Genomic DNA, 44,548 nt, shown 5'->3' with positions numbered 1-44,548 from the left:
CCGCCCGTAGGTCAGCGCGCGATGTCGCGGCCCAACTCGCGCAGCAGTGCCTCCATGGGCCGGCGCTGGGCCAGCGACGGCGGTGGCGTGACCAGCACCGGGCAGCGGGCGTGCCGCACGCAGTAGCGGGTGACCGGCCCGCTGCCCAGCAGGTGCGACCGGCGGTCACCGCCGACGACCAGCAGGGCGGCCTCCTCGCCCGCGTGGTCGACCAGGCACTGCCCGGCCAGGCCCTCCAGCACCACCTGCTCGACCTCGACGTCGGCCGGGACGCCGCCCATCGCGGCCTCGAACGCGTACGGCACCAGCAGCCTGGCCTCCGCCGCGTGCACCCGGCGTGCGAAGGTCGCGGCGCTGTCGCGCCACATCGGCCGGAACAGCCACGTCCGCACCGCGTGCACGGCCGCGCCCCGCTCGCGGGCGACGTCGACCGCGTACCGCAGCGCCTGCAGGCCGGCCAGCGACGGGCTGATCCCGACCACGACGGTGGATCGCATCCGCCCAGCATGGAACGCCCCCGGTCGGGCGGTCGACGGTCTTGACGCGACCCTGACGTCGGCCGGCGAACTCTTGACGGTCAGTCCTCCGCCGAGAACTCGTACTCCAGGTCGTCGGGGTCGATGCCGTGTTCGGTCATGAACGCCTCGGCGTCCGCCGCGCGTCCCTGGACGAGCAGCGCCCGGGCCACGACCATGGCGGCGTACCAGCCCTGGTCCGCGCCCTGCGCGTCGAGCACCGTGCGGCCCCGCGCCTCGGCGGGGCCGGGTCGGGCGGCGTCGAGCAGGAGCCGCGCGCTGGTGAGCAGCGTCTGGAGCCGGTCGTCGTCGAGACCCGCGGCCGCGAACCGGTCGACCGCCCGGTCCAGGTGGGCGACGGCCGCGTCCACCTCGCCTTCCTGCCGCGCGATGTCGCCGCGGAGGCGGTCGAACCGGGCCAGCTCCGCCGGCCCGGGGTCGGTGCGCGAGCGCGTCGAGCCGGTCGAGCGCGGGCCGCAGCCGCTCGTCGTCGACCCGCATCGTGCCGGCCGCCTTGCGCAGGGTGCGGAACTCGTCCGCCGGGCGGTCGGCCGCCCGGTGCCGCCGCGCCGCCAGCAGCAGCCGGTCGGCGCCGTAGAGCAGGTCCAGCGACTGCTCGAGCAGCACCTCGTAGCCGGGCAGGTCGTCCGGCACCTGCGGGGCCTGCCCGATGGCGTCGAGCACGGCCAGCGCCTCGCGCTGGCGCTGCTGGCCGCGCCGGTAGAGCTCCCAGAGCAGGTAGCGGCAGCGGGTCGCCTCGTCGGCCTGGCCCGTCCGGTCGAGGCCGCGGACGGCTTCCTCGGCGGCCTCGACGGCGTCGTCCCAGCGGTCGGCGTTGCGCAGCGCGTGGGCGACGGCGAGCTGGGCCCGGGCGGCGCCGGCGTGGTCACCGGCGGCGGTGCGCTCCGCGACCCGCTCGACCAGCCCGCGCAGCTTCGGGTCGCCCTTCGGGCCGCCGACCCGGCCGGCCAGCACCGTCAGCGGGACCTGCGCGTGCAGCGGCTCCGCGGTCATCCGGGCGGCGACGCGCGCGCTCTGGTGGGTGTTGCCGTTGCGGGCGTCGAACCGGGCCGCGAGCGCGGTGGCCCGGGCGGCCAGCTCGTCGTGCACCTCGGCGAGCGTGGCGTCGAAGCGGCGGGTGCCGTCGTCGCTGCGCCGCCGGATCACCCGGTCGCCCTCCCCGGCGTCGCGCAGCCGCCCGAGCACCTGGGCCGACGCGGCCGCGAACTCCATCTCCGCGAACGGCGACGAGGGCCGCTCGAGCCAGCTCAGGTGGTGCTCGACGATCGCCAGCCCGGCCGCCTCGTTGCCGCTGCGGCCGCAGAAGGCGACGTGCAGCGCCGCGTTGTCGAGGTGGTGCCGGTCCTCGCGGATGCGCCGGTAGCCGCGCTTGTGCGCGTCGACCATCTCCTCGACGCGCCCGGTGGCGAGGTAGGGCAGCAGCAGCTCGGCGAGCATCCAATGTGGTTGCTCGGTGCACCCGCCGTGCCGGTAGGGCGCGCCGATCCGGATCGCCTCCTCGTGGCGGCCCACGGAGGCCAGGTGCCGCACCTGCCCCGAGGGCACGCAGGCGGCGCAGTCGGAGAGGCCGTCGCGGCGGGCGGTGACGAGCTGGTCGTACCAGTGCTGGGCCGCCTGCGCGTCGCCGATGTGGTGGGCGACGAGCCAGCGGTGCTGGAAGACCGCGTGGAGGCTGTTGCCGTGCAGCCGGTAGCGCCGCTCCATGTCGTCGAGCACGGCCATCGTGCGGTCGAGCGGGATGTCCGGGAACTGCGGCAGCGCCCAGACGATCCACTTGAAGTGCCAGAGCAGGGTGTGCGCGTCGTGGGCACCGACCAGGTCGGCGGCGCGGTCGGCCGTCGCCAGGCACCAGGAGAACGACAGGAACGCCCGGGTCGGGTCGCCGCCGTGGTGGAACTCGCTGGTGGCCCGCATGCGCGCGTCGAACGCGAACTTCGTGGCGCCGGCGGCGTCGGCGTGCCGGAAGACGGCGTCGTACGCGGCGAACCGGGCCGGCCCGGACGGCAACCGGTGTGCCTCGTGCAGCATCTCCTCGAGCTCGTGCTCCGACCGGGTCATCGGGAACCTCCCATCGCACGGCCCAGCAGGCCCAGGAACGACTGGTTGAGCGCGGCGGTGTCGGCCGGCCGCAACGGTTGGTGGCCGAGCAGCAGCGCCTGCACGTAGAGCCCTTCGACGGCCAGCGCGAGCAGCTCCTCGTCGCCGAGCCCGCAGACCTGCCGCACGAGCGGGTTGCGGTGGTTGAACACGAGCTGCGGCAGGTCCTGCCGGCCGGCGGTGAACGAGCCCAGGATCGCCGCCCACGTCTCGTCGACGGCCTCCTGGCCGCGGCGCAGGTCGACGTGCAGGGCGGTGTCGCTGTCGAGCAGGTAGAGCGCGGGCAGGCTGGCGGGCTCGAACGCGCGCAGCAGGACCTCGACGCCGAGCGGTTCCAGGGCACGCCGGGCCACGGCGAGGAACGGCTGGACGGCCCGCTCGACGTCGGCGTCGAGGGGTTCGAGCTGGGTGGCCAGCGCGCTCGCGGTGAGCACCTCGGTCTCGATCGCATCGTCCAGATCGGACAGTCGGCGCAGCAGGGCCGCGTCGTAGACGTAGCCCGCGTTGACCAGCGGGATCGCCTGCGCCGCGGCGACCGGGGCGAGCTGGCGGAACTCGTCGACCGAGGTGAGGTAGCGGACGACGCCGTAGCGCTCGCGGAACTCGGCCAGGGTCATCGACCCGACGTTGGTCTCGAACCGCCACCAGTCGTAGATCAGGCGGAGCATGTCGTCGTCCTCCACCGCGAGCGCCTTCACGCCGAGGTGGTGGACCTGCAGGAAGGTGGCCAGCCGGCGCGGGTCGGTGCGGCCCAGCGCCGTCAGCCAGCCGCGCAGCGCGTCACCCAGCGCCGTGCGTACCTCTTCGAGGATCGCGTCCTCGTAGAGCGCCTCGCGGCTCGCGGTCGGCCGCAGCTCCGTCGTGTCGACGACGCACCGGACGAAGAACGCCCAGTCGGGCAGCAGCCCTTCGATGGTCTCCGAGAGCAGCATCTGCTTGAGGTAGACGCGGTGCGCCGACCGGGTGGCCGGGTTGGCCGCGACCGGGAGCACGAACGCGACACCGCGCAGGCCGGCCGCCGGGATGTCCAGCTCGATCGCGTCGAACGGCCGGAAACCGAAGACCTCCTGCGCGTACCGGTCGAGCCGGGTGCGCCGGGCCGCCGCCGACTCGGCGCGGTCGCGGTGCCACGGCGCGGGTCCGGTGGTCACCGCCTCACCGTCGACCCGCACGTCGATCGGCAGCATCGAGCCGAACAGCCGGGCCAGGCCGCGCACCGCGTCGCCGCGCAGCCAGTGCTCGGCGTCGCGGCGCGGCGCGAGCGTCACGGTGGTGCCGGGCGCGCTGCGGGCCCGGTCGGCCGGTGCGACCACCACCTGGTAGCGGCCGTCGGCGAAACCGGTCCACTCGACGGTCGGCTGGTCACCGTGCCGGGTGGACACCCGGATCTCGTCGGCGACGAGGAAGCACGAGAGCAGGCCGATGCCGAACTGGCCGAGGAACTCGTGCCGGGCGAAGCCGAGGTCGTCGCGCTTGGAGCTGCGGCCGATGGTCGCCAGCAACTCGTGCACCTGCTGCTCGGTCAGGCCGATGCCGGTGTCGTGCACCCGCAGCGTGCCGTCGCCGGTCCGGCTCGACGACTCGATCCACACCTCGCCGGGCGCGGCCGGGTCGGTGGCGCGCCGCGCGGTGATCGCGTCGACCGCGTTCTGCATGAGCTCGCGCACGTAGACCCGCGGGCTGGCGTAGAGATGATGGCTCAGCAGGTCGACGATGCCGCGCAGGTCGACGTGGAACGTGTATGCCACCGGAACAGACCTCCCCGTGCGTCCGTGAAGCGACAGCACGATACCGCGCGGGAAAGCCGCTGCGTGATCCACTTTTCAGGCGGGTGCCTCGGCGGCGTCCATGGCCTTGTAGATGCGTTGTTCGGACACCGGATAGGCCGTGCCCAGCGCCTGTGCGAACACGTTGACCCGCAGCTCCTCGATCATCCAGCGGATCTCGGCGACCGCCTCCGTGCCCCGCCGGCTCGGCGGCAGCGCGGCCAGCATCGCGTCATATTCTTTGCGCACCTGGGCGATCCGGGCCTGGCCGGCGCGGTCGCGGGCCGGGTCCTGGCCGAGCCGGTCGAGCCGGCGCTCGATCGCCTCCAGATAGCGCGGCAGGTCGCCCAGGTGCGTCCAGCCGGTGGCGGTCACGAAGCCCGGGAAGATCAGCCCAGTGAGCTGGGCCCGCACGTCGGCCAGGGCGGCCAGCGCGTCCATCGAGGTCGCGCGGGAGATCCGCTGGTCGACCTTGTGCTGCGCGGCGAGCGCGCGCTCGACGCGGTCGACCACCGCGATCACGGTGTCGACCAGGTCCGCGCGGACCGTGTCGCGCAGGGCGGCGAAACCCTCGGGATCCCAGGCGGGGCCGCCGGCCTGGGCGACCAGCCGGTCGACGGCCGCGCCGGCGCAGTCCCGCAGCAACTCCGCGACGCTGCGATGCGGGTTGCGGCTCAGCGCGAGCTTCTGCTGGTTGGTCAGCCGGCCCTGCAGGAACGTGGCCGGGTTGGGCAGCGTGAGCAGCAGCAGGCGGCGGGTGCCGGCGACCATCGCGGCCGCCTGCTCCGCGGCCGTGTCGAAGACCTCCACACCGACCGTGGCGCCCTCGTCGACCAGCGCCGGGTAGGCCGTGACTCGGAAACCGGCCCGGTCCTGCTCCAGCGCGCGGGGGAGCGGCCCGAAGTCCCAGGTGGACAGTCCGGTGCGGGCGATGCCGGGCGCGGCCGCGGTCACGGTCGCCCGGACCTCGGCCTTGAGCTGGGCCTGCAGCGCCGCCAGGTCCTTGCCGCGGGCCACCTCGCGGTCGCCGTCGACGACGCGATAGGTCAGGCGCAGGTGGTCGGGCACCCGGCCGTAGTCCCACGCGTCGTGCGGCACGGTCACGCCGGTCATCCGGCGCAGCTCGCCGGTGACCGCCTCGACCAGCGACACGCCGGCCACCGGCCGGATCCGGGCCAGCACCGCGCGGGCGAAGTCGGGCGCCGGCACGAAGTTGGTGCGGATCGCCTTGGGCAGCGAGCGGAGCAGCGCGATCACCAGGTCCTCGCGGAGCCCGGGGACCTGCCAGTCGAAGTCCTCGGGGCGCACCTGGCCGAGCATCGGCAGCGGCACGTCGACCGTCACACCGTCCGATGTGGTCCCCGGCGCGAACTCGTACGACAGCGGCAGCGGCGCCGACTCGGAGCGCCACACGTCCGGATAGGCGTCGGGGTCGACCGTGCCGCGCCCGGCGTTGACGAGGAACGAGCGGGTGAACGTCAACAACCCCGGATCCGTGCGGCGGGTGGTCTTCCACCACGTGTCGAAGTGCCGCCCCGACACCACGTCGGCCGGGATCCGCTCGTCGTAGAACGAGTAGATCGTCTCGTCGTCGACCAGGATGTCGCGCCGGCGCACCCGGTCCTCCAGCGCCGCCACGTCCGCGAGCAGCTTGGCGTTGTCGCGGAAGAAGTGGTGGTGGGTCTGCCAGTCGCCCTCGACCAGCGCGTGCCGGATGAACAGCTCGCGGGAGAGCGCCGGGTCGATCCGGCCGTACTGCACGCGGCGACCGACCACGATGGGCACACCGAACAGCGTGACCCGCTCGACGGCGACGACCGAGGCCTGCTTCTTCTCCCAGTGCGGCTCGCTGTAGCTGCGCTTGACCAGGTGGCCGGCCAGCGGCTCGACCCACTCGGGCTCGATCCGGGCGTTGACCCGGGCCCACAGCCGCGAGGTCTCCACGAGCTCGGCCGACATCACGTACCGCGGCGGCTTCTTCGTGAGCGCCGAGCCGGGGAAGATGGCGAACCGCGCGCCCCGGGCTCCCAGGTATTCGCGTTTCTCGCCCTCGCGCAACCCGATCTGGGAGAGCAGGCCGGACAGCAGCGACTGGTGCATCCGGGCCGGGTCCTCCGACGACGAGGTCACCAACCCGAGCGACTTGGTCACCTGGCGCAGCTGCGACGCGATGTCCTGCCACTCGCGGACCCGCAGATAGTTGAGGTATTCGGCTCGGCACAACCGGCGGAACGCCGAGGAGGACAGCTCCCGCTGCTTCTCCCGCAGGTATCTCCAGAGGTTGAGGTAGGCGACGAAGTCCGAGTCGGGGTCGGCGAACCGGGCATGCAGCTGGTCGGCGTGCGTGCGGTGCTCGACGGGCCGTTCGCGCGGGTCCTGGATGGACAGTGCGGCGGCGACCACGGACACCTCTTCGAGGCAGCCGTTGCGGTCGGCCTCCAGCACCATCCGGCCGAGCCGCGGGTCGACCGGGAGCGCGGCCAGCCGGCGACCGGTGTCGGTGAGGCGCTTCGCCGCGTCGAGCGCGCCCAGTTCCTGCAGCAGCGCGATGCCGTCGGTGATGTTGCGCCGGTCGGGCGGGTCGATGAACGGGAAGCTCGCGATGTCGCCGAGGCCGATCGCGGTCATCTGCAGGATGACCGAGGCGAGGTTGGTACGCAGGATCTCCGGCTCGGTGTATTCGGGCCGCGACAGGAAGTCCTGCTCGTCGTAGAGCCGGACGCAGATGCCCGGCGAGGTGCGCCCGCTGCGGCCCTTGCGCTGGTTGGCCGACGCCTGGGAGACCCGCTCGATCGGCAGCCGCTGCACCTTGAGCCGGTGGCTGTAGCGGGAGATCCGCGCGGTGCCGGGGTCGACGACGTATGTGATGCCCGGCACGGTCAGCGACGTCTCGGCGACGTTGGTGGCCAGCACCACCCGGCGCCCGGTGTGCGCCTGGAACACCCGGTGCTGCTCCGCGAACGACAGGCGGGAGTAGAGCGGCAGGATCTCCAGGTGCGGCAGGTCGAGCCGGCCGAGCGCGTCGGCGGTGTCGCGGATCTCCCGCTCGCCGCTGAGGAAGACCAGGATGTCGCCCGGCCCCTCGGCGGCCAACTCGGTGACCGCGTCGCCGATCGCCGTGATCGGGTCGCGCACGACCGCGCCGGCCACCTCGTCCTCGTCGTCGTCCTCGTCGACCGCCTCTTCCAGGACCAACGGCCGATAACGCAGTTCGACCGGGTACGTGCGACCGGAGACCTCGACCACCGGGGCCGGCTCGCCGGAGGCTTGGCGGAAGTGCTGGGCGAACCGCTCGGTCTCGATGGTCGCCGAGGTGATGATCACCTTGAGGTCGGGCCGCCGGGGCAGGAGTGACGCCAGGTAGCCGAGGATGAAGTCGATGTTGAGGCTGCGCTCGTGCGCCTCGTCGATCACCAGCGTGTCGTACCGCAGCAGGTCGCGGTCGTGCTGCAACTCGGCCAGCAGGATGCCGTCGGTCATCAGCTTGACCAGGGTGTCGTCGCCGCCCTTGTCGGTGAACCGGACCTTGAAGCCGACGGTGCTGCCCAGCGGCGTGCCCAGCTCCTCGGCGATCCGGTCGGCGACCGTGCGGGCGGCCAGCCGGCGCGGCTGCGTGTGCCCGATCTGGCCGCGGACGCCCCGGCCCAGCTCCAGGCAGATCTTGGGGATCTGGGTCGTCTTGCCCGAGCCGGTCTCGCCCGCGACGATCACCACCTGGTGGTCGCGGATGGCGGCGGCGATGTCGTCACGCCGCTCGCTGACCGGCAGCTCGGCGGGGTAGCGGATCACCGGGACGGCGGCCTGCCGCGCCGCGACCCGGGCCTCGGCGGACGCCACCTCGGCCTCGATCGCGGCCACCGCGGCGGCCTTCTTCGCGGCGTCGCGGATTTTGCGGGTGCCCTCCAGCCGCCGGCCCAGCCGGTGCGCGTCACGCAGGGTCAGGGTCGACAGGCGGGCGGGCAGCGACGGGTCAGGCGCGTTCATCTCGCGCCCAAGGATAGGCGGGACGGGTGGGATCAGCTCGTGGTTATCCGTACGACGTGATCTTTGGCGGTCGGCTCGGTGAAGGTGACCAGGGCCGTACCCTCGGCCTCGATCGCCGCGGCGGCCGCTCTGGTCGGCTTCTCGAACGCGGTCACCGTGAGCGTCGCCACGCCGCGCTTGGTGTCAGTCGACCAGACCCCCGCGACCAGGCCGTCCACCAGCAGCGTCGGCAGCCAGCGCAGGTTCCGCTTGAGATAGACCCGCTCCTTGTACGCGTCGGGCAGGATCCGCGCCCGGCGGTTGGCGGCGTACGCGAGCACAGCGTTGTCGAACGCGGGCAGGAACCGCGGCGGCGCCTCCGTGTCGTCGGCCGGCCGGGGCGCGCCGGGCAGGTCGTAGAGCACCCGCCGCGCGCCGGGCTCGCCGAGCGTGACGAGGTCGAGCCGGTCGAGGGCGGCCTTGACCGGCCCGGCCGTCGCACCGAGCCACCAGGCGATGTCGTCGGCGCCGGCCGGCCCGAACGCGCCCAGATGCCGGGTGACCGCCGTGTCCCACGCCTTTTCGCTGGTCAGACCCTTCGGGGTGGGCGGACCGGCGTGGTAGGCGGCCGGCGTCTTCGCACTCCAGGAGCCGTTCGCGGGCACCTTCACGAAGGCCGGCTGGGCCCGGAACGGCCGCCACTTGTATTCCTGCTGGGCGGCCACGGCCTTGGCCGGCAGCGCGTCGGGGTGGTCGGCCACCCAGGCCTCCGCGAAGGCGGTCAACTCGTCACCCGTGCGCGCCTGCCCGGCGTACCCGATGGTGGCCTGGAGCATCTCGTCGGCCCGCTCGGGCGTCTCCACGCTGCGCAGCAGCCAGCCACCGACCCCGGTCTCCGCGGCGACCCGCGCCCAGACGGGATGCTCGGCCGCGCTGACCAGGTGCAACGTGCGGCGCATGAGGATGCCGGTGACCACGTCGCCGCTGCCGAGCACCGCCCAGAGATCGTCGGCGGTGAACCCGTCGAGCCGGCTCCACAGTCCCACGGGTGGCGAGGACCACTGTTGCGCCTGCAGTGCGCCGACCTGTTCGATAGCCGACACCAGCGCTTGTGACCTGGCATTCCTCAGCCGACTAGATGCTGCCGCATCCAGTCGCCTTCCGGTCCCACCGCTGTGCTTACCGCCACCTGGTCCGATATGCCTGGCCAGCAGGCCCTGTCGAGCCAACAGCGCGCGGTTCAGACCCGCCGCCGTCGCGGTATCTTGGGGAGTTCGCATGGTTCCCGGTTCGCTTCCGGAGGAAAAGTCGTTGTCTGAGCGCGTTGATCCTAGTCGCGTCCTCGATCCCACAGACTCACCTGCCGAGATGGAAGCAGAACAAAAGCACGTCACCGGCCTGTACGACCGGCTCGACGGCATGCGTGCGCTGGCCGAGCAGCGGCTGTCCGGCTCGCTGGAAGCGACGGGCGGCACACCGCAGGCCCGTTCGCAGCGCGAGTCGGCGGTGGCGATGTACACCGAGCAGCTCGCCCAGCTCTCCGCCGTCGAGAGCGGGCTCTGCTTCGGGCGGCTCGACCCCGAGGAGGGGGCGCCGCTCTACATCGGCCGGATCGGCATCTTCGACGAGGAGGGCGACTACGAGCCGCTGCTGCTCGACTGGCGTGCCCCGGCGTCGCGGCCGTTCTACCTGGCCACCGCGGCCGACCCGCTGGGCATCCGGCGGCGCCGGCACATCCGCTCCAAGGGCCGCACCGTGGTCGCGCTGGACGACGAGGTGCTCGACCTCTCGGCGGCGGCCGGCTCGGGCACCCGGGAAGGGCTCGCCGGCGAGGCCGCGCTGCTCTCCGCGGTGGACGCCAGCCGCACCGGTCGGATGCGCGACATCGTCGAGACCATCCAGGCCGAGCAGGACCGGATCATCCGGGCCGACCTCGGTGGCGTGCTGGTCGTCCAGGGTGGCCCGGGCACCGGCAAGACGGCGGTCGCGCTGCACCGCGCGGCCTACCTCCTCTACACCCACCGCCGGGAGCTGTCGTCGCGGGCCGTGCTGGTGGTCGGTCCGAACCCGACGTTCCTGCGCTACATCTCGCACGTGCTGCCCTCGCTGGCCGAGACCGGCGTGCTGCTGTGGACACTCGGTGACCTGTTCCCGGGCGTGACCGCGCGGGGCCAGGAGCCCGAGCGGGTCGCCGAGATCAAGGGTCGGGCGGTGCTGGTCGACGTGCTCGCGGCGGCGATCGCCGACCGTCAGGAGCTGCCCACCGAGCCGATCACCGTCGAGGTCGACCAGGAGACGCTGACGATCGACAGCGCGTTGGTGAGCGCGGCGCGGGACCGGGCCCGGCGCTCCGGTCGCCCGCACAACCAGGCCCGCGAGGTGTTCGAGACCGCCGTCGTCGAGGGCCTGGTCGCCCAGATGGCCGAGCTGATCGGCACCGACCCGTACGCGGACGACCCCCTCGGCGAGGGCGACGCCCCCGGCGACCCCATGCTGATGGGCGCCGCCGATCTGGCCGACATCCGGGCGGAGTTCGAGAACGACCAGGGTGTACGGGCGGCCCTCGACGCGCTCTGGCCCCCGCTGACCCCGCAGCGCCTGCTGCGCGAGCTGTTCTCCACCCCCGGCCGGCTGGCCGCGGCCCGCGTCGCCGCCGACGGCACCGAGCTGCTCACCCTGGCCGAGACCGCGGCGCTGAGCCGGCCGGCCAACGCGCCGTGGACGCCCGCCGACGCCCCGCTGCTCGACGAGGCCGCCGAGCAGCTCGGCGACCTGCCGGACGCCCAGGACGCGGCCCAGCGGTACGCCGACCGGGTGCGCCGCTCCGAGCTGGCCTACGCCGAGGGCGCGCTGGAGATCGCCCGCGGCTCCGCCTCGATCGACGTCGAGGACGAGGACGACCCCGAGCTGCTGCTGATCACCGACCTGCTGGACGCGTCGCGGCTGGCGGAGCGCCAGGAGGAGGCGCTGCGGCTGAGCGCCGCCGAGCGGGCTGCCCGCGACCGGAGGTGGGCGTTCGGCCACGTCATCGTCGACGAGGCCCAGGAGCTGTCGCCGATGGCGTGGCGGGTGCTGATGCGCCGCTCGCCGAACCGGTCGATGACCGTGGTCGGCGACATCGCCCAGACGGGCGACCCGGCGGGCGCGGCGTCCTGGTCCGAGGTGTTCGAGCCGTACGTGGCGCAGCGGTGGAAGCTGGCCGAGCTGTCGGTCAACTATCGGACGCCGAGCGAGGTGATGTCGCTCGCCGGTGAGGTGCTGGCCCGGATCGACCCCGACGCCAAGCCGCCGCAGTCGGTGCGCTCCACCGGCCGTCCGCCGGTGCGCGGCCGGCTGGCCGAGCTGGGTGGCGTGCTGGCCGCCGAGGCCGCGGCGCTGGGCGACGGCCGGCTCGCGGTCATCGCGCCGGCGGCCCGGCTCGACGCGCTGGCCGACGAGGTGCGGGCGGCGCTGCCGGAGCTGGCGGTCGCGGTCGGCGACGAGCCCGACCTGGAGAGCCCCGTCGCGGTGCTGACCGCCCGGCAGTCGAAGGGCCTCGAGTTCGACGCGGTCGTGGTCGCCGATCCTGACGCGATCGAGACCGAGTCGCCGCGCGGCCTCAACGACCTCTACGTCGCGCTGACCCGGGCCACGCAGCGGCTGACCGTGCTGCGATGAAAAGGAACGGTCCGTTGTTAACGCATAGCGTTAACAACGGACCGTTCCTTTCGTCAGCGGAACCGGCGACCCTCGTCCCGGCGGTAGGCCCAGACCGCGATCGCGCCCGCGACCGCCGTCCAGACCGCGAGCATCACCAGCGAGAGGGGTTGGATCGCGTAGTCGCCGACCGCCGCCCACAGCAGCTCCACCGCGCCGCGGGTGGGCAGGTAGGGGGCGATCGCCGCGATGAAACCGGGCGCCTGGTCGGGCGAGGACATCAGGCCGCCGCCGAAGGCCAGCGGGAAGAAGATCACCTGGCAGACCACGAGCGCGGCCTTGAGCGGCAGCGCGTAGCCGATGGCCAGTCCCATCAGGGTGAACGGCAGGGCGCCGACGAACACCGCGCCGAGGCCCAACAGGAAGCCGCCGGCGCTCACGGTGGCCTGCGTGAACAGCGCGCCGATTGCGATGACCGGGATCAGCGAGACGAGGGACATCGCCATGCCGGCGAGGATCCGGCCCGCGAACCTCGGCCCGGCCCCGGCGGCCAGCGTGCGCACGTAGCCGTCCCAGGGCTGGGCGCGGTCGTCGGCGACACCGACGCCGTAGGTGAACAGGCCACTGACCATGATGGAGAACGTGACCATCGCGGCGGTGGCGAACGTCGCCGCCACGGGGTCGTCGCCCGCGAACGGGACGACGAAGAAGAGCATCGACGCGGCCGGGAAGAACGCCGAGCCGATCAGCGCGATCGGGATGCGGATGGTCTCGAGGAGCTGGAATCTGGCGTGTACGAGGGCGAGCGTCACAGGGGTGGCTCCGTCTCTCAGGCCGCGGTCGCGAGGGTCTCGGATTGCGTGATGGCGAGGAACGCCTCCTCGAGCGAGGTCGGCGCCACCTCCAGGTCGCGGAAGTCCACACCGGACGCGACCAGCGCGCGGACGAGCTGGTCCGAGTCCGGGGTGAGCAGGTGGGTGCGGCCCTCGCGCAGCTCGGTCGCGACGACGCCCGGCAGGGCCGGCGGCTCGCCGTCGTGCGCGAAGCTGACCCGGCGGACGCCGACCATGCCCCGCACCGCGGTCACCGTGTCGTCGGCGAGCACCCGGCCGTGGCCGAGCACCACGACCCGGTCGGCCAGCGCCTCGATCTCCTCGAGGTAGTGGCTGGAGAGCAGCACCGTGCCGCCGCCCGCGTGGTAGGCCTTGATGGCGTCCCACAGCCCGCGCCGCGCCTGCACGTCGAGGCCGGTGGTCGGCTCGTCGAGCACCACGACCCGCGGCCTGCCGACGAACGCCAGCGCGATCGCGAGGCGCCGCTTCTGGCCCCCGGACAGCCCGCCGGTCTGCCGGCGCACCAGGTCGGTCAGGCCGAACTGGTCGAGGAGCTCGGCCCGCGGCACCGGGTCGGGGTAGTGCGCGCCGACGAAGTCGACGACCTCGCCGACCCGCAGCGTGGCCGGCAGCCCGGTCTCCTGCGGAGTGACGCCGAGCGTCCGGCGGGTCCGCGGGTCGCGCGGATCACCGCCGCAGAGCGTGACGGTGCCGGAGTCGGGTCGGCGGACCCCGGTCAGCAGGCTGGCCAGCGTGGTCTTGCCGGCGCCGTTGGGACCCAGCAGGCCGACCAGCTCGCCCTCGGTGACGCGCAGCGAGACGCGGTCGAGCGCCGTGACGTCGCCGTACCTGCGGGTGACCTCGATGGCCTCCGCCAGGATCATGTCTTCTCCTTGATGTCCGGGGGCTGGAGCAGGGCGCGTACGGACGCGGTGTATTCCTCGAAGGCCATCCGGCCGCGGTGCGTGAGCGCGACCAGGGTGACCGGGGTGCGGCCGCGGTGGGTCTTGGTGATCTCGACGTAGCCGGCGTCCTCAAGCTTGCGCAGGTGCACCGAGAGGTTGCCGGGCGTCATGGACAGGACGTCCTGCAGTCTCGGGAACGCGATCTGATCACCTGCGCCCAATGTGGACAACGCGGCGACCACCCGCAATCTGGCCTGGGCGTGGATGACGGGGTCGAGCGGGGCGTCAGTCATGCCTACGCCAACGACCGGCGAAGGCGCCGAACACGATCATGCCGCCGCCGGCCGCGACCGCCATGATCAGTGCCTGCCAGCCGGGCCCGGCGACGACGCCCGCGACGTTGACCACGGAGATCCAGACGCCGAGTTGGAAGAGGGTGCGGTTGAGCCAGATCGCGCCGCCGGCCATGTGCAGGGCGCCGGTGAGCGCGGTCATGGTGGCCGACCAGACCAGCGTCCGCAGGTCGAGCGGAAGGGCGTCGTTGACCCGCACGAGGATCACGGTCGCGCCGGTGAAGGCGATCGACCAGGCCCAGCCGTAGTAGGCGCCGCGCCGTGACGAGTCGCCGACCACCGACCCGTAGGCCCGCGCGCCGGTGATGCCGGAGAGGACGCCGGCCGCGACCAGCAGGACGACCAGGGTGAGCACCGGCAGCCACTGCGGCAGGTCGACGAAGACCCGACCGTCGGGGCCGTTGCGCAGGAAGATCAGTCCGAAGCCGATCAGCCAGGCGAAGCCCCAGGGCCAGTACCACCAGCGGTCGTCGACGTGGATGCGGCGCAGGGCCGCCGCGCGCTGCTCCTCGATCAGGCGAAGCGCCTCGGCCGGGTCGCCGGGTGGCTGGTCGTTGTCGATAAAGCTCTCGGTCACGTAAAGAACTTTAAACCACAAAGTCGATGGCCGGAAGACCCCGGTCGATACGCTGCGGCCCATGTTCCCGAACCTGCCGAACTTCCGGGACCTCGAAGGGTTGCCGGCCCGCGGCGGCGTGATCGGCCCGCGCCGGCTCTACCGCAGCGACACCCTGGCCCATCTCACGGCGTCAGAGGCGGCCACGCTGACCGACGCGTACGGGCTGGCGACCGTGGTCGACCTGCGGGCCGAGGACGAGGTGGCCCGCTACGGCCGGGGCCCGCTGGGCGCGGCGACGGCGGTCCGGTACGTGCCGGTCCCGCTGGGCGACATCACCGACATCACCGACCGCTCGTCGTTCTACCTCGGCGTGCTGGCGCAGCGGGGGCCGGAGGTGGCGGCGGCCGTGCGTACCCTCGCCGCTCCTGACGCGTTGCCCGCCCTCGTGCACTGCGCCGCCGGCTGCGACCGCACCGGCGTCTTCGTCGCGATCGTGCTCGACCTGGTCGGCGTGGCCGACGAGGTGATCTGCGCCGACTACGCCCTGACCGCCGCCGCGGTCGACGCGATCAACGAGCGGCTGCGGCGCAACGCGCTGGCCGAGGGCGAGGCGTGGCCGCCGGACTGGCCCGACGGCCTCGACTGGCACCCGGCCGCGCCGATGATGGCCCGGGCGCTGACCCGGATCCGGGACCGGTGGGGCGACGGGCGCGGTTGGGCCCGCGCGAACGGCCTCACCGACGCGGACATCGCCGCCCTGCGTGCCGCTCTGGTCATCGAGGGCTGATACCTCCCAAAAGATCTTTCCGCCCCGGGCCCGCGTCGACCGCCGGTAGCGTCGAAATCATGTCCCACCACCTGCCTACGCCCGAGGCTCCGCAGCGGGGCCAGCTCTTCATCGACGACATGTACGTGTTCGACGGTGACGGCTGCACGGTCCTGATGATGGACGTCAACTCGAACGTCACCGGTGCGGAGGTGATGCCCGGGTTCCATCCCGAGGCGCGTTACGAGTTCCGGATCCACCTCGACGGTGCGCCGCGCGAGGAGCTCACGTATCGCGTGACGTTCGCGCCGATGTCCGACGGGCAGCAGGCGTACGAGGTGCACGAGCTTCAGGGTCGCGACGCCGAGGGTGACAACGCCGGCGGCCGGGTGGTGGCGTCCGGTCGCACCGGCGCACCGAGCGAGGGCGGCGCGGTGCGGGTCTGGGCCGGGCGGATCGACGACCCGTTCTACATCGACCTCGACGAGCTGTTCGTCATCAACGCCGCGGTCCGCGACGGCTCGACCGCCGATCTGACCGAATGGCGCGCCGGCAGGCCCAAGAACAGCTTCGCGGGTACGCAGGTCTACACGATCGTCCTCGAGGTGCCGCACGACCACCCGCGGCTGCGGCCCGGTGCGCGGATCGGCGTCTGGTGCGCCACCAAGCTCGCCGACGCCGAGGGCTGGCACCAGGTCAACCGGTTCGGCCTGCCGATGATGTGGCCGATCTTCTGGCCCGACGACCTCGACTTCAGCAACCCCGCCGACCGGCGGCACCCGGCGAAGGACTTCGACGAGGACGGCGCGTACATCGCGGAGAAGATCGCCGCGTTCGTGGCCGCCAACGGCGGGAACTCGACCGACCCGGCCGGCTACGGGCAGCTCGTCGCGCGCCGGATCTTCCCCGAGGTGATGCCGTACACGGTCGGGACGCCCGCGAGCTTCGGCTTCACCGGCATCAACGGGCGGGCGCTGGCCGACAACGCGCCCGAGGTGATGTTCTCGCTGGTGATGGACTCGGCGACGAGCTCAGGGCTGGACCCGTCAGTGGCCGCCGACATGCGCCGCGACGAGTTCCCGTGGGTGGTGCCGGCGCGCTGACTGCGCGAAGGTGGTGGCATGAGTACCCGGATGCGCGACGCGATGGGTCAGCAGTTCAAGGCCCTGCGACACGAACCTACGGAGAAGCGGGTCCGCGCGGTCCTCGGCGGCGTGACCGTCGTGGACACCACCGACGCGGTGCTGGTCTGGGAGCCGCGGCGGATCGTGCCCACCTACGCCGTACCGCTCGCCGACGTGCGGGCCGACCTGACGCCGGCCGGTGACGTCACGGCGGGCGGCCCGGGGTTCCTGCACCCCGGCATCCCGTTCACCGTGCACTCCACCGACGGCGAGGCGCTGACCGTGTCGGCGAGCGGCGACGTCCGGGCCGAGGCCGCGTTCCGGCCCGCCGACGCCGACCTGCACGACCACGTCCTGCTCGACTTCGACGCGATGGACCACTGGTTCGAGGAGGACGAGGAGATCCACGGGCACCCGCGCGATCCCTACCACCGGGTCGACGCGCGGGCGAGCTCGCGGCACGTGCGGATCGAGGACGGCGGGGTGCTGCTGGCCGAGACGTCGCGGCCCGTGCTGGTCTACGAGACCAACCTCCCGGTGCGCTTCTACCTGCCGCGCGAGGACGTGGTCGCCGATCTGACCGACAGCGACCAGGTGACCTACTGCCCCTACAAGGGCCAGGCGTCCTACTGGTCGACGTCGGAACGGTCCAATGTGGTCTGGTCGTACCAACGGCCACTGCCGGACGCGTTGCCGATCAAGGGCCTGGTCGCCTTCTACGACGACATTCTCGACGTGACGGTCGACGGCAAGCTCCGCGACCGCCCGGGCGGCGCGGTCGTCCGCTCGATGCGCGAGGAGTTCAACGTCGACTCGTGAGGCCCCTCACGGCACGAGTTCGATCCAGCCGCGGATGTCCTCGGCGGTCTCGGTTTCGGCCAGGTCGGGATGGTCGGCGGCGACGTGTGCGAGGACGAGCGCGATCACGGCCTCGTCGGTGTCGCCCCGGGCGACGAAGCCGCACTCGCAGCGGACCTGGCGCGTCATCCCGTCCATTCTTCCGCGCGGGAGGTGGTGCGTGCAGCCGGAAACCCGGGTGCAGCTCTGCGGGCCGTACCTGGTGGAGATCGCCGGGCGGCGGGTCACGCTGCCGGGCCGGCAGGGCCGGTTGCTCTTCGCCTACCTGGTGCTGCACCGGCCAGGCCCGGTGCCGCGCGACCGGCTGGCGGACGCGCTCTGGGGTGCGGCGCCGCCGCCGGCCGCCGGGTCCGCGCTCAACGCCCTGGTCTCCCGGGTACGCGCGGCGACCGGCCCCGCCGTGCTGCGCGGGCGTTCCGAGCTGGCCGTGGAGCTGCCACCCGCGGCCGTCGTCGACGTCGCGGCGGCGCTGTCGGCCGTGCACCGGGCCGAGTCGGCGGTCGCCGTGGGGGAGTGGCGGCGCGCGTGGTCGGCGGCGCTGGCCGCGCGGTTCGTCGCCGCGCGGCCGTTCCTGCCCGAGGCGACCGCGCCGTGGGCCGACGGCTGGCGCGCGCGGCTCGGTGAGGTCCACGCCCGGGCGCTCGAGTGCTACGCCACCGCCTGCCTGTCGATCGGCGGCGCGGAGCTGCCCGCGGCCGAGCGGGCGGCCCGCGACCTGGTGGCCACGGCGCCGCTGCGGGAGACGGGGCACCTGTTGCTGATGCGCTCACTCGCGGCGCGGGGCAACGTGGCCGAGGCGCTGGCCGCGTACGAGCGCCTGCGGGTGCGGTTGCGCGACGAGCTGGGCGTCGACCCGGGCGCGGCGGTGCGGGCCGTGCACACCGACCTGCTGCGCGCGCGTTAGGCGGTGTGCTCCACCCAGAGGTTCTCCTCGACGTAGACGCCGCGGTCGCGTTCGCGGTCGATCCGGACGAGGTTCAGCGCGTCCGGCACGACGTAGTCGCCCGTGACCGGGAAGGTCATGTCGGCCCAGCTCTCCCACTCGGCGACCGTGCCCTCGATGACCATCGACCGGGCCGCCGGGCCGAGGATGCGGGCGCCCATCCGTTGGTGGGTGCGGATCCACGGGTCGACGGCGAGCCCGTCGGCCGGCCGGGTCCACTGTGCGTAGTCGGCCATCGCCACCAGCGGGTAGCGGTGCTTCCACGTCGGCCGCAGCGGTGCGATGACCCGGGTGAGCCCGTCGGCGCGGGCCCGGTCGCCCAGCGCGCGCAGCACCGTGGTGGCGAGCCCGCGCCTGTCGTGCTTCGTGCTCACCGCGGCCGCCATGAAGCTCAGCGTCGTGGCCGGGGTGCCCGCCTCGTGGCCCTCGACGGCCCGCACCATCGCCTCGTCGTAGCCGGACGGCAGGTCGTCGACCTCGCCCGTCCAGGCCACCGGGACGCCCCACCCGCCGGCCACGACCGCGCCGTCGTCGTCGAGCACCATGATGTCGTAGCGGGAGAAGAACTCCTCGACCCGCGCCAGGTATTTCTTGGGCACGTCGTCGTGGAAGATGAACTCCGGCCACCGCTCCCGGAACACCTCCGCAGCCTGCCCGTCGAGGTCGGGCCGATCGGCCCGGGTCACGATCTCCACGGTGCGCAGGCTATCCCGGATCAGCCGCCCTCGGTCTCCCGGATCTGGCCCGCGATGTCGTCGGGGGACAGGTTGGCGTTGGCGAACGCGGCCGTGCGGGGCAGGCTCAGGTGCAGCTCACTGGCCGTGGCCGCGCGGATCTCGCCCTCGACGAGCGTGAAGTCCAGGCCGTGGCCGCCGCGCCGCCGGTCGGCCGCGAGGAAGTGCAGGTGGTAGCCGGGCACCGAGATGCCCTGCCCGTACGACGGGGAGCGGAACCCGGCCAGGTCGCCCTCGACGTCGTCGAACGTGGTCACCGCCTGGCCTTCCGTCGCCTTCGTCAGCGGCGGGTACGGCTGCTTCTGCGCCATCACCGTGCGCGTGTCGACCCGCCGGAACCGGCCGGTGATCCGGATCGCCGAGGTCAGGTTGGTGGTGGGCAGCGTCCGGTCGATCCGGGCCAGCAGGTCCGCGCGGTTGATCGGCTCGGTGATCCGCATGGTCGCCTCGGGCCGGAACCAGGTGACCGCGGCGAACGGCGTGCGGTCGTCCGGCTCCGCCTCCCGCGCGCTGCCGTCGGCGCGCAGGTGGTGGCAGATCCCGTCGAGCACGACCATCTCACCGTCGAGGCGGTTGAACGTGCCGAGGCCGAAGTTGCCGTGGTGGAGCAATTCGGCGATCGTCACGTCGCCGTCGTAGAGGCCGTCCAGCAGCGCCCCCATGGTCGAGGTCTGGTAGATCTCGTCGGCGTGCCCGTCGTGCAGGATCGCCCGGGTCCAGGCCCGGAACCGCTCGTACGTGTCGGTCGTCATCTCAGATCAGCACCTCCTCGCGTCCCTGCGCCGCTGTTGGCGTGTTTGTCCGAGTCGGCCGGCGGCGAACCAAAGCCGCCGCTTACCCCGCGTGCGGCGGGCGACACCTCGGCCCGAGGCCGCCGTGCGGTTGCGGCGAACCGTTACCGTCGGCGCCGTGACCGGCGGGCTTCTCGTCAACGTCCTGTGTCTCGTGGCGGCCGTCGCGGGTGTGGTGGGGCTGATCCGGCTGCGGCTCGCGGTCGGTCGGCTGCACGGGCTGCCGTCCGTGCCCGACCGCCGCGGGGGCGACGGTGAGCACGACGCGCATCCCCGCGAGCTGGACGTCGCCGACGACGGGGATGACGGGGACGGCGGCGGGGACGCTTGAACAGTCCTATGTGGGCAGTCGCAGCGTGAGCACCCGGGTGACCACGACGAAGCCGGCCCGGTCGTAGAGGCGGCGGGCCGGGTTCCCGTCGACCACCGACAGGGCCAACGCCGGCAGCCCCGCCGCCCGCGTCCCGCGCAGCGCGTGGTCCAGGAGCGCCCGGCCGAGACCCTGGCCCTGGGCGGACGGGCCGACCGCGATGTTGAGCATCCACGCGCACGGGTAGTCGGTCCACGGCACCGGCCCGGCGCAGAGCACGTGGCCGGCGCTGCGCCCGTCGGGCCCGACCAGCCGGGCCGACGCGGACGCGAGCGGTGGCACGGGGTCGGCCGTCTCGAACATCCCGCGTACGGCGGTCGTGTCGTCCTGCGTCCAGCCGCCGTCGGGATGGTCCGGCCCGTAGGCCGCCGCGGCCGCCTCGGCCAGGTCGTCGTCCCAGCCGGCCGCGGCCAGCGACCAGCCCGACGGCAACGCGGCCGGCGACGGCAGGTCGGCCAGGTCGTGGCGCAACTCGGTCGCGGCCCGGTCCAGCGGCACCCCGCCCGCGACCAGTGCCGCCGCGAGCGCGTCGTCGGGCGTCTCGAGCCGGAGCCCGGCCAGGTCGCGCCGGGCCTGCGCGGCCACCCGCTCGGCGGCCACCCCGGGCTCCGGCCGCACACCGGCGGCGACCGGGCCGTCGTCGTCGCGTACCCGCAATCGGGCCAATGGGGTGCCGTCGTCGGCGCGCAGCAGCGTCAGGTCGTCGTCAAGGGGATGCAGGGGCATCCGACGAACCTAGCTTGAGCATCTCGACCGCCAGTTGGGCGCGGTTGGCGATGCCGAGCTTGCGGTAGGCCCGGGCCAGGTTGGCCTCCACCGTCTTCGGGCTGATGAACAGCGCGTCGGCGATCGCGCGGTTGGTCTGGCCGGTCGCCGCTAGCCGCGCGACGCGCAGCTCCGTCGGTGTCAGGTCCAACGTGGACCCCGGCGGGCGGCCCGTGGTCCGGGCCAGCTCCGCCGCGGCCCGCTCCGCGAAGCCCGCCGCGCCCAGCGCCGTGAACTCCGCCGCGGCCGCCTCCAGCGCCACCCGGGCCTCGCGCTTGCGGCGGCCGCGGCGGTGGGCCATGCCGGCGACCAGCAGGCACCGGGCGCGGTCGACGGGCAGCACCTCGGGCGGCACCGCCGCGCGCGCGTCGGCCAGCGCGGCCAGGGCCGGCAGCGGGTCGGTGCCGGTCGCGGTGTCCAGCAGGACTCGGCTGCGGGCGAGGCCCAGGCTGGTCCACGGCCGGGCGAGCCGGGTGTGCCGCTCGGCCAGCCTGTCCAATGTGCGCCGGGCCGTGTCGAGGTCGCCGGCGCCGACGCAGGCCTCGATCCAGTCGGGCTCGAAGCGTTGGGTGATCGGCTCGACCACGCCCAGCTCGCCGAGCAGCGCGGCCAGCTCGCTGTAGGCGGTCGCCGCCTCGGCCGGGCGGCCCCGGGAGAGCGCCACGAAGCCGGCGAGCTGCAGGTGGATGCGCAGGCCCCAGGGATCGCGGGTGGCCCGGCCGCGGGCGAGCCCCGCCGTGGCGACCGCGTCGGCGGCGTCGAGGCTACCCTCGTACGCGTCCAGCGTGCCGGCCAGCCAGGTCTCGCCGATCAGGCCGGTGCCGAGCATCTCGCCCAGCTCGCGGGCCGCCCGGATGTGCTGCCCGGCCGCGGTGAACCGGCCCGCCAGCAGCTCCGTCTCGCCGAGATGGGTGAGCACCTCGTGCTGCCACGGCTCGTCGCCGCGCCCGGTCGCGTACGCCAGCAGGTCGTGCAGCCGGGCGCGGGCCCGGTCGTGGTCGTCGATGCCCTTCCACCAGATGGCCGGCACGGTGCCGGACAGCCAGGAGGGCGTGCCGTCCTCCAGCCGCAGCGCGCGGTCGAGCAGGTCGGTGCGCGCGTCGCCCGCGCGTACGGCGTGGAAGAAGAGGTTGAACAGCGCGGCGCAGAGCAGCGGCCGGTCCGCGCCGTGCTCGGTGAGCAGCGCGATGGCCGCGTTGGCGTGCGCCCGGCCGCGATCCGGGGTGTCCTGGAACATGCTCAGGTGCGCGTGGATGCGGCCGGCGAGCGGGCTGCCGGCGGGGGTCGCGGCGAGGCTGGCCTCGGCGGCGTCGACGGCACCCTGCAGGTCGTCGGCGGCCCAGGCGACGCTGGCGCGCAACAGCAGCGCCTCGGCGCGGGCGTCGCCGGTGAGCTGCTCGGCCGCCGCTGCCGCCGCGGCCCCGGCGGCGGTGTAGTCGCCACAGTCGAACCGGCACCGGACGGCGGCCAGCCGCCACTCGTCGGCATCACCGCGGGCCGCGGCGGGCTCGGGACCGGTCGCGGCCGTCTCGGCGCGGGGTGCGGGCGGTTGGTTGTGGGGTGCGGTCGAGTCGGCGTGGGGCGCGGTCGGCTCGGCCCGGTGTGCGGGCGGTTGGTGGCCGGCTGCGGGTGGTTGGTTGTGGTGTGCGGTCGGCTCGGCGTGGAGCGTGGCCGGCTCGGCGCGGGGTGCGGGCGGTTGGTTGTGGTGTGCGGTCGGCTCGGCGTGGGGCGCGGGCGGTTGGCGGGGCGCGGCGCGCTCGGCGGCGGGTGCGGCCAGCTCGGCGGCGGGTGCGGCCAGCTCGGCGGCGGGTGCGGCCAGCTCGGCGGCGCGCGCGTACAGGTCGGCGGCCGTGGCCGGGGCCCCGCGCGCGTGCTGGCGCCGGGCCGCGGCGGCCAGTTCGGCCGCCACGGCGGGGTCGGGCGCGTCGGTGCACCGGGCGAGCTGGCGGGCCCGCTCGTCGGGGTCGGCGACGGCCTCGGCCAGCGTCCGGCGCATCCGTCGCCGGGCGGCGGCGGGGATGCCGGCCCGCACGGTGCTGGCGTAGACGGGATGCGCGAACGTGATGGCCGTCCCGTCGACCGCCAGCAGGCCCGCCTCCTCCGCCGGGTCGAGGTCGGTCGCCGCCACGCCGGCGGCGGTCAGGTCGTCCACTGTGGGCACGGTCAGCAGGGCGGCCAGCCGGATCGCGGTGCGGCTGGCCGGCGGCAACGCGCGCGTGGCGTCCGCGACGAGTTGGCCCATCGACGCCACGACCGGCAGGTCGTCGCCAGGGGCGGGTGGTTGCCGCAGGACCGCCCGGGCCAGTTCGATCGCGAGCAGCGGGTTGCCGCCGGCGTCGCGGGCGATCCGGGCGAGCAGCGAGCGGCTCAGCGTGCCGCCGAGGCGGTCCCGGATGATCTGGTGCAGTGCGCCGGCGCCGAGCGGGGCGAGCGCGAGGCGGTGCGCGTCGGCCAGGTCCAGGGCCGCGCTGGCCGGCGCGGTGCCGCCGGTGCGGCAGGCGACCAGGGCGCGCGGGCGCGGGGCCAGCCGGCGCAGGGCGAACCGGATCGCCCGCTCGCTGGGCCGGTCGAGCCACGGCACGTCGTCCATCGCCACGAGCAGCGGCCGCGCGGCGTCGGCGGCGGCCCGTTCCAGCAACGACCGGGTGGCCGCGCCGACCGCGCGCTCGTCGACGACCTCGTCGGGAAAGTCGGCGAGCAGCACGGCGTCGGCCGCGGCCCGCTGCGGCGGCGGCAGCTTCGGCACGAGGTCGTGCAGCGGCCGGATGAGGTCGGCGAGCGCGGCGAACGGCAGCGCGGCCTCGGCCTCGGTAGGGGCGCAGGTCAGCACCAGCCAGTCGCGCGCGCGGGCGTCGTCGACGAGGGCACGCCAGACCGCCGTCTTGCCGATGCCGGCGTCGCCCTCGAGCAGCACGGAGGTGCCGGCTGTCAGCGTCCGCCGGGCCTCGGCGAGGATCGCGTCCCGACCCACCACCGCCCGATCCACACCGGCGATGATGGCACGGCGTCACGAGGGGGCGTGGCCGCAGACCGAGACCTTTGGGATGACTTCCTCGTTCGTGTAGACCGTGCTCGTCGAACGGATACCCCCGCTGCTCCTGATCGGCGGGATGGTGACCACTCTGAACGGTTTCAGCAGGCTGAGGAACGAGTTGATCACTTTGACCACCGGCTCCAGGATCGTGTAGCCGACACCGAACGCGGCGTGCACCCCGATCGCGACTCCACGACACTGGGCGTACGCGGCGCCGAGCGCGGAACCGAGCGTCGTGCCGTACTTCGTGATCAGTTCGAAGTAGACACCGGCCTTGAACAGGAACGCGCCGATTCCGACGGTGAACCGCACGCCGTGCTCGATGACCAGACCCATCACACCCACGGGTACGCCGGTCAGGGAGTTGAGCAGGCTCGATTTGCGCTGGAAGTCGTGTTTGACGTGGGGCCCGAACGTGCCGTCCGCGTACCCGAAGCCGAGCGAGCCGGCCAGCGCGAACTCGCCGGAGCCCTTGATGGTGCCCAGCTTCGCGCCGAACGCGGTGGTCACCGAGAGTGTCTGGCTCACGGTGAAGGACAGCGGGATGCCGGCCAGCGCACCGATCGGGAACGAGAGGTCGGCGGCGATCGGGAAGCTCTTCCTGTGGTTCTGGCCGTCCTTGATGCCGGCCTCGAACTCGGCCTTGATGCCGAAGCCGCCGCTGATCTCCAACTCGGCCCGGGTGACGGTGCCGCCGCCGATCGCGAGGTGGAAGGTGGCGTTGGGCCTGGCGCTGGTCAGGGTCACGGTGCCGACGAGGCGTACGCCGCCGTCGTCGTAGCTGAAGTGCACGCCGGCGCCGTTGCTGCAACAGGTCGGGTAGACGGTGTAGCCGAGGGCGCGGGTCGTGATGTCGCCGCCGCGCCGCGGCTCGGGCTGGGTCGGCTGGTCGGTTCTCCTGATCGGCACCGAACGCCCGTACGTGCTGGGCTGTTTCGGGTTCTCGTCGGCCCAGAACGGCTCCCCGGCCGGGTAGATGACAGGGTCGGCCATCGCGATGTCGTCGCGTTCGAAGGTGCCGTCCCGGATCACCTCGGTGATGTCCACCGGGCCGACGGTGACCAGCAGGTCGTCGCCGGCGGGGGCGATGTCGAGGACCCGGCCGACGCCGCGCTCGGTGACGAACATGACCTTGCCGGGTTCCAGGTCGTCGGCGTGCGGCGCGTCGGCGGCGATGCGCCAGGAAAGGCCGTCGGCGGTGACCGAGCGGACGCTCCGGCCGCCACCGCCGACGATGACGACGTCGGGCTGCAGGGTCACGCCCTCGGGGGCCGGAGCGGCGCCGTAGCGCAGGTCGTCGCCGCTCGGCCCGCTGTCGGTTACGTCGTCGGTCAGGCCGCAGCCGGCGAGGACGAGCAGCACGCAGGTGAGCGCCGCCGCCAGTGACCGGGCTGTCTTCACATCCGGCCCACGGCGGTGCGGGCCGCCGCTTCGAGCGGGGCGTGGGTCTCCTTCGGGTCGACGAGGCGGACGAGCCGGACCGACACCCAGACGCCGCCCTTGGCGAAGAAGATGGCGCCGTCCTCGAGGTGTGCCTCGTCGCCGATGCCCGCGACTTCGGTGAACTCGTGCGCGAGCTCCCGGTCGATGTCGAGGAACTTCTTGGCGCCGTCGCCGACGAAGACCTCGACCTGCGCGGTGGGTCCGGTCACGGGGCCGGTCCAGGTGCAGGTGTCGCGGGCCTTGACCGGCGGGTCGAGCGCGGTGGTCGCGAGCTTCTCGGCGTCGGCCTGGGTGAGGAGGGCGCAGGCGTCCGGCAGCGCGGCCGCGTCGGTGGCGTCCGTGGCGTCTGCGGCGTCAGCGGTCTCGGCGGCGTCTGGCTCGGCGGCGGCCCCGGTCTCGACCACGGGCGGTGCCGCGAGTTCGTTCGTGGCGCCGCAGCCGGCGAGCACGGACACGACGGCGGCGAGGACGATCAGCTGGCGCTTCATCGCTCCGCCTCAGCCGATGATCGTGTCGATGAGCGCGTTCATGGCCTCGTCGTAGCGCGCCTCGTCGAAGCTGAAACTGCTCATGATCAGGGTGTACGCGCCCCGGTCGGTGATCAGCGCGGACTCGGCCTGGACGTCCTTGATGGCGAGGTCGGACTTCTTCCCCTTGCCGATGTCAGTGACGTTGGGAAACGACTTCCCGGCGGTCTCACGCTGGTAGTCGTAGGTCGTCTCCCCGGCCAGCGCCGAGGCGACGGTCACGGTCAGACTGGCGACGCCCTTGCCGTCGCCGAACAGGCAGTTGCCCTCGTCGTTCATCGGCTGCCCGACGATCTCGGACACCTTGGCGGCGGTGAACGGACACTCGGGCTTGACGGCCGACGCACCGTCGGTGCCACCCCCGTCGGCAGCCACCTCGTCGCCGACGCCGGCGATGTCAGCGGCGCTGCCCTCGCCACCACTCCCACACCCCGCCGGCGCCAGCAAGACCCCCACCAGCAGCAAGGACGCGAAAATCCGCCGCATTGTCTCTTGTTCCTCCGTCACTGTCCGCCCGACGGCCACCCACCCCAGACAGCCGCCGCGAACACACCCGACGCTATGGCGGCACCCCCGACAAGGAATCGGGTGTTTCCCTACGCGGCACGCGCCCTAGAGTCCAGTTCGTGACACTGGCCTCCACCGTTCCCCCATGGGTGATCGTGGCGCGCCCCGACGACGCGGAGGTCCGCGCGGCCCTGGCAGCGATGACGACCGACGGGGTTGTCCGCCATCTCCGGGGCGCACACATGTCCAACCCGGCGGCGGTCTTCGCGGAGTTCGCCGACAAGCTCGAGTTCCCGCCGTACTTCGGCCACAACTGGTACGCCTTGGTCGACTGCCTCGATGACCTGCACGGCAGCTGGCACGGCCGGCGCCCGGTCGTGGTCGTGGTGGAATCCGCCGACGACCTGGCCACGAGGGACTTCTTCCCGTTGCTGGTGGCCCTGCTCTGCGAGGCCGCCGAGCGCGCGAACCTGTCCCTGGACGCCGACGGCCAGCCCCGGACCCGCCCGCCGTTCCCCCTCCACTTCGTGTTCTTCGTCGAGAGCCCGCCCGAGGTGGCCCGCTCCCTCAGCTCGCGCGACGACCTCACCTGCGCCGTGACCGACAACCGCCTCGACATATCCGCGACGCAGGAATCGCGATAAGCGAGCGGCGCAGAGACGGAGACCGACCGCGGAGACACGCCCGGTGGCTGGGCGGCGCCGGTCAGGCACGCGAGCACGGAGATGAGCGCGGTGTCGATCTCCGCGGTCTTCTGCTAACCGCCCTGCGTCGGACGGTCTGGAGGGTGCGCCAAGCCGAGGGAAGCCCACGCCGCGTCAGCGTTCCCCTTCTGTGTCACAGCCGGGCCCCGGCGGGTGGTGCGGCCAGTTACCGCGGCGGCACAGACGACGCGACCCGGATCGCCGGCCCGCCCCCGAACACAGCGCGGTCGACAGCCTTCGCAGCCCGGACACAGCACGCCCCTCCGGCCGCCGCACTCGACTGGTCAGTCAGGCTCGGCGGGACCCGCGCCGGCGGGGTTCGGCTTGACCCGGCTGGCTGGCCTACGCCGCGCGTCGCCCCGCTGGTGCGCAGTGCGCTGGGCGCCGCGGGTCGCCCCGCTGGTGCGCAGTGCGTTGGGCGCCGCGGGTCGCCCGGCTGGTGCGCAGTGCGTTGGGCGCCGCGGGTCGCCCCGCTGGTGCGCAGTGCGTTGGGCGCCGCGCGTAGCCCCGCTGGTGCTCAGCGCGCTGGGTCGGCTGTGCGGCGTTGAGCGCGTGGGCGGGTTACGCGGCGACCGACCACGTCGCGCGGAAGGCGGCTGCCTCGCCGGCTAGCCAGGTTTCTACCTGGTCGGTCTTTACCGACGGGTCTGGGCGGTGGACCGTGCCGCGGCGTAGGTCGACCACCGCGGGCGTGGCGTGGGGGAGGACCTGGTCGATGTGGCGGGACATCAGGTGGAGGGTGGCGATGATCGTCTCGGTGCTGGGGGGCTGCTCGTCCATGTGGAGGCGCACCGCTTCGGCTCGGCCGTCGGGGTGGCGTAGGCCGAAGTGTGGGTTGATCTTGACCGGGAGGTCGCCGAGCATGGCGATCGCGTCGCGGGTCTGGGCCAGGTCCGTTGCCTTGTCGAGGGTGGACAGGTAGGTCAGGGCGCCCGGTAGGAGGGCCTCGTAGAGCGGCTTCCAGCGCGGCTTGACCTCGTTCACCACCGCGTGGAGGTAGCGGCCCCCGCCGTGGAAGGCGATGTCGGATTTGAGTGCCTTGATGAGCTGGCCGTGTGGGTTGAAGCCGGAGCGGGACTCGCGTTGCCTGCGCAGGCCGCCCACGAACGAGGCCTTGGCCGGGCCGGTGCGGTCGACATAGCGGGCGAACGCGAGAAGGGTGGCGTAAGGGACGGCGGGTGCGGTCACGTGGCCCTCCAGCTTCCAAGATCTCCGCTGGTCAGCGGCGATTTTCGTACACCCATTCTAATCGAAAGACGCCGCTGTGCCCACCCGCGTCACGGTCACGGAAGCGACGCCGGCGCTGTCCGAGGCCGCCAGGTCGACCGTGGCCTCGATGGCCCAGTCGTGGTCGCCGTCCGGGTCGTCGAAGATCTGGCGGACCTCCCAGCGGTCCGGTTTCTCGTCGATCAGCAACAGGGACGGACCGCGCGCATCCGGCCCGACGCCAATATCGGCATATTCGTCGAAATATGGAGCCAGAGCCGCAGCCCACTCGTCAGCCGTGAACCCGTCCGCACCGTCCAACTCACCCAACGAAACCCAGTCCCGCAACGCCGCCAGCTCCACCCGCCGGAACAGCGCATTACGGACCAGCACCCGGAACGCCCGCTTGTTGCGGGTCACCGCCGGCGGCGGCCGCTCCACGTCCGAGACCGCCTCCTCCACCGACTGCGGATCCCGCAACCGCTCCCACTCGTCGAGCAGGCTCGAGTCGACCTGGCGCACCAGCTCGCCCAGCCACTCGATCAGATCCGCGAGATCCTCGGTACGCGAGTCCTCCGGCACCGTCCGCCGCAGCGCGTTGTACGCGTCCGCGAGGTACCGCAGCACCAACCCCTCCGACCGCGACAGCCCGTAGAACGACACGTACTCGACGAACGTCATCGCCCGCTCGTACATGTCGCGCACCACCGACTTGGGCCGCAGCTCGTAGTCGCCCACCCACGGATGCCCGCGGGAGTACATGGCGTACGCGTCCTCCAGCAGGTCGGCCAGCGGCTTGGGATGCGTCACCTCCTCCAGGAGGTCCATTCGCTGCTCGTACTCGATGCCCTCGGCCTTCATCGCCGCCACGGCCTCGCCGCGGGCCTTGAACTGCTGCGCCGACAGCACCTGGCGCGGGTCGTCCAGTGTGGACTCGATCACCGACAGCGCGTCGAGGAAGTACTCCGGCGACTCCCGGTCGAGCAGCTCGATGGCCGCCAGCGCGAACGGCGACAACGGCTGATTCAGCGCGAAGTCGGCCTGCAGGTCGACGGTCAGCCGCACGACCCACCCGGAAGCCGACGGAACGCGCTCCACCACCCCGCCCGCCAGCAGCGCCCGGTAGATCGCGATCGCCCGGCGGATGTGCCGCCGCTGCGCCGCCGGCTCCTCGTGGTTGTCCGTCAACAGGTGCCGCATCGCCGCGAACGGGTCGCCCGGCCGCCCGATCACGTTGAGCAGCATCGCGTGCGACACCTGGAACGACGACTGCAACGGCTCGGGCTCGGCCTCGATCAGCCGGTCGAAGGTCGGCCGGCCCCAGCCCACCGTACCGTCCGGCGGCTTCTTCTTGACGACCTTCCGTCGCTTCTTGGGGTCGTCACCGGCCTTGGCCAACGCCCGCTCGTTCTCGACGACGTGCTCCGGCGCCTGCACCACGACGGTGCCCACGGTGTCGAAGCCGGCCCGCCCCGCCCGCCCGGCGATCTGATGGAACTCGCGGGCCTTCAACAGCCGCACCCGCACACCGTCGTATTTGGACAGTCCCGTGAACAGCACCGTCCGGATCGGCACGTTGATGCCGACCCCGAGCGTGTCGGTCCCGCAGATCACCTTCAGCAACCCGGCCTGCGCCAGCGTCTCGACCAGACGCCGATAGCGCGGCAGCATTCCCGCGTGGTGCACGCCGATCCCGTGCCGCACCAGCCGCGACAGCACCTTGCCGAAGCCGGACGAGAAGCGGAAGTTCCCGATCGCCGCCGCGATCGCGTCCTTCTCGGCCCGCGTCGCCACGTTCACGGACATCAGCGCCTGCGCCCGTTCCAGCGCCGCCGCCTGCGTGAAGTGCACGACGTAGACGGGCGCCTGCCGCGTCTCCAGCAGCTCCGAGAGCGTCTCGTGCAACGGGGTGACGGCGTAGGAGTAGAGCAGTGGAACCGGCCGCTCGACCGACTTGACCACGGCGGTCGGCCGCCCCGTGCGCCGCGTCAGGTCGCTCTCGAACCGCGACACGTCGCCCAACGTCGCCGACATCAGCAGGAACTGCGTGTGCGGCAACTCGATCAGCGGCACCTGCCAGGCCCACCCGCGGTCGGGCTCCGCGTAGAAATGGAACTCGTCCATCACGACCTGACCCACATCGGCGTACGCCCCGTCGCGCAGCGCGATGTTGGCCAGGATCTCCGCCGTGCAGCAGATGATCGGCGCCGACTCGTTGACCGCCGCGTCGCCGGTGAGCATGCCGACGTTGGCGGCCCCGAAGATCCGGCACAGGTCGAAGAACTTCTCGGACACCAGGGCCTTGATCGGCGCGGTGTAGAAGGTCCGCCGGCCGGCCGCCAGGGCCGCGAAGTGCGCACCGGTCGCGACCAGGCTCTTACCGGACCCGGTCGGCGTGTTCAGGATGACGTTAGCGTCCGAGACGAGCTCGATCAACGCCTCTTCCTGGTGCGGATAGAGGGTCAGCCCCCGCTCACCGGCCCAGGCGGAGAACGCCTCGAACAGGGCATCGGGCGTGACGGGATCGGGTACGAGGTCGGCGAGCGTGGTCACGCGGCCCGCCGCCGGAAGACGAGGTCGAACACGTCGCGCCCCTGCCGGGCCGCCCGCCGCTCGAAATGGGTGACCGCGCGGTGCGGGGGCCGCGGCGCGAACCCGTCGGCGGTGTTGACCAGCGACGGCTCCGCGGACAACACCGACAACATCGATTCCGCGTACGGCGCCCAGTCGGTCGCGCAGTGCAGCACCCCGGAGCCGGGCAGCAACCGGGACGCGAGCAGCGCCACGTGCGCCGGCTGGATGATCCGCCGCTTGTGGTGCTTGAGCTTCGGCCAGGGATCGGGGAAGAACACGTGCACCGCCGCGAGCCGGTCGGGCGGCACCATCTCCCGCATCAGGTCGATCGCGTCGCCGCGGGCGATCCGGACGTTGCGCAACCCGCGCGTCTCGATGTGGCTGAGCAGCGAGGCGATGCCCGGGACGTGCACCTCGACCGCGAGGTAGTCACGCGCGGGGTCGGCCGCCGCCATCGCCGCGGTCGCGTCGCCCATCCCGGACCCGATCTCCACGACCAGCGGCGCGGCGCGACCGAACAGCGCCGGAAAGTCCAGGGGTGTAGATGAGACGTCCAGCCCGTAAGAAGGCCAGAGCCGGGAGAGCGCGTCGTGATGCCGGTCACCCATCCGCCCGCCACGGTTGTGGAAGGTACGGATATGCGACACAGCGATAGCACTCACCGAGTGATTTTGGCAGGTGTCGCGTCGGCGCTCCAAATGCGACAATCGACGCACGGGCGGCAGGGAGGTCACGATGTCCGGTCGTCGGTCACTAGCAGCGATCACGCTCGCCGCGTGGATCGTCGTTCTCACCGGTGCGCCGGCGCTCGCCGCGCCCGCACCGACACCCACCCCGACGGTCGACGCCGTCCCGGAGGGGGTGTTCGTCGAGGTCAACCCCAGCACGGCCGAAGCCGGCCAGATCGTCGGCATCCGGGCGTCCTGCACCGAGGCCGACGACGACCCACCCGGCGACACCGAGGCGGCGATCGTCGAGTCCACGGCGTTCGGCGAGGTCACCGTCCAGCCCCAGTTCGGCCACCTGACCGGCGCGGTGACGATCCCGGCCGAGACCCGGGCCCGCTCCTACCGGGTCGTGCTCGACTGCCCCGGCCTGTTCACCGGCAGCGCCGACACCACGATCAACGTGCTCAACGACGTGCGGCCCAGCCGGGGGCCCGCGACCGGGTTCGGCGGCACGGCCGGCGACGACAACAGCACGCTGGTGCTGACCGGCGGCGCGGTCGCGCTGACCGCCGGGTTGGTGCTGGGCGTGCTCAACCTCCGCAGGCGGCGCACCGCCTGATGGGCAAGGGCAGGTTCGGAGGCCCGCTGGCGGTGGCGCTGATCGCCGTCGGCGCCGTCGCCACGTTCGCCGGTGTGGTGCAGAAGGGCGCCTTCGGGCCCGACGACGTGGCGCCGCCCGGCCGTTTCCCGGTCATGGAGCCGAGCGACCCCGTCGAGATCCGGATCCCGTCGCTGAAGATCGACGCGCCGGTGCACGACGTGGGCCTGGCCGACGACGGCTCGATCGAGGTGCCCGCGCTCGAACGGCACAACCAGGCCGGCTGGTACGAGAACAGCCCGACGCCGGGGCAATATGGCCCGGCCGTGCTGGTCGGCCACGCCGACACCCGGGACGGTCCGTCGATCTTCCACGGCCTGGCCACGGTACGCCCGGGCGCGCGCATCGAGGTCGAACGGCGCGACGACTCGGTGGCGGTCTTCGAGGTCAACTCCGTCGAGAAGTTCAAGAAGGCCGACCAGCCGATCGACCGGATCTACGCGGACTTCAGCCGCCCCGCCCTGCGCCTGATCACCTGCGGCGGCGAGTTCAAGGGCGGCAGCATCGGCTACGTCGACAACATCATCGTCTTCGCCTCCCTGGTCGAGGCGAGGAAAGAGCCCTAGAAGTCGACGATGATCGGCGCGTGGTCGGACGGGCCCTTGCCCTTGCGGGCCTCCCGGTCCACCACGGCGGCGGTCACCCGGGACGCGACCGACGGCGTCGCGTACACCAGGTCGATCCGCATGCCCTTGTTCTGGTGGAACATGCCGGCCCGGTAGTCCCAGTAGGTGAAGGGGAACGGGCCCTTCATCGGCGTGGGCACCACGTCGTGCAGCCCGGTGTCGAGCAGCGCGGCCAGCGCCGCCCGCTCCGGGGCCGTGACGTGGGTGGACCCCACGAAGACCGCCGGATCCCAGACGTCCGCGTCGGTCGGCGCCACGTTGTAGTCGCCGCAGACCGCCAGGTCGGGGTGGCCGGCCAGGTCGGCGGCGACCGCGTCGCGCAGCGCCGCCAACCAGGTCAGCTTGTATTGATAATGCGGGTCCTCCGGCGTGCGCCCGTTCGGCACGTAGATGGACCACACCCGGACGCCGCCGCAGGTCGCCGAGACCGCCCGGGTCTCGGGATCCGGGAAGCCGGGCTGCCCGTCGAAGCCCCGGACGACGTCGTCGAGCCCGACCCGGGACAGGATCGCCACCCCGTTCCACCGGCCGTCGACATGCGTCGCCGCCGTGTAACCCAGCTCACCCACCTGCTCGGTCGGGAACTGCTCGGTCGTCGACTTCACCTCCTGGAGGCAGACGACGTCGGGCTGCTTCTCCTCGAGCCAGGCCAGCAGCCGGGGCTCGCGAGCCTTGACCGAGTTGACGTTCCAGGTGGCGAGTCGCATCAGGTGTCCGGGTTGTCGGGGCGCGACTGGGACGCGAGGAAGCGCTCCAGCTCGGCGCCGAGCTCGTCCGCGGTCGGCAGCGGGCCGGTCTGCGTGCCGAGCAGGTTGTTGCCGGCCCGGCCCCGGGTGAACGCGTCGTACTGCTCCTCCAGCGCCTGGACCACCCCGGCCGCGTCGTTGGTCTCCTCGACCTGCCGGTCGATGTCGACCCGGACCGCCTCGGCCGCCGTGCGCAGCCCCTCGGTGGGGAGCAGGAGGCCCGTGGTGCGGGAGACGGAGGAGAGCAGCACCTCGGCCGCCGCGGGGTATTCGGCCTGGGAGACGTAGTGCGGCACGTGCGCGGCGAAGCCGATCGCGTCGCGGCCGGCCTGGCCGAGCCGGAACTCGAGCAGGTGGCCGGCGCTGCCCGGCACCTGCACCCGCTGCAGCCACGGCTCGTACCCGCTGATCAGGTCGCGCCGGGTGGCGTGGGCGGTGACGCCCGCGGGCCGCGTGTGCGGCACGGCCATCGGGATCGAGTTGAGGCCGATGGTCGTGGCGACCCCGAAACGGTCGATCAGCCCCATGACGGCCTTGGTGAACCGTTCCCAGTGCAGGTCGGGCTCGGGACCGCCGAGCATCAGATAAGGAGTGCCGGCGTCGTCGCGGAGCATGCGCAGCTCGAGCACCGGATCGGCGTACTCCTCCCAGTGGTCCTCCATGAAGACCATCGGGGGGCGCCGGGAGCGGTAGTCGAGCAACTGGTCGATGTCGAAGGTCGCGACGACGCGGCTTTCGGCCGTGGCCAGGAGATGTTCGCGGGCGAGCCGGGTGGCGTTGCCGGCGTCGACGAAGCCGGACAGCGTCTGGATCAGCACCGGCTGGCCCATGTCGGGCAGGTCGCCGGTCAGCTCGTAGAGCGTGTGCGGATCGAGCACCGCGGTCCTACCTCCCTGAGTTGTGGTGGGTTCCCGGTATGGGAAACCACGCGTCCATCTTCCTGCATTCCGCCCGGGGCTGACGAAAGGCCGGGCTGGCCTACGCTTCGTCTGTCATTTCTATACGCAGAGTAGCCATCTGGAGACGGCGCGGCGGCCGGAGCGGGCCCCCGGGGCGGCCTGATGGGCCATCCAGCTAACCCAACCGAGAGTCACCGTAGAGGCCGTCAAAATCGGACGTAAGTGCCGAGCAAGTCGCGTATTTGGCTAATTTCCGACTTGCCCTCTACGCGTGGCTATGTGCGGGCAGTGAGCACCAGATATCGACTGACCGATTATTTTTCGGGCAATGTGGCAACCCCCACTAAATAACACTGGGTAATCGGCGGTCGGCCTGCCTAGCCTCGTCCAATGCGTGACGACCACTCCCTCGAGAAGAACGAGAACGGCGCCGCCACCACCCCCGCGGACCGTTCACCCGAAACCCCCACCACCGAACGGCCGACCGGCGCCCGCCGCCTCCAGGAGCGGCTCGCCCGCACGGCGGACTCGATCAAGAGCAGCACCTACACCGAGCGCGCCGCGGGCATGTGGACCGCCGGCCGCGACCGCGTGACCTCGGTGCCCGCGTACGGCAAGGTGCGCGGTGTCCTGAACGAGCGTGGCCCGGCGCGGGTCGCGATCGCGGGCGGCGTCCTGGCCGCGGTCGGCGTCGCCGCCGCCGCCGGCACCGCTGCCGCCACCCAGGGTGGCCACGAGGACAACGCCCGGGCCACCAACGCCGCCATCGCGGCGGTCGACTCGGCCAAGAAGGCCGAGATCGGTCAGTTCCCGGCATCCCCGCCCGTCTCGGGCGGCGGGCATTCGGCTGCCGAGCAGCACGTCGGCGGTACGAAGGGCGCCGACAAGCCGACTCCGTCCGTGGAGCGGCCGAAGGCCGAGCACAGCGCCAAGGCGCAGAAGCCGGAGCACAAGGCGGAGAAGAAGGCCGACAAGCCCAAGGTCGTGAAGCCGGTGCAGCCGAAGCCGGTCATGGGCCTGAGCCAGACCCAGATGAACAACGCCCTGCAGATCGTCAAGGCCGCCGAGAAGCGCGGCATGGGCGAGCGCGGCGCGGTCATCGCGATCGCGACCTCGATGCAGGAGAGCCAGCTGCTCAACCTGGCCAGCACCGCGGTGCCGGAGTCGTACGACTACCACCACGAGGGCCAGGGCTCGGACCACGACTCGGTCGGTCTGTTCCAGCAGCGGTCCACCTCCGGCTGGGGTGCCGTCAAGGACCTGATGACCCCGTCGTACTCGGCCGGTGCCTTCCTGGACGCCCTGAAGGACGTGCCGAACTGGCAGAACATGCCGCTGACGGCCGCCGCCCAGGCGGTGCAGGTGTCGGCGTTCCCCGACGCCTACGCCCAGCACGAGTACCGCGCCACGCAGGTCGCGGACGCGCTGATGAAGTAATTCAGCTGCTGGTGGTCAGGGCGATCCGGTCGAAGTCCGGTCCCCAGCCATCCGAGTTGCTGAACTCGACGGTGTTCGGTCCGGCTGCCAACGGCAGCCGGACCGTCATCGTCTTCACGGTGTCCCGCCCACCCGTGAACGCGAAGTCGAAGCTCCCGACGCGCTGCCCGTTGACCTCGATCGAGGCCCGCCGGCCGCCGTCGGAGGTGTAGGAGATCACCAACTCGTACTCGCCGGCCCGCGGCGCGGTGAGCCCGGAGAAGGTCAGCTCGCCCCGCCGGTAGCCGACCCCGGTGACGACCCGGCCCCCGGAGGCGGAGGGGACGCTGCGGGTGCGGGCCCAGCCGTCGAGATCGGCGGACTCGGCCTCGAGCACCTGCGTCGTCTGCCGGCTGGTGACCTCGTTGCGGGTCGACTTCGGCGGCGCGGCCGGCGGCGTCGTGGCCCGCGCCGCACCCCGGACCGCGCCCCGGCTGGCCGGCGGCTTCGTCGGCCGGCCAGTCGTCGGCACCGCGCTGGGTGACGCGTCGGGCCAGACCGAGGCGGTCGCCGCCGACGGCGCGGGCAGCACGAGTTGGACCGGCGGTTCCGGCTGGTCCAGGGCCGACATCAGCAGGGGTACGCCGGCCGCCACCGCGACGGTGGTCACCGAGGCGACCACGGCGAGCACGGTGCGGCGCCCCCGCCGGCGCCCGCCGGTGACGGGCTCGCCGCCGCCGTCGGCGATCAGCAGACCGGCGTCGGCATGGTCACGGATGGCCGGGATCACCTGGGTGACAGGGGCATCGTCGGCTGTCGCGGACGGATCCGCCGGTGGCAGCCAACCACCGATCCGCAGCTCACCGGGTTCCTCGCCGGCCGTGGACATGCGCACCCTCACGGTTCTTGATCACGGTCAGTCAGGCGGGGACGCTACCGCAAACCAGCGCCCGGGGTGAACCACGGAACGGGCGAGGCGCCAGACCTGCCGGTCGAACGTACGCGTGCGGGTGGCGCCGTTGGGGTACAAAGAGTGCTTCCCCCACGTTTCCCCCGGAGGACGCCGTGACCCACCCCGACACGGGTGCCGACACCCCGCCCCCCATGCCCGAGTCCCCATCGGAGCCCGCGCCCCCCGAGGCGGCACCTTCGCTCGACGAGGGCACGACCGCGCCACCGGCCGGGTTGTGGGACAAGATGAAGGCCGACCCGCAGTACGCGCCCGAGCACCTCGCGCTGGAGGCGGTGCGCCGCCTCGGCCCCGAGGCCCACGAGTGGCTGATGCGGATTCGGGCGGAACGGCCCGGCGTCCCGCCGGACGCGCTGGCCGACATCGCGGCCAAGAAGTTCGTCAACCTGGCCCGGCTCTCGGGCGCCGTCTCCGGCGCGACCGGCATCGCGGGCGCGGTCCTCGACGTCGGGGTGCTCGCCTGGAACCAGGCGCGGATGGTGCTGCACATCGCGGCCGCGTACGGCGTCGACCCGCGCGACCCGGAGCGCGCCACCGACCTGCTCGTGCTGCAGAAGGTGCACAAGATCGCCGAGACCGCCCGGCTGGCGCTCGGTGTCGCGGCCGGCCGCGAGCGGGCGGGCACGCTGCTGCGCGGCAGCGGCACCCCGATGCACCGCGTGCTGGTCAAGCTCGGCGTGAAGCTGGCCCAGATGGCCGGCATCCGGGCGGCCAAGCGCATCTTCGCGAAGATCGTGCCGGGCGCCGCGATCATCCTCGGCACCTGGGCCAACTCGTCGGCCACCACCGACCTGGCCAACCGCACCCGGGAGCTGTACCGCCCGCGCGCCACCTACTGGCAGACGCCGCAGATCCCCGGGCCTCGCGAGACGTCCTAGTCGGTCCAGGATGGACGGACCAGGCCCGCCTCGTACGCGTAGACGACGAGTTGGGCCCGGTCCCGCGCGGCCAGTTTGATCATCGCGCGGCTGACGTGCGTCTTCGCCGTGGCCGGGCTGACCACCAGGCGGGCCGCGATCTCGTCGTTGGACAGTCCGGCCCCGACCAGCGCCACGACCTCGCGCTCGCGGTCGGTGAGCTGGTCCGGCGGAGGCAGGGGCGGCACCGCGCGGCGGTCCCGGGACGCGAACTCGGCGATCAGCCGACGGGTGACGCCGGGGGAGAGCAGCGCGTCGCCGGCCGCCACGGCGCGCACGCCCCGGATCAGCTCGACCGGCTCCGTGTCCTTGACCAGGAAGCCGGACGCGCCGACCCGCAGCGCCTCGAACAGGTACTCGTCCAGCTCGAACGTCGTCAGGATGACGATCCGGGTCGCCGTCAGCGCCGGGTCGGTGGTGATCCGCCGGGTCGCCTCCAGCCCGTCGACGCCCGGCATCCGGATGTCCATCAGCACCACGTCGGGCCGGTTGGCGGCGGTCGCCGCGACGGCGGCGAGACCGTCGCCGGCCTCGGCCACGACGGCTATGTCGTCCTCCGCGTCGAGCAGGGCGCGGAAGCCCGCCCGGACGAGAGCCTGGTCGTCGGCGAGCAGCACGCTGATCATCGGTCGGATCCTCCCGCGTCGGGCAGGACGGCCGCGACCCGCCAGCCGGGACCGCCCTCGACCGGGCCGGCGGCGAGCGTGCCGCCCAACGCCGTCGCCCGCGCCCGCATCCCGGCGATCCCGTTGCCCGCACCACCCGCCTCGCCGCCCACCGCGCCGCTCGGCTCCGCGACCGCCCCGCCCGTGCCGTCGTCCGTGACCTCCACCACCACCCGCCCCGCGGCGTAGGCCACCGACACCGTCGCCGACACCGCCGGGCCCGCGTGCCGCCGCACGTTGGTCAGCGCCTCCTGGACGATCCGGAACGCCGCCCGGTCGACCTCGGCCGGCAACGGGCGCGGCACCCCGGTCACCGTGGCCGCCACCGGGAAGCCCGCGCCCGACGTCAACTCGTCCAGCCTCTCCAGCCCCGGCGCCGGCGTCCGCGGCGCCGCCTCCTCGACCGGCCGCAGCGCGTTCAGCACCGAGCGCACCTCGCGCAGCGCCTCCGCGCTCGCCGACTTGATCACCGTGAGCGCCTCCCGGGCCTGCTCGGGCCGCTGGTCGATGAGGTGCAGCCCGACGCCGGCCTGCACGTTGATCAGCGACAGGTGGTGCCCGAGCACGTCGTGCAGCTCGCGGGCGATCCGCAGCCGCTCCTCGCTCGCCTGCCGTCGCTCCTGCTCCTCCTGCGTGCGCTCCCGCTCGGCCCGCATCGAGTTGAGCACCGCGATCCGCTCCCGGTGCCCCCGCGCGATCTCGCCCGCGGCCAGCACGGCGACGAGCCAGGCACCGGCCACCACGGCGTCCCGCGCCCCGATGACCGCGGCCGCCGGCACGCCGAGGGCACTCGGGAACCACCAGCCACAACAGAGGTACGCCGTCACGGCGGTCGCCGACAGCACCAGCGCCGGCCAGCGCCGGCCCTGCAGCACCGCGGAGAAGTAGGCGGCCGTCGCGGCCAGGAAGAACGGGCCGTCGGGGTGGCCGGACAGCGCGTACCCGAGCGTGCCGGCGAGCGCGACCGACAGCACCGGCAGGGGTGCCCGGCGCCGCCAGACCAGCGCGACCGACGCCGCGAGCAGCGGGGCCGCCCGCTCGTAGGGCAGGTCGCCGTCGGCTTCGGCGCCGATCACCTGCACCAGGGAGAGCAGCGTGGCGAGCCCGGCGCCGTGCCGGCCGTACCGCCGCCGCCGTTCGCGGTCCCGCCCTCGCATGAGCTGACGCTAGGGCACGCGGCGGCGCGCGGACATCCGCCGGAAGCCGGGCTGCGCGTACCGCGGGGGGAGTAGGAACGCCACATCCGCCCCACCCGGCTACTCCCGTTGGAGTAGAGGGATAGCCGTCACACGCCGCAGGCAATCGGTCGCGGAAAGGAGCAGTCTTGTAAGAGGTCGACATGAAGCGGAGGGAGCCATGACCACGCCTCAAAGCCCGCGGCTTCGAGCCTCGGACGCCGAACGCGAACAGATCGCGACCATCCTGCGTGCCGCCATGACCGAGGGCCGGCTCAACCTCGACGAGGGCGAGCAGCGACTGGCCGCGGCCTACTCGGCGACGTACCGGGACGAGCTCGGCCCGCTGACCGCGGACCTGCCCGACGGTGGCCGCGCGGCGCTCGCGCGTACGCCCGAGGCCCAGGACCGGGCGAAGGCCGAGATGAACCTGTTCCTGCGCCGCCGGGTCGGCGTCCTGGCGGCGATCGGGGTGCTCTTCGGCCTGCTGTGGATCGCCAACGGCGCGCTGTTCTTCCCCGTCTTCCCGTTGATCGTGCTGCTCTTCTTCCTGCACTGGGCCAGCAGGAGCAGGCGCGTCTACTACGCCCGCACCGCCCGCGGCGACTGGTACGCCCAGGGCGACGCACAGGGTCGTGGCGACTGGCGGGGGCGGCGCGACTGGTACGGACACGGCCGTTACGGGCACTGACCCCGCGGCCGGCGGGGCCAGCACGCGGGCATCGACCCGTGTCTGGGTCCGGCCGGGTAGGTTGCAGCCATGCGCCCGGCCGGTCCCATCGCCCTGCTGGTAACTCTCGCCGTCCTCGTGGCGGGCTGCGGCGAGCCCGAAGCGCCGCCGGAGGTCGCGCCCACGGGCAGCGTCTCGCCCGGCGCCGGCCTGTCGCCGGTGCCGATCGAGGGAACGGACCGCACGGTCAACCTGCCCGCCGGCTGGCGGGCGTCCGTCTACGCACGGGTGCCCAAGGCCCGCTTCCTGCTCGCCCTGCCCGACGGCGCCGTGCTGGTGTCGCGGCCGAGCGCGGGCCAGGTCGACCGGATCCCGCCCGGCGGTGGCGCGCCGGCCGCGTTCGTCGACGGCCTCGACCGCCCGCACGACCTGGTGCTCGCCACGGTCGGCGGGCGGCAGTGGCTCTACGTCGCCGCGGTCGACGAGGTGGTCCGCTTCCCGTACGTCGCCGGCGCCGCCACCGCCGGCCCGGGTGAGGTGGTGGTCGACGGCCTGCCCGACGACAGCCTGCCGGAACTGGGCGGCAACTACGGCCACGTGCTCAAGAACATCGCCGTCGACGGCGAGACCCTCTACGTCTCGATCGCCTCGACCTGCAACGCCTGCGCCTCGGACACCCGGGCCGACCCGATCCGCGGCGCGATCTACCGCTGGGACGCGAGCGGCCGCAACGCCGGGAAGGCGCTGGTCGCGCGGGGCATCCGCAACGCCGAGGGGCTGGCGATCGCGCCCGGCACGCAGGACCTCTGGGTCGTGGTCAACAACCGCGACAACATCCTCGACCCGAAGACCGGGGAGAAGGACACCGCGTACGTCGACAACAACCCGCCCGAGGAGTTCATCAGGATCGAGCAGGGCGGCTTCTACGGTTGGCCGTTCTGCAACCCCGACCCGGCGGGCGGGCTGCGCAACATGCCCTACCAGCGCGACTACGAGCTCAACCGGGAGGGCGCGGCGGCCGACTGCGAGCAGGCCACCCCGGTCGACGTCGGCATCCAGGCCCACTCGGCGCCGCTCGGCCTGACGTTCGTGCCCGACCTGGGCGCGGTGATCGCCCTGCACGGCTCGTGGAACCGGAGCCAGCCCACCGGCTACAAGGTGATCAACTTCCCGTGGGTCGACGGCCGCCCGGGTGACCAGCACGACCTGGCCACCGGCTTCCTCGGCGAGAGCGGGCCGTGGGCGCGGCCGGTGGACATCGCCCGGCTGGCCGACGGGTCGCTGCTGGTCAGCGACGATCTTGGCGGCAACGTCTTCCGCTTCGCGCCGCCCGGTTAGCCGGGTCGGGGGCGGGGTAGTCGTCCCGTATGACCGGAAACCGTCCCCAGGCCGGCGGCCAGCCGCGCAGGGCGCGGGGCACTGTCGGACATCCGTACTCCGCTCTGAACCTCCGCCTCGTCCTGGCCACGTTCGGCCTCGTCGTCTTCGCCGTGCTGACCTGGCTCGCCGCCGCGGCCGACCTGCTGCCCCTCGCGGTGATCTGCGGTCTGGTCGTGCTGACGGCCGCCGTCGACATCGTGGTCATCCAGCGCCGCCGCCGGGCCCGGCACCGGGCCGAACCGGGCGTGCACCACTCGCTCTTCGAATGACCTGGAGCTGCCATGGCCATCGCCACCACCAACCCCGCGACCGGCGAGATGCTCAAGAGCTTCGACCCGATGGGCGAGAAGCAGATCGAGAGGATCCTGGCCGACGCCGCGGCGGCCGCGGTGACGCTGCGGGCGACCAGCTTCGACGAGCGGGCCGCCTGGCTGCGGGAGGCCGCGCTGCTGCTGGAGGGCGAGGTGGTCGAGGTCGCGCGGCTGGTCACGATGGAGATGGGCAAACCCATCGGCGAGGCGAAGGCGGAGGTCACCAAGTGCGCCGCGGCGTGCCGCTACTTCGCCACGCACGCGGAGGAGTTCCTCGCCGACCAGCCCGCCGACGCGCACGCCGTGGGCGCGAGCCGCGCGTACACCCGGTTCGAGCCCCTCGGCCCGGTCCTGGCGGTCATGCCGTGGAACTTCCCGCTCTGGCAGGTCATGCGGTTCGCCGCGCCGAACCTGATGGTCGGCAACCCGGGGCTGCTCAAGCACGCGTCCAACGTGCCGCAGACCGCGCTCTACCTCGACGAGCTGTTCGAGCGGTCGGGGTTCCCGCCGGGCGCGTTCCAAGCCCTGCTGGTCGGGTCGGACGCCATCGAGAACATCCTGCTGGATCCTCGGGTACGCGCGGCGACGCTGACCGGGAGCACACCGGCCGGGCGCGCCGTGGCCGCGGCGGCGGGGCGGGCGCTGAAGAAGACGGTGCTGGAACTCGGGGGCAGCGATCCGTTCGTGGTGCTGCCGTCCGCCGACCTCGACGCGGCCGTGGCGACCGCGGTGAAGGCCCGCTGCCAGAACAGCGGCCAGTCGTGCATCGCGGCGAAGCGGTTCATCGTGCACGGCGAGGTCTACGAGACGTTCGCGCGCGCGTTCACCGACAGGATGGCGGCGCTGGTCGTGGGTGATCCGCTCGACCACGCCACCGACGTCGGGCCGCTGGCCACCGAGCAGGTCCGCGACGACGTGGCGGCGCAGGTCGACGACGCCGTCGCCCGCGGCGCGACCGTGCTGACCGGTGGTCGGGTGCCCGACGGGCCGGGCTGGTTCTACCCGCCGACCGTGGTCACCGACATCACCCGCGACATGCGGATGTTCGGCGAGGAGGTGTTCGGGCCCGTGGCCGGCCTCTACCGGGCCTCCTCGGTGGACGAGGCGCTGGAGCTGGCCAACGCGACCGAGTTCGGGCTCGGCAGCAATGTGTGGACCAACGACCCGGGGGAGCGGGAGCGGTTCGTCAACGGGCTGGACGCCGGGCAGGTGTTCGTCAACGGGATGACCACGTCGTACCCGGCACTGCCGTTCGGTGGTGTCGGCGACTCCGGCTACGGCCGCGAGCTGTCGTCGCTGGGGATCCGGGAGTTCTGCAACGCCAAGGCGGTCTGGATCGGCTGACCGTTGGCAGAATTTATTTTGCAAAATTCTCTCTGGAGTTGGTACGGTCCGTCGTATGGCGGATCGCATCATCACCGAGGTCGATGAGCTGAAGGCGGTCACGCACCCGTTGCGGGTGCGGATGCTGGGCGCGCTGCGGGCCGACGGGCCGGCCACCGCGACCGAGCTGGCCCGCCGGTTCGACACCGACACGGGCACGACCAGCTATCACCTGCGCAAGCTCGCCCGGCACGGCTTCGTCGAGGAGGCGGAGCAGCGCGACGGGCGGGAGCGGCGTTGGCAGGCCACCGAGGCGACGACCTCCTGGGACGAGGCGGCGCTCTCCACGACGGCCGAGGGCCGGGCCGTGCTGTCGGTCATGCGCCGGCACCAGCTCGCGGCGCTCGAACGGGCCGTCGCCGCCCACGAGGCGGCCGTGGCCGACCTGCCGCCCGAATGGGTGGCGGTGTCCGGCATGAGCGACCTGCGGGCGGTGCTGTCGGCCGACTCGCTGCGCGAGCTGGAGCGGCGGTTCACGGCGCTGATCGACGAGCTGGTCGCCGCCGACGCCGACAACCCCGCCGCGCGCCCGGTGCTGCTGCACTACGGCGGCTTCCCGCGCATCGACGAGCCCGGCTGGGCCGACGTCGCGGACGAGTCGTGATGACGGGCCGCGGCGCCGAACGCCGCTACACGCTGCTCGTCTTCCTGTTCTGGCTGCCGACCGGGCTCTACCTGGCCACCAAGGTCCTGCTGATGCTCGACCGAGGGCTGAGCCTCCCGGAGATCGGCACCGTCGTGCTGGTCTTCTCGCTGACCACCGCGGCCCTGGAGCTGCCGACCGGCGGCCTGGCCGACGTGATCGGGCGACGGGTGGTGCTGGCGGCCTCGGCCGCGGCCAGCTTCGCCGGGCTGGCGCTGCTCGCGGTCGCCGACGGCTTCTGGCTGTTCGTCGCGTCGGCCGTGCTGCGCGGCGCGGCCCGGGCCCTGTCCAGCGGCCCCGACCAGGCGTGGTTCGTCGACACGATGCACGCGGCCGACGGCCCCGACGCGCCGTTGACCCGTGGCCTGGCCCGCGGCGAGGCGGCCGCCTCCGTGGGCCTCGGCCTCGGCACCCTGGCCGGCGGCGC

General features: G+C 73.1%; 41 protein-coding genes. 17 read left to right on the top strand and 24 right to left on the bottom strand.

The window, feature by feature from the left end:
* Window positions 1-11 precede the first annotated feature (11 nt).
* The 4 genes from Asi02nite_RS30470 to Asi02nite_RS30455 all read right to left on the bottom strand — a co-directional run bounded on the left by Asi02nite_RS30470 (window position 12) and on the right by Asi02nite_RS30455 (window position 9,465).
* On the bottom strand, window positions 12-2,594 hold the full coding sequence (locus tag Asi02nite_RS30470) for a universal stress protein (protein ID WP_239127257.1): 2,583 nt from the start codon (window positions 2,592-2,594) through the stop codon (window positions 12-14).
* Window positions 2,591-4,381 (bottom strand): HSP90 family protein, encoded by a 1,791-nt coding sequence (locus Asi02nite_RS30465; RefSeq protein WP_203717451.1) that lies wholly within the window; start codon window positions 4,379-4,381, stop codon window positions 2,591-2,593. The genes Asi02nite_RS30470 and Asi02nite_RS30465 overlap by 4 nt, the downstream gene beginning before the upstream one ends.
* Before the next feature lie 75 nt (window positions 4,382-4,456).
* Window positions 4,457-8,383: an ATP-dependent RNA helicase HrpA gene (hrpA, locus tag Asi02nite_RS30460; RefSeq protein WP_203717450.1), complete on the bottom strand. Its 3,927-nt coding sequence runs from the start codon at window positions 8,381-8,383 to the stop codon at window positions 4,457-4,459.
* Window positions 8,384-8,415: 32 nt separating this feature from the next.
* Entirely contained in the window at window positions 8,416-9,465 is a 1,050-nt protein-coding gene (locus Asi02nite_RS30455; RefSeq protein WP_203717449.1) for a winged helix DNA-binding domain-containing protein, read from the bottom strand.
* A gap of 265 nt (window positions 9,466-9,730) precedes the next feature.
* Between Asi02nite_RS30455 and Asi02nite_RS30450 the strand changes: the two genes are divergently transcribed.
* Window positions 9,731-12,019: a HelD family protein gene (locus tag Asi02nite_RS30450; protein ID WP_239127255.1), complete on the top strand. Its 2,289-nt coding sequence runs from the start codon at window positions 9,731-9,733 to the stop codon at window positions 12,017-12,019.
* Window positions 12,020-12,072: 53 nt separating this feature from the next.
* Here the strand turns inward: Asi02nite_RS30450 and Asi02nite_RS30445 are convergent, their stop codons facing one another.
* From Asi02nite_RS30445 to Asi02nite_RS30430, 4 genes are read right to left on the bottom strand one after another with little or no spacing between them, the layout of a single operon-like run.
* On the bottom strand, window positions 12,073-12,810 hold the full coding sequence (locus Asi02nite_RS30445) for an ABC transporter permease (protein ID WP_203717447.1): 738 nt from the start codon (window positions 12,808-12,810) through the stop codon (window positions 12,073-12,075).
* Between the two features lie 17 nt (window positions 12,811-12,827).
* The gene (locus tag Asi02nite_RS30440; protein ID WP_203717446.1) at window positions 12,828-13,715 is read right to left on the bottom strand and encodes an ABC transporter ATP-binding protein; all 888 of its coding nucleotides are present in this window, start codon (window positions 13,713-13,715) and stop codon (window positions 12,828-12,830) included.
* On the bottom strand, window positions 13,712-14,029 hold the full coding sequence (locus Asi02nite_RS30435) for a transcriptional regulator (protein ID WP_203717445.1): 318 nt from the start codon (window positions 14,027-14,029) through the stop codon (window positions 13,712-13,714). Before Asi02nite_RS30435 ends, Asi02nite_RS30440 begins: the two co-directional genes overlap by 4 nt.
* A complete protein-coding gene (locus Asi02nite_RS30430; protein WP_203717444.1) occupies window positions 14,022-14,666 on the bottom strand; it encodes a transporter in 645 nt (214 codons plus the stop codon). Before Asi02nite_RS30430 ends, Asi02nite_RS30435 begins: the two co-directional genes overlap by 8 nt.
* 61 nt (window positions 14,667-14,727) lie before the next feature.
* Here Asi02nite_RS30430 and Asi02nite_RS30425 point away from each other — a divergent pair, with 61 nt between their 5' ends.
* From Asi02nite_RS30425 to Asi02nite_RS30415, 3 genes are read left to right on the top strand one after another with little or no spacing between them, the layout of a single operon-like run.
* A complete protein-coding gene (locus tag Asi02nite_RS30425; protein ID WP_203717443.1) occupies window positions 14,728-15,435 on the top strand; it encodes a tyrosine-protein phosphatase in 708 nt (235 codons plus the stop codon).
* 59 nt (window positions 15,436-15,494) lie between these two features.
* Window positions 15,495-16,517: a DUF4331 family protein gene (locus Asi02nite_RS30420; RefSeq protein ID WP_203717442.1), complete on the top strand. Its 1,023-nt coding sequence runs from the start codon at window positions 15,495-15,497 to the stop codon at window positions 16,515-16,517.
* Window positions 16,518-16,535: 18 nt separating this feature from the next.
* Window positions 16,536-17,357 carry a DUF427 domain-containing protein gene (locus Asi02nite_RS30415; protein ID WP_203717441.1) on the top strand — a complete coding sequence of 274 codons (822 nt, stop codon included), beginning with the start codon at window positions 16,536-16,538 and terminating at the stop codon, window positions 17,355-17,357.
* 6 nt (window positions 17,358-17,363) lie between these two features.
* Here the strand turns inward: Asi02nite_RS30415 and Asi02nite_RS30410 are convergent, their stop codons facing one another.
* Window positions 17,364-17,525: a DUF1059 domain-containing protein gene (locus tag Asi02nite_RS30410; RefSeq protein WP_203717440.1), complete on the bottom strand. Its 162-nt coding sequence runs from the start codon at window positions 17,523-17,525 to the stop codon at window positions 17,364-17,366.
* Between the two features lie 31 nt (window positions 17,526-17,556).
* Here Asi02nite_RS30410 and Asi02nite_RS30405 point away from each other — a divergent pair, with 31 nt between their 5' ends.
* On the top strand, window positions 17,557-18,300 hold the full coding sequence (locus Asi02nite_RS30405; protein WP_203717439.1) for an AfsR/SARP family transcriptional regulator: 744 nt from the start codon (window positions 17,557-17,559) through the stop codon (window positions 18,298-18,300).
* Here the strand turns inward: Asi02nite_RS30405 and Asi02nite_RS30400 are convergent.
* Entirely contained in the window at window positions 18,297-19,034 is a 738-nt protein-coding gene (locus Asi02nite_RS30400) for a hypothetical protein (protein WP_203717438.1), read from the bottom strand. The two genes, Asi02nite_RS30405 and Asi02nite_RS30400, sit on opposite strands and share 4 nt — an antisense overlap.
* Window positions 19,035-19,054: 20 nt before the next feature.
* Window positions 19,055-19,825: an acetolactate decarboxylase gene (gene budA / locus Asi02nite_RS30395; RefSeq protein WP_203717437.1), complete on the bottom strand. Its 771-nt coding sequence runs from the start codon at window positions 19,823-19,825 to the stop codon at window positions 19,055-19,057.
* 157 nt (window positions 19,826-19,982) lie between these two features.
* Here budA and Asi02nite_RS30390 point away from each other — a divergent pair, with 157 nt between their 5' ends.
* Window positions 19,983-20,195, top strand: a complete 213-nt coding sequence (locus Asi02nite_RS30390; RefSeq protein WP_203717436.1) for a hypothetical protein — start codon at window positions 19,983-19,985, stop codon at window positions 20,193-20,195.
* 6 nt (window positions 20,196-20,201) lie between these two features.
* Here Asi02nite_RS30390 and Asi02nite_RS30385 read toward each other — a convergent pair whose 3' ends face one another.
* From Asi02nite_RS30385 to Asi02nite_RS30365, 5 genes are read right to left on the bottom strand one after another with little or no spacing between them, the layout of a single operon-like run.
* On the bottom strand, window positions 20,202-20,960 hold the full coding sequence (locus Asi02nite_RS30385) for a GNAT family N-acetyltransferase (protein ID WP_203717435.1): 759 nt from the start codon (window positions 20,958-20,960) through the stop codon (window positions 20,202-20,204).
* Window positions 20,941-23,985 carry a LuxR family transcriptional regulator gene (locus Asi02nite_RS30380; RefSeq protein WP_203717434.1) on the bottom strand — a complete coding sequence of 1,015 codons (3,045 nt, stop codon included), beginning with the start codon at window positions 23,983-23,985 and terminating at the stop codon, window positions 20,941-20,943. The genes Asi02nite_RS30385 and Asi02nite_RS30380 overlap by 20 nt, the downstream gene beginning before the upstream one ends.
* Before the next feature lie 21 nt (window positions 23,986-24,006).
* The gene (locus Asi02nite_RS30375) at window positions 24,007-25,434 is read right to left on the bottom strand and encodes a hypothetical protein (RefSeq protein WP_203717433.1); all 1,428 of its coding nucleotides are present in this window, start codon (window positions 25,432-25,434) and stop codon (window positions 24,007-24,009) included.
* A complete protein-coding gene (locus Asi02nite_RS30370) occupies window positions 25,431-25,964 on the bottom strand; it encodes a hypothetical protein (protein WP_203717432.1) in 534 nt (177 codons plus the stop codon). Before Asi02nite_RS30370 ends, Asi02nite_RS30375 begins: the two co-directional genes overlap by 4 nt.
* Before the next feature lie 9 nt (window positions 25,965-25,973).
* Window positions 25,974-26,459 carry a hypothetical protein gene (locus Asi02nite_RS30365; RefSeq protein WP_203717431.1) on the bottom strand — a complete coding sequence of 162 codons (486 nt, stop codon included), beginning with the start codon at window positions 26,457-26,459 and terminating at the stop codon, window positions 25,974-25,976.
* A gap of 170 nt (window positions 26,460-26,629) precedes the next feature.
* Here Asi02nite_RS30365 and Asi02nite_RS30360 point away from each other — a divergent pair, with 170 nt between their 5' ends.
* The gene (locus Asi02nite_RS30360) at window positions 26,630-27,154 is read left to right on the top strand and encodes a barstar family protein (protein ID WP_203717430.1); all 525 of its coding nucleotides are present in this window, start codon (window positions 26,630-26,632) and stop codon (window positions 27,152-27,154) included.
* 621 nt (window positions 27,155-27,775) lie between these two features.
* Here Asi02nite_RS30360 and Asi02nite_RS30355 read toward each other — a convergent pair.
* The 3 genes from Asi02nite_RS30355 to trmB are packed head-to-tail and all read right to left on the bottom strand — an operon-like array spanning window position 27,776 to window position 31,602.
* The gene (locus Asi02nite_RS30355) at window positions 27,776-28,402 is read right to left on the bottom strand and encodes a hypothetical protein (RefSeq protein WP_239127253.1); all 627 of its coding nucleotides are present in this window, start codon (window positions 28,400-28,402) and stop codon (window positions 27,776-27,778) included.
* 57 nt (window positions 28,403-28,459) lie between these two features.
* Entirely contained in the window at window positions 28,460-30,973 is a 2,514-nt protein-coding gene (locus Asi02nite_RS30350; protein ID WP_203717429.1) for a DEAD/DEAH box helicase, read from the bottom strand.
* Window positions 30,970-31,602, bottom strand: coding sequence for a tRNA (guanosine(46)-N7)-methyltransferase TrmB (gene trmB, locus Asi02nite_RS30345; protein ID WP_239127252.1), 633 nt, complete (start codon window positions 31,600-31,602; stop codon window positions 30,970-30,972). Before trmB ends, Asi02nite_RS30350 begins: the two co-directional genes overlap by 4 nt.
* Before the next feature lie 127 nt (window positions 31,603-31,729).
* On the opposite strand from trmB, the gene Asi02nite_RS30340 reads away from it, so the two are divergent.
* Complete coding sequence (locus Asi02nite_RS30340) at window positions 31,730-32,281, top strand: hypothetical protein (protein ID WP_239127251.1); 552 nt, start codon at window positions 31,730-31,732, stop codon at window positions 32,279-32,281.
* Window positions 32,281-32,886 carry a class F sortase gene (locus tag Asi02nite_RS30335; RefSeq protein WP_203717426.1) on the top strand — a complete coding sequence of 202 codons (606 nt, stop codon included), beginning with the start codon at window positions 32,281-32,283 and terminating at the stop codon, window positions 32,884-32,886. Before Asi02nite_RS30340 ends, Asi02nite_RS30335 begins: the two co-directional genes overlap by 1 nt.
* On the opposite strand, the gene Asi02nite_RS30330 is transcribed toward Asi02nite_RS30335, so the two are convergent.
* Window positions 32,883-33,653 carry an exodeoxyribonuclease III gene (locus Asi02nite_RS30330; RefSeq protein WP_203717425.1) on the bottom strand — a complete coding sequence of 257 codons (771 nt, stop codon included), beginning with the start codon at window positions 33,651-33,653 and terminating at the stop codon, window positions 32,883-32,885. The genes Asi02nite_RS30335 and Asi02nite_RS30330 overlap by 4 nt on opposite strands.
* Window positions 33,653-34,570: a proteasome assembly chaperone family protein gene (locus Asi02nite_RS30325; protein WP_203717424.1), complete on the bottom strand. Its 918-nt coding sequence runs from the start codon at window positions 34,568-34,570 to the stop codon at window positions 33,653-33,655. Before Asi02nite_RS30325 ends, Asi02nite_RS30330 begins: the two co-directional genes overlap by 1 nt.
* A gap of 411 nt (window positions 34,571-34,981) precedes the next feature.
* Between Asi02nite_RS30325 and Asi02nite_RS30320 the strand changes: the two genes are divergently transcribed.
* Window positions 34,982-36,028 (top strand): hypothetical protein, encoded by a 1,047-nt coding sequence (locus tag Asi02nite_RS30320; protein WP_203717423.1) that lies wholly within the window; start codon window positions 34,982-34,984, stop codon window positions 36,026-36,028.
* Between the two features lies 1 nt (window position 36,029).
* Here the strand turns inward: Asi02nite_RS30320 and Asi02nite_RS30315 are convergent, their stop codons facing one another.
* Window positions 36,030-36,896 (bottom strand): carbohydrate-binding protein, encoded by an 867-nt coding sequence (locus Asi02nite_RS30315; protein WP_203717422.1) that lies wholly within the window; start codon window positions 36,894-36,896, stop codon window positions 36,030-36,032.
* Window positions 36,897-37,111: 215 nt separating this feature from the next.
* On the opposite strand from Asi02nite_RS30315, the gene Asi02nite_RS30310 reads away from it, so the two are divergent.
* On the top strand, window positions 37,112-37,855 hold the full coding sequence (locus Asi02nite_RS30310; protein ID WP_203717421.1) for an EcsC family protein: 744 nt from the start codon (window positions 37,112-37,114) through the stop codon (window positions 37,853-37,855).
* Here Asi02nite_RS30310 and Asi02nite_RS30305 read toward each other — a convergent pair.
* Together Asi02nite_RS30305 and Asi02nite_RS30300 are read right to left on the bottom strand one after the other, a co-directional pair.
* Entirely contained in the window at window positions 37,852-38,520 is a 669-nt protein-coding gene (locus Asi02nite_RS30305) for a response regulator transcription factor (RefSeq protein WP_203717420.1), read from the bottom strand. The genes Asi02nite_RS30310 and Asi02nite_RS30305 overlap by 4 nt on opposite strands.
* Window positions 38,517-39,716: a sensor histidine kinase gene (locus tag Asi02nite_RS30300; RefSeq protein ID WP_203717419.1), complete on the bottom strand. Its 1,200-nt coding sequence runs from the start codon at window positions 39,714-39,716 to the stop codon at window positions 38,517-38,519. The genes Asi02nite_RS30305 and Asi02nite_RS30300 overlap by 4 nt, the downstream gene beginning before the upstream one ends.
* Window positions 39,717-39,915: 199 nt before the next feature.
* Here Asi02nite_RS30300 and Asi02nite_RS30295 point away from each other — a divergent pair, with 199 nt between their 5' ends.
* From Asi02nite_RS30295 to Asi02nite_RS30270, 6 genes are all read left to right on the top strand, one after another.
* Complete coding sequence (locus Asi02nite_RS30295; protein WP_203717418.1) at window positions 39,916-40,425, top strand: DUF1707 SHOCT-like domain-containing protein; 510 nt, start codon at window positions 39,916-39,918, stop codon at window positions 40,423-40,425.
* Window positions 40,426-40,494: 69 nt separating this feature from the next.
* On the top strand, window positions 40,495-41,742 hold the full coding sequence (locus tag Asi02nite_RS30290; protein ID WP_203717417.1) for a PQQ-dependent sugar dehydrogenase: 1,248 nt from the start codon (window positions 40,495-40,497) through the stop codon (window positions 41,740-41,742).
* A gap of 29 nt (window positions 41,743-41,771) precedes the next feature.
* On the top strand, window positions 41,772-42,053 hold the full coding sequence (locus tag Asi02nite_RS30285) for a DUF6343 family protein (protein WP_203717416.1): 282 nt from the start codon (window positions 41,772-41,774) through the stop codon (window positions 42,051-42,053).
* A 12-nt stretch (window positions 42,054-42,065) separates the two neighbouring features.
* On the top strand, window positions 42,066-43,439 hold the full coding sequence (locus tag Asi02nite_RS30280; protein ID WP_203717415.1) for an NADP-dependent succinic semialdehyde dehydrogenase: 1,374 nt from the start codon (window positions 42,066-42,068) through the stop codon (window positions 43,437-43,439).
* Between the two features lie 55 nt (window positions 43,440-43,494).
* Entirely contained in the window at window positions 43,495-44,082 is a 588-nt protein-coding gene (locus Asi02nite_RS30275) for an ArsR/SmtB family transcription factor (protein WP_203717414.1), read from the top strand.
* Window positions 44,082-44,548 (top strand): MFS transporter (locus Asi02nite_RS30270; RefSeq protein WP_203717413.1); only part of this gene is annotated, 467 nt, incomplete at its 3' end. The genes Asi02nite_RS30275 and Asi02nite_RS30270, both read left to right, overlap by 1 nt.

The organism is Asanoa siamensis, from assembly GCF_016862555.1.
GTDB classification, from domain to species: Bacteria; Actinomycetota; Actinomycetes; order Mycobacteriales; family Micromonosporaceae; genus Asanoa; species Asanoa siamensis.
Note: the sequence above shows the minus strand (reverse complement) of the source record. Positions and strands in the feature narration are given on the sequence as shown.

Coding starts and splice junctions, on each gene's coding strand:
- Asi02nite_RS30410 (WP_203717440.1), bottom strand. CDS start 17,525: ATGACGCGCCAGGTCCGCTGCGAGTGCGGCTTCGTCGCCCGGGGCGAC.
- Asi02nite_RS30370 (WP_203717432.1), bottom strand. CDS start 25,964: ATGAAGCGCCAGCTGATCGTCCTCGCCGCCGTCGTGTCCGTGCTCGCC.
- Asi02nite_RS30310 (WP_203717421.1), top strand. CDS start 37,112: ATGCCCGAGTCCCCATCGGAGCCCGCGCCCCCCGAGGCGGCACCTTCG.
- Asi02nite_RS30300 (WP_203717419.1), bottom strand. CDS start 39,716: ATGCGAGGGCGGGACCGCGAACGGCGGCGGCGGTACGGCCGGCACGGC.
- Asi02nite_RS30385 (WP_203717435.1), bottom strand. CDS start 20,960: ATGCCCCTGCATCCCCTTGACGACGACCTGACGCTGCTGCGCGCCGAC.
- Asi02nite_RS30280 (WP_203717415.1), top strand. CDS start 42,066: ATGGCCATCGCCACCACCAACCCCGCGACCGGCGAGATGCTCAAGAGC.
- trmB (WP_239127252.1), bottom strand. CDS start 31,602: ATGGGTGACCGGCATCACGACGCGCTCTCCCGGCTCTGGCCTTCTTAC.
- Asi02nite_RS30285 (WP_203717416.1), top strand. CDS start 41,772: ATGACCGGAAACCGTCCCCAGGCCGGCGGCCAGCCGCGCAGGGCGCGG.
- Asi02nite_RS30335 (WP_203717426.1), top strand. CDS start 32,281: ATGGGCAAGGGCAGGTTCGGAGGCCCGCTGGCGGTGGCGCTGATCGCC.
- Asi02nite_RS30320 (WP_203717423.1), top strand. CDS start 34,982: ATGCGTGACGACCACTCCCTCGAGAAGAACGAGAACGGCGCCGCCACC.
- Asi02nite_RS30340 (WP_239127251.1), top strand. CDS start 31,730: ATGTCCGGTCGTCGGTCACTAGCAGCGATCACGCTCGCCGCGTGGATC.
- Asi02nite_RS30450 (WP_239127255.1), top strand. CDS start 9,731: ATGGAAGCAGAACAAAAGCACGTCACCGGCCTGTACGACCGGCTCGAC.
- Asi02nite_RS30420 (WP_203717442.1), top strand. CDS start 15,495: ATGTCCCACCACCTGCCTACGCCCGAGGCTCCGCAGCGGGGCCAGCTC.
- Asi02nite_RS30295 (WP_203717418.1), top strand. CDS start 39,916: ATGACCACGCCTCAAAGCCCGCGGCTTCGAGCCTCGGACGCCGAACGC.
- Asi02nite_RS30470 (WP_239127257.1), bottom strand. CDS start 2,594: ATGACCCGGTCGGAGCACGAGCTCGAGGAGATGCTGCACGAGGCACAC.
- Asi02nite_RS30315 (WP_203717422.1), bottom strand. CDS start 36,896: ATGTCCACGGCCGGCGAGGAACCCGGTGAGCTGCGGATCGGTGGTTGG.
- Asi02nite_RS30305 (WP_203717420.1), bottom strand. CDS start 38,520: ATGATCAGCGTGCTGCTCGCCGACGACCAGGCTCTCGTCCGGGCGGGC.
- budA (WP_203717437.1), bottom strand. CDS start 19,825: ATGACGACCGACACGTACGAGCGGTTCCGGGCCTGGACCCGGGCGATC.
- Asi02nite_RS30275 (WP_203717414.1), top strand. CDS start 43,495: ATGGCGGATCGCATCATCACCGAGGTCGATGAGCTGAAGGCGGTCACG.
- Asi02nite_RS30440 (WP_203717446.1), bottom strand. CDS start 13,715: ATGATCCTGGCGGAGGCCATCGAGGTCACCCGCAGGTACGGCGACGTC.
- Asi02nite_RS30415 (WP_203717441.1), top strand. CDS start 16,536: ATGAGTACCCGGATGCGCGACGCGATGGGTCAGCAGTTCAAGGCCCTG.
- hrpA (WP_203717450.1), bottom strand. CDS start 8,383: ATGAACGCGCCTGACCCGTCGCTGCCCGCCCGCCTGTCGACCCTGACC.
- Asi02nite_RS30435 (WP_203717445.1), bottom strand. CDS start 14,029: ATGACTGACGCCCCGCTCGACCCCGTCATCCACGCCCAGGCCAGATTG.
- Asi02nite_RS30290 (WP_203717417.1), top strand. CDS start 40,495: ATGCGCCCGGCCGGTCCCATCGCCCTGCTGGTAACTCTCGCCGTCCTC.
- Asi02nite_RS30330 (WP_203717425.1), bottom strand. CDS start 33,653: ATGCGACTCGCCACCTGGAACGTCAACTCGGTCAAGGCTCGCGAGCCC.
- Asi02nite_RS30425 (WP_203717443.1), top strand. CDS start 14,728: ATGTTCCCGAACCTGCCGAACTTCCGGGACCTCGAAGGGTTGCCGGCC.